24 protein-coding genes are annotated in these 48,691 nt (G+C 46.6%); 4 read left to right on the top strand and 20 right to left on the bottom strand.

What is annotated here, in order from left to right:
- Positions 1-984: 984 nt before the first annotated feature.
- The 9 genes from AAC033_RS07225 to AAC033_RS07265 all read right to left on the bottom strand — a co-directional run bounded on the left by AAC033_RS07225 (position 985) and on the right by AAC033_RS07265 (position 16,211).
- Complete coding sequence (locus AAC033_RS07225; RefSeq protein WP_339736679.1) at positions 985-3,678, bottom strand: sodium/solute symporter; 2,694 nt, start codon at positions 3,676-3,678, stop codon at positions 985-987.
- Complete coding sequence (locus tag AAC033_RS07230; protein ID WP_339736680.1) at positions 3,678-4,847, bottom strand: AGE family epimerase/isomerase; 1,170 nt, start codon at positions 4,845-4,847, stop codon at positions 3,678-3,680. The genes AAC033_RS07225 and AAC033_RS07230 overlap by 1 nt, the downstream gene beginning before the upstream one ends.
- Positions 4,848-4,868: 21 nt before the next feature.
- Positions 4,869-5,963: a hypothetical protein gene (locus AAC033_RS07235; RefSeq protein ID WP_339736681.1), complete on the bottom strand. Its 1,095-nt coding sequence runs from the start codon at positions 5,961-5,963 to the stop codon at positions 4,869-4,871.
- A 79-nt stretch (positions 5,964-6,042) separates the two neighbouring features.
- Entirely contained in the window at positions 6,043-6,975 is a 933-nt protein-coding gene (locus AAC033_RS07240; RefSeq protein ID WP_339736682.1) for a dihydrodipicolinate synthase family protein, read from the bottom strand.
- A 46-nt stretch (positions 6,976-7,021) separates the two neighbouring features.
- The gene (locus AAC033_RS07245) at positions 7,022-7,696 is read right to left on the bottom strand and encodes a GDSL-type esterase/lipase family protein (protein WP_339736683.1); all 675 of its coding nucleotides are present in this window, start codon (positions 7,694-7,696) and stop codon (positions 7,022-7,024) included.
- A gap of 43 nt (positions 7,697-7,739) precedes the next feature.
- On the bottom strand, positions 7,740-9,707 hold the full coding sequence (locus AAC033_RS07250; RefSeq protein ID WP_339736684.1) for a family 20 glycosylhydrolase: 1,968 nt from the start codon (positions 9,705-9,707) through the stop codon (positions 7,740-7,742).
- A 26-nt stretch (positions 9,708-9,733) separates the two neighbouring features.
- Positions 9,734-11,359 (bottom strand): sialidase family protein, encoded by a 1,626-nt coding sequence (locus AAC033_RS07255; protein ID WP_339736685.1) that lies wholly within the window; start codon positions 11,357-11,359, stop codon positions 9,734-9,736.
- Between the two features lie 106 nt (positions 11,360-11,465).
- The gene (locus AAC033_RS07260; protein WP_339736686.1) at positions 11,466-12,956 is read right to left on the bottom strand and encodes a RagB/SusD family nutrient uptake outer membrane protein; all 1,491 of its coding nucleotides are present in this window, start codon (positions 12,954-12,956) and stop codon (positions 11,466-11,468) included.
- 12 nt (positions 12,957-12,968) lie between these two features.
- Positions 12,969-16,211 carry a TonB-dependent receptor gene (locus AAC033_RS07265; protein ID WP_339736687.1) on the bottom strand — a complete coding sequence of 1,081 codons (3,243 nt, stop codon included), beginning with the start codon at positions 16,209-16,211 and terminating at the stop codon, positions 12,969-12,971.
- A 138-nt stretch (positions 16,212-16,349) separates the two neighbouring features.
- Here AAC033_RS07265 and AAC033_RS07270 point away from each other — a divergent pair, with 138 nt between their 5' ends.
- Entirely contained in the window at positions 16,350-17,072 is a 723-nt protein-coding gene (locus tag AAC033_RS07270) for an FCD domain-containing protein (protein ID WP_339736688.1), read from the top strand.
- A gap of 109 nt (positions 17,073-17,181) precedes the next feature.
- Here AAC033_RS07270 and AAC033_RS07275 read toward each other — a convergent pair whose 3' ends face one another.
- The 11 genes from AAC033_RS07275 to AAC033_RS07325 form a co-directional block, all read right to left on the bottom strand.
- Positions 17,182-18,735: a sulfatase gene (locus tag AAC033_RS07275; RefSeq protein ID WP_339736689.1), complete on the bottom strand. Its 1,554-nt coding sequence runs from the start codon at positions 18,733-18,735 to the stop codon at positions 17,182-17,184.
- A 29-nt stretch (positions 18,736-18,764) separates the two neighbouring features.
- Positions 18,765-22,109: a glycoside hydrolase family 2 TIM barrel-domain containing protein gene (locus tag AAC033_RS07280; protein ID WP_339736690.1), complete on the bottom strand. Its 3,345-nt coding sequence runs from the start codon at positions 22,107-22,109 to the stop codon at positions 18,765-18,767.
- A gap of 87 nt (positions 22,110-22,196) precedes the next feature.
- Positions 22,197-24,488, bottom strand: coding sequence for a family 20 glycosylhydrolase (locus AAC033_RS07285; RefSeq protein ID WP_339736691.1), 2,292 nt, complete (start codon positions 24,486-24,488; stop codon positions 22,197-22,199).
- Between the two features lie 337 nt (positions 24,489-24,825).
- The gene (locus tag AAC033_RS07290) at positions 24,826-26,178 is read right to left on the bottom strand and encodes a BNR repeat-containing protein (protein ID WP_339736692.1); all 1,353 of its coding nucleotides are present in this window, start codon (positions 26,176-26,178) and stop codon (positions 24,826-24,828) included.
- A 74-nt stretch (positions 26,179-26,252) separates the two neighbouring features.
- Entirely contained in the window at positions 26,253-29,378 is a 3,126-nt protein-coding gene (locus AAC033_RS07295; RefSeq protein WP_339736693.1) for a glycoside hydrolase family 2 TIM barrel-domain containing protein, read from the bottom strand.
- Between the two features lie 221 nt (positions 29,379-29,599).
- Positions 29,600-30,475 (bottom strand): discoidin domain-containing protein, encoded by an 876-nt coding sequence (locus tag AAC033_RS07300; protein ID WP_339736694.1) that lies wholly within the window; start codon positions 30,473-30,475, stop codon positions 29,600-29,602.
- A gap of 32 nt (positions 30,476-30,507) precedes the next feature.
- On the bottom strand, positions 30,508-32,199 hold the full coding sequence (locus AAC033_RS07305) for a RagB/SusD family nutrient uptake outer membrane protein (protein WP_339736695.1): 1,692 nt from the start codon (positions 32,197-32,199) through the stop codon (positions 30,508-30,510).
- Positions 32,200-32,227: 28 nt separating this feature from the next.
- Positions 32,228-35,215 (bottom strand): SusC/RagA family TonB-linked outer membrane protein, encoded by a 2,988-nt coding sequence (locus AAC033_RS07310; protein ID WP_339736696.1) that lies wholly within the window; start codon positions 35,213-35,215, stop codon positions 32,228-32,230.
- A 50-nt stretch (positions 35,216-35,265) separates the two neighbouring features.
- Positions 35,266-37,167 (bottom strand): RagB/SusD family nutrient uptake outer membrane protein, encoded by a 1,902-nt coding sequence (locus tag AAC033_RS07315; protein ID WP_339736697.1) that lies wholly within the window; start codon positions 37,165-37,167, stop codon positions 35,266-35,268.
- A 19-nt stretch (positions 37,168-37,186) separates the two neighbouring features.
- Complete coding sequence (locus tag AAC033_RS07320) at positions 37,187-40,324, bottom strand: TonB-dependent receptor (protein WP_339736698.1); 3,138 nt, start codon at positions 40,322-40,324, stop codon at positions 37,187-37,189.
- Positions 40,325-40,529: 205 nt separating this feature from the next.
- Positions 40,530-41,489, bottom strand: a complete 960-nt coding sequence (locus AAC033_RS07325; RefSeq protein WP_339736699.1) for a glycoside hydrolase family 16 protein — start codon at positions 41,487-41,489, stop codon at positions 40,530-40,532.
- A 350-nt stretch (positions 41,490-41,839) separates the two neighbouring features.
- Between AAC033_RS07325 and AAC033_RS07330 the strand changes: the two genes are divergently transcribed.
- The 3 genes from AAC033_RS07330 to AAC033_RS07340 all read left to right on the top strand — a co-directional run bounded on the left by AAC033_RS07330 (position 41,840) and on the right by AAC033_RS07340 (position 48,671).
- Positions 41,840-45,961, top strand: a complete 4,122-nt coding sequence (locus AAC033_RS07330) for a two-component regulator propeller domain-containing protein (RefSeq protein ID WP_339736700.1) — start codon at positions 41,840-41,842, stop codon at positions 45,959-45,961.
- 298 nt (positions 45,962-46,259) lie between these two features.
- Positions 46,260-47,450, top strand: a complete 1,191-nt coding sequence (locus tag AAC033_RS07335; protein ID WP_339736701.1) for a glycoside hydrolase family 43 protein — start codon at positions 46,260-46,262, stop codon at positions 47,448-47,450.
- 66 nt (positions 47,451-47,516) lie between these two features.
- Positions 47,517-48,671: a glycoside hydrolase family 88 protein gene (locus tag AAC033_RS07340; RefSeq protein ID WP_339736702.1), complete on the top strand. Its 1,155-nt coding sequence runs from the start codon at positions 47,517-47,519 to the stop codon at positions 48,669-48,671.
- The last annotated feature ends 20 nt before the right edge of the window (positions 48,672-48,691 follow it).

The following is a 48,691-nucleotide window of genomic DNA, read 5'->3' on the forward strand; positions in this document are numbered from 1 at the left end:
CCGAAACGGTAAAGGAGAACTAGCTCTTCGTGGCTCCTTTCCTTCGGATGCGTTCAGCTTTTCCCTTTCCATTGTTCCTAAAAGTAACGAAATCAAAATAAAGAACTTTCTGGATCTACATGTTCCGTGAACAGTCCTACCCGATTCATGGGTTAAAGCACATAGATTATCTCGTCAGCGGCAGCATTCAATGGCAACGGAAACGTGGTTGGCTGGAAACTGTCGGTGTTGCTGCATGCAAATGCTCCAATGAGATTATTGCGGGCCATTAATTTAATGAATCCGGAGACTCGCTTCAATGCCATCTAGAATAGGCATATACAAATACATCAAAACCAGGTCTGGCTGGGTTTCTTTGATACGTTCCAGACTTTCTTGACCGTTAAAAGCCCGGATCATCTCAAGGTCAAAATTTCTTAGCTGTGCATACACATCCTCGGTATTTAATTGTTGCTATTGGTACGCACCGGAACAAGTCATATTATTTGAGACTCGGCTCCAGCGTGAAACAAGCAACTCTTGTAAGGGCAAACATCAACAGGAATTGCAAAATCTACGTAGAATTTGACTGCCACCTGATATAGACCATGCCCACAGGCTTTGCGCCAGTGATGATTTTGAAGTAAAGGTCGATGGCAGTATTTATACTTTTGACTACACAATAGTCAACCGTTGCCTGTGTGTGCGTTGGAGAGCCAAGCGCCGGAACAAGAACGGTGGCGTCAAAATGCATACCCTAAAGGGTGTCAAGACCCGAATACCACGCTTTGTTCATATGACCACTGCGTCAGTCATGGATGTAAAAGCCTTTGGCAGGATCCATGTGAGAAAGACTGCTACTAGTCTTTGACTTAGGTTGCGTTAATTTTTAGAGCCCTTGCCTGATCCAAAGTCTTAACGCATGGTTGGATTCCGAGCATCAAACAACCTAAAAAGCAAGAGGATGTACTGGGTTAAATCGACACATCAAATGGGGTATTTGCTTTAGCGAAGCCGCTGCCTGCTTTTCCAAGTGTAGCCGGTAATGACTTTCCGGTTGGGCAGTACCACGCTGACCAGCAGCGCCAGCAACACACTGGTCAAAACACCGACAAAGCCAAATAAGAGAAACGAAAGATCGGTGTGGTTTTTCATCAGCATTAACACGATCAATCCACCCACTACACCTGCCAAAGCGGCATTCCCTGAAATCCGAGGAAAGAATACTCCCATGACAAACAAGGCGCCCAGTCCGCCGGTAAGCAAGCCCAGAAAAGTATTAAACTGATCCCAGAGCGACGCAATGTTCCAGGTTGCCAATATTAGGGCCATCATAATTCCAAGTACGCCCACGATAATTCCAGACCAACGAGCCACCGCCATCGTGTGTTGGTGCCTTCCCGCTTTTGAAAGCACCTTGTGAAAGTCAGCTGTGATCACAGCTGACACCGAGTTGATATTGGAAGACAATGTTGACATGGCCGCAGCAAAGATGGCGGCAATCAGCAAGCCGGCCACGCCTGACGGCATTTGCGCCACAATAAATTGTGGAAATACCGAATCAATGTTGGGATTGACCACTGACATCCGTTCGGGATTGGAAGTATAGTAAGCATACAATCCGGTTCCCAGCAAGAAGAAAATCAGGGAGACCGGAATGCTCAAAAATCCATTCAACCAAATGCTTTGCGCGGTCGCTTTTTCATCTTTGGTGGTCATATAGCGTTGTACCACACTTTGATCGCTGGTATACGAAATAAGGGTATTGGCCAAACCGCCAATCACAACCACCCAAAACACGGGTTGCGAAAAATCGAATCGAAAATCGAATGTGTGAAACTTTTGTTGTTCAGCAGTAATCTCAAAAAAACCACTGAGTCCTCCTTCCACACCTGCCAGCATAAAGGCCAGAGCAATGAAGGCGCCTCCCACTAAGATAAATCCCTGGATGACATCGCCCCATACTACTGCTTCAATCCCACCACTGGTACAATAAATGATCGTTACCACGCCCATGACGATGATGGCCAGGTAAATATTGAAGCCAGTAACAGCGTTCAACGCCAGCGAAGGAAGAAACAGCACAATGGCAATGCGGCTGACCATGAAAAACACAAACAAGGCTGACGCCAGCCAGCGCACAGCACGGTTGAAGCGGGCTTCAAGGTATTGATATGCCGTGTCGAAATTGAACCGACGAAAAAAAGGTAAGAAATAACGAATGACAATTGGCGCAATGGCAATTATCGCCATATTGAACATGAACATGCGCCAGTCGACCGCATATGATTTAGCGGGAATAGCGATGAAGGTAATGGCACTCAATGTGGTGGCAAAAATACTGATTCCGGCAGCCCACCAAGGGATGCGGCCTCCCGCTTTGAAAAAGTCATCGGTGCTGCTTTCACGCTTCATAAAAAAGAAGCCCAGCAGCAACATGCCGATGAAATACACGCCCAATACTAGGTAGTTGAGCCAACCAAACACCGGGTCCACGGAAAAGCGGAATTCCTGTAAAAAAGGCGTTCGCGTGGCGGGTCTGATTTCCCCGCCGGGAACAACCAATGCGCCATCCCACCAAACGCTGGAAGCAACAGCTACTGGCTTTCCTTCCCATTTTCCCGCATCAAACCAGGTATCGGTCACGGTATTGTAGACCATTATTTTTGAATTGAAACCAGGATGATTGATCCAGAGTGAATCCCGCTCCTGCCCTGCCAAGGGATCACCCGCTTGCATCGCATTGATGGCACGTTCAACCTGGTTGAAGGTGTCACCCGAATCGCCACCGGACAGCACCACATGCGAAGCCCCTACTGTTGCTGCCATTCCAACAGCCAGCGGCAGTGGTTCGCCATCGGCTAAACGCATGTCTTTTTTCTGCTCCCACATTCTGGTGGAAGGCCGGTAACGAAACACATGCGAATAAAATTTGGTAGTCTGGCTGCCGGATGCTTTTGCCCGTCCGCCAAACACATGCAGGCTAATTTCCTCTCCATCCATTTGTGCCACAGCCATCGCACCGGACACCGGCATTGGGAAAGGTTTTAGTCGCTGCCATCCCGCTAAACGATTTGTCACATCCAGCCGCAAAAACTGGTCTGTGGCTCCTTGCTCACTTTCGCCACCAAGCAAGTAAACATGATTGCCAATTATAGCAGCGGCTGCACTTTTCACCGCGATGGGCAAGTTCGGAAAATCAATCACTTCAAGCTGGTTGTTGGTCCAGCTAAGCAGGAAAACCTGCTTGCTTAAACCGCCCGTTCTTTGCCCTCCGATACAAAGCAGCCCCCCAGGCAAACTGACCGAAGCACCTTCGGCAAGTGGCAAGGGTAACTGCGAAGAACCTATCAACTTTGGATTCCCTTCATCGTCTTGGCTGAAGACCATGACCAGATCCAACAGTTCCTTGCTTCCATTTTCCCAAGGCTTTCCGTTCGGAAAAGCAGAACCGCCAGCCACAATCAAAACGTTGCTATGCACACCGGTGAAACTGCCTGCCAAACCTTCATCAGATACGAGTGATTCGACCTGGGACAAAAGTGGCTTCGACTTCTGCCGTAAGGTATTTACCTGTTCATCGGCCCGGCTTGTGGCAGCCACGCAAAGGAACAGAAACAGCAGCATGATTGAAGTCCCTCTGCAGTAAAACGATTCCAAGGAGATTCTTAAATTGAATCGGTTGTTAGTTTGTTGCATTACTTCAGTTTTTCAAGGGTTTGCCATATCTGGAACAAGCCTCGTGGCACATGAAAACAGCCTTTCCATTTTCCGCCTTTCAGCGGCAATAATACTTCACCGCGGCGGTTCAGGTACCCAAACCATTCATCATGCTGCGGATCGGGAAAATGAACCCATGTGTATTTGTGCACTTTGTCAAACCATTGGAGGCATTCCTCCTTACCCGTGTTTTTGTATGCTTTGATTAGGCTGATTAGGGTTTCGATATGCACCCACCAGAGTTTCTGGTCCCATTCCAACTGCTGGGGTGGATTGCCTTTGATATCCATAAAATAGAAAATACCGCCAAACTCCTTATCCCAACCAAATTGAAGCGTATCAAGTATGATCTTTACCGCCTTCTGCATTAGCGCGTCATCCTTCCTCCGTTCGGCCAAATCCATGATAAACCACATCGCTTCAATCGTGTGACCGGGATTTAACAAGCGGCCTTCAAACGAATCAGAAAAGCTGCCGTCGGGTTTTACATTTTCCAGAATAAGCCCCGAATCGGGCTGGTAGAAGACCTCCATCACTTCGTGAATGGCATCCTGAATGGTTTTTTCCACCAAATCATCCGGCAGCAGGTGTTCGATCTCCAGTGAGAGGTTACACAAAATCATGGGGAGCGAAAAACCCTTCAGGGGCCGGGTCCTCAGCACCAGTTTGTTGTATTTCCCTTTGGGATTGTTCTTTCTGTCCAGAATATTGCCGAAGGTTTGTTTCGCTATTTCGGCATATTGGGGATTGCCTGTGGCCCGGTACAGCTGCCCGAAAGCCATGGTGGCAAAGCAGTCGGAAAAGATATTATAGGGCTTCACCAACGGTTTTCCTTCGCGGGTCAGTGAAAAATACCAATTCAACTTTCCATCATGCCCGTGATCTATCAGAAAGCGACCCCCATGCTCTGCCATATCAAGCCACTGCGCCCTTTTTTCAAGCCGGTTATACATCGATGCAAACATCCAAACCTCGCGCGCCTGCAGCCAGACAAATTTATCGGTATCAAATACGTTTCCCTCCCGATCAAGGCAGGTAAAAAAGCCCCCAAACTCCTCATCTTTGGAGTTTCTCTCCCAAAATGGGATGACTTTTCCCAATAGTTCGCTTTGATATTGTGCCGCTAATTGTTCAAAATTCAAATTCATCTTGTTCTTTATTTTCTGTTTTTACGCTGATACAAGCACACCCCTAATCACCCTGCAAGAACGGACACCCGGTCTGACTTCCCCTCCGGGAATCATGATTTGCCCGTTCCACCAAATTGCCGTTGTTGTCACTGGAGTGGCGCCATCCATCTTCCCCACCCGACTCAATCTTGCATTGTGGGTGTTCCAACAAAATACTTCGTTACAAAATCCCGGATGATTGTTCAAATGATTCTCCTTCAGCTTCAGTAAACGTACCTTTTCTTCCGGCGCTTCAGCAGCAGCCACCGCATGAATCAAACGTTCCGTTTGGTTAAAGGCTTCACCGGTATCGCCGCCAAAGATCAAAATCGAATCCATCCCGTGAGCCAATCCGGTTCCTGCCGAAAGCCCACAGACTGCTCCTCCTTCGACCTGCAGGGTGCCGTCTTTTTGCCAGCTGGCCTCCGAAGGCAAATATTTCCAAATGTCGCTCAAAAAAGTCGAAGTTGTGCCAGTCTTATTACGTCCGCCAATCAGGTAAATGCATTCCTCTTGTCCATCGTGCTGACAAACAACCACCGCATGGGAACAGGCTACCGGCATGTCAGGCAGTTTCATCCACGCTGGTGACTCGTCATTCAAATCAAGCGCAAAAAAAGCACGACTTGCACCATTTGACCCCAGCCCACCGGCCAGGTAAAGGGTGGTTCCACACAACGCTGCTCCTGAAGTGGAAAGTGCAATTGGCAAGCGGGGCAAATCAATCAACTGGGGGTCTGCCGAATCCAAACTCACTAAGAAAGCCTGAGCCGTTGGGCCATTCGCTGTTTCGCCACCAAGGCTGACAATTCCTTTTTCAGTTGAAACACAAGCGCTGTATGCGATGCGCTCGGGCAAACGAACGTCCGGCTGTTCCCATTTCAGTTGTCCGTTAGCTGTTTCTTGCGAAAGAAAAATCGTATCGTGGTACTCTTTTTCTCCTCCCTGCCACGGCATTCGTCCGTTGAAGTTGGCGCCCCCGGCCACCACCAGCCGATTTTGGTGAACACCGGTAACCGGGCCTGCCAACCCTCGCTGCTCCCGCATCCCGTTTGACGCCGGAACTTCGGAGAAAATGTCCCATGTTATTTTCATAATCGCCCTGTCTCGTTATTCACTTCAAAGTTGCCGATTTATCAAGCTGCAAAATCCCAAATTCAATCCTTCAATCCACCTACATCCGGGAAAAATACGCCTCCATATCCAAGGCATCTACATCGGCCACAAACTGCTTGTAATCCTCGCTGCTCATGTTTTTCACAGGCAAGCGGAACTCGCCACATTCCAGCCCAACATAGCGCAGAAAAGCTTTTCCGGTGGCTATACCCCCATATTTCCCCAACAGGCGAATCATATCGATCGACTGCAGCTGCAGTCTGCGGGCTTCCACAAAATTACCATCATCGTATGCTTTAATCAGCTGGTGATAGAGCGGCGCCGCATAGTTGAAGGTGCTTCCAACGCCACCGCGAGCTCCCAACACAAGGGCCGATAAGAGGTTTTCGTCCCGTCCCCAAAGCATGTCGTATTGGCCATTCTGAAAATTCAGACAGCTTAGGTAATCCATAAAATCCTCGTGGGTATATTTTATTCCAACCAGGTTTGGAATCATCGATGCTGCTTCCTGCAAAAATTCGAACATCGATACGTTGCAGCCTGTCAGCACTGGAATGTGATAGAAATAAACCGGCAGTTGGGGTACCGCTTCAGCGACTTTGGCACAAAATTCGGCCAGCTGTTTTGCACCGGCGGGCTTAAAATAATAGGGTGCCAAAATAGCGATCGCATCAACGCCCAAGGCTGCTGATCTTTGTGCATTCTCCATACACTCGGCATAGGATGTCCCGCCAACCAAATCGATTATTCTTAAAGCTTCTTGTTTCTTGTTTTGCGACGTCCAGGCGGTGGTGATTTTCACCTTTTCCTTTTGTGAAAGTGAAACTCCTTCACCGGTTGAGCCGTTGATAAAAGCGCCCACAACACCATTCTTTTGCAAAAAGTTATAATAAGCCGGAATCAATTCAACGTTCAGCTCGCCATTGTCCAGCATCGGAGCAAAAGGCGCTGCAATAAGACCTTCTATTTTTGAATTCACTGTTGTATTCATGATATCTATCTATTAATCTTTAATTCTGATTTCTTGTTTTTCGGAGCTATAAAAGTCCTCGTAAAATTTCAACCCATTTTGAGTAAGCTTCGCCGGTCAGATGCAACCCGTCATTCGTCAGGGAGGGATCCATCCAGTTGTTTTCGCTGCTTTTAAAATGGGAGAATAAATCGACAAATTCAGCTTGTGACCGGCCACACCATTCACTCAGTTTTTGATTGATCCACAGTATGTCTTCGGTTTTTGAACAATGGCCGGCAAACTTGCCAAACTCCGGATTGACCGGTAAAATGCTCTGAATATACACTTCCGTTTTGGATGAATGTTCTGTGATCAAGTTGGCAATTTGGCATATGTTGGCAAAAACCGTGTCTTTCGAGATACCGCGTGCCAGATCATTGATTCCAATTAACAGGAAAACCTTGGCAGGCTTTGATTCGGTGACTTCGTTTAAACGATAAAGTACCCCCGCCGTCACATCGCCACTGATTCCCCGGTTTTTAACCCGCTTATTCTGAAAAAGCTCCACCCATTCGCCACCATCAGTGATACTGTTTCCCAGGAAGATGATTTCTTTTTTGGTATTCGGAAGACTTTCAAACAGCGTTCTGCGCTGCTCATAATACGTTGTTTGAAAGGATTTTTCCTGTCCGTCAGCGGAGACTACCAGCATGAGGTTCAAAAAGAGGACGATGGGTAATGTTAATTTTATTATGCTCATTTATCTGTCTTTTTTTCAGGAGTTAAATTGGTATAAAGCGATTCTAACGTTCTTTTTTCAGATCAGCTGAAAATCGCAAGTCCTTGACCTCACGCACCGTGAAATAATCAAATTGAACCGGTACAAAAGTGAACATGCGTTTCCAGGTCTCATTTTTCACCGGAATTTTCAGCAGCACCTGATTCCAGCCATTTTTTAGGTGAATGGACGCAGGGTTTCTGAAAAAGTAATTTTCATCGGTGAATGGAATTTCTTCGGTGTTACTTGCCAAACCCGGCTTATTCCATTTGGGGGCTGTAACAGGCTTCCCGTTTAGCCAAACTTTCGGATGGGTATTGTGCCATTCTCCATCTTGTGGAAATGGGCCTCCCCTTCGTCCTGCCGAGCGCGACCAGTCGTGAAAGCCAATCCACGCCCCGACAGTTTGTTCTTTGGGCGACCAAATCCGGGTGTAAGCATAATAGGTTCCTGCTTCTTTGGGAAAATAGGACGGGTAGCCAAAAAAATGGGTCAGGTGAATGGTGCCGCCAATAAAAGGCCCCTGCCAAGTGTAATTGGCCGAATCGATTTGGTAAGTTTCCAGCAATTCATCTTCAACCGGAAATTGAGCTTCAACATCACCACCATGGGCTATCGGTCCTAAAACCTTCCACTCGATGTTGGTCTGTTTCACGTATGGAAAGGGTTTTCCGGTGAAATATTTGTCTCGGTGCCCGATCAGGCGATCTTCAAAAGCCCTGAATTCATTCAGCAGCTCACTTCCCTTTTTTGGCAGTTTGGCGAGGTAATTTTCGCCAATTTCTCTCTTCTGCCCTGTCCACGACGTTTCGCTGTAGGTAAGTATTCCCGGATACACCGGATTTTGTGTGAGAATGTCGTATTCGCCATTTACATTATTGTCGTTCCAGCAGCAAAGAATCCCTCCCAGCCGCAGCGAATCACCATGAGCAGCCCCGTTAATTCGCTCAAAATACAACTGCGAAATACCCGCCAGCGGATCCAGATGATTCAGGTAGTTTAAACGGCAGTCGATGTAGCGGTGTCCCGGTTTTGGGTAGCCGTTTGATGACCACAATTGTGTGATGGAAACCGAATCGCCTTCGATATGTTGTCCCGGTCGCCACACAATTAGTTCGCGGCCATGGTGTTGCGTTACCCGCTCAAGCAGTGCCGGCAACAGCGTTGGCGACGGTTCTTCGTAGCTGTGCCAAACCTCATCAGTTCCCAAGTGAATGTAGGGCATCACCTCTGCCGGCGCCAGGCTGCATAGCTCATCCACCAAATCGATCAGTACGGGTTGCACGCGCGGATCGTTCATCGCCTCAATTCCCATCGCTTTGCGAAAAGCAGCACTGTGGCCGGGTATATCAAACTCAGGTATCAGCGTAATTTTCCGATCCTGGCAATAAGCCACCAGTTCTTTATAATCTTCCTGTGTATAGAATTTGCCTTTTTGGCGCGTCATGCTTTCCTCCGAGTTCAATTGTGGATAGACTTTACTCTCCAGCCGCCAACCAGGATTTTCAGTTACGTGAAAATGAAAAACGTTAAACTTGTATGCCGCCAGCACATCAATTTGCTCTTTGAGCATGTCCATGCCTTGGAAATTCCGGCCCACATCCTGCATAAAGCCTCGCACGGCAAAAGCCGGCCAGTCAACGATCGTGCATCCTTTTAAGAAACGCTTGCCATTTTTTCTGACAATAAGTTGTTTTACGGTTTGCTGGCCACGAAAAATTCCCGTTTCGGTTGTGGCTTCCAGAATCACGGAATCAGAAGAAACCTTCAAAGAATAGGCTTCATCACGATTCACCTGAACCTGCGGAATCGTGGGTGCAATTCGTTGCACAAAACGGGCGCTGCTGTCGGCCATATCAAACTGCTGCGGGGTCCACTCCACATGTTGGGGCATGGGAATCAACGCCGGAACTGGTTCTTTTTCTGTGCTGCATGAAAGAAGCAGTCCGATGCCCAGCAAGCATATCAATGGTTGAAAATGTAGTCGGTTCATTATTATTGGTTCAGGTTTTTCTATTCCTACTTGATGATATCAGCAACAGGAATGCTTTGAAAATAAAGCTCCTTTACCCCTTCGTATACAATCCCAATGGTTTCGTTGTCGATCATTGTCATGCAGGAATAACCAAATCCGGCAGGTTCATAAATTTCCAGCTGGAATTCCTCTGGCCAGCTCATGCCTTCGTCCACACTGGCTTTGATGGTCATGTTGGTTCGCTGGTGTTTGTTGTTCGGGTTTGAAAAGAATAGCACCCGCTTCTTTTCGCCATCCACTTTCAGATCGGCCGAAATGATACTCGCCATACAATTCGGTTCTTGCAATGCCGAATTCGATGTGGGATGAATTTTCCAGGTTTTACCCAAGTCATTGGTTGTAGCAACTGCCCGACCGTTGGTGTCGCCTTTGTCTTTTCGATTCTGATCGTCACGCATGTTTAGCATCAGGCCACTATCCGTTAACTGGACCACCTGGGCTTCGGTGGTATTGGGTTTGGCCCCTGTTCCAATCTGCCAGCTTTCACCGCCATCGGTGCTGTAAACGATGGTTGAATGACTGGTGTATTGTCCGCCGTCCAAAGCTTTTTCTCCAATGTCGGCTTTAAATTGTGCCGGAAAAACCAGGGTTCCGTCTTCCAGTGTAATCCCGCGTCCGGGACCTTGCAACAGCAGCTGCCACGAAGGATCTTTAATTTGCCCGGTGATGTTAATTGTTTCTGACCAGGTCAATCCATCGTCGATACTTTTGGCTATGACAAACTGCCCGGTCACCTCCGGACTCATTCCCGGTTTTGAGGCCCACCAAAGCATATCCTTCTCCGTTGCACCGCTCATCCATAGTCCAGCTACCCACAGCGTTCCTGTTGTGTGATCGTACAACACACTGGGGTCACCAATGCCATTCAGCCGTTGCGAACGTCCACCCCATTCGCCCATGTCCATAATCACTTTCATGGGTTCCCAGGTTTGTCCGCCATCGGTACTGCGACTCATGCCCACATCAATATCTTCCTGTAAATCCTTACTGTTGTTATAACGATTGTCGTAAACCGCGATCAATGTTCCTTTATTAGTGGTCACCAAGCCGGGAATCCGGTAGGTGTCGCATTGATCCTGCCCCGCCCCACGCAGCACTTTAGCCAGTCGAAACTTGTGTGGCTCTGCCGGAATGCTTTCGGCGAGCTGATCACCTCCCAAGTCAAATACAATCCGTTCAATTTGAAAGGTAGCCAGTAAGCCCGCATTTTCTTTCGCCTTGAAATTTAGGTTGAAAACCTGTTCGCTTTTGACCGTTTCAAAAAGCCCTTCAATTTCCACTTTTTTTGAAGTGATCTGATTTGAAGCGCCAAAAAGCTGTTCGCCTTCTTCGGTAGTGAAGCCAACCGAGACAGACTCCAGACAATCCGTCTGGCTTTCCGGTGCAAAATGAATGGTCAACCCTGAAACGTGTAACCGACTGTTTTCCTCGTTTGCAGTGAATGTAACACTCATCAGGTTTTGACTGTCATCGTCAACAAACAAGGGCACAGATTTCTGATTGAGTTGAACGGTGTAGGAATTAACAGACTTTGAAGAAATAACAGAATTTGCTGTTTGACAACGAATGGCTGCCAAACTCAAAACAAGTAGAAAAACAAGTTGCTTCATGGGTTTTGGTGTTTACATTTCGATGGTTTTTAATAGCATAAGGAGAGGTTTGTCACCCTCTCCTCATCTTTTTGCTAAACTATAAAAAACATCTATGAAAAAAGTATTAATATCCTTCGGTTTGTGTCAATTCCGAGTCGTTTGCCAACATGCTTTGTGAGATGGAATAGTAAATCTTGTAAGCTTCATCGGCATCTAAAGTTGCTACTTCGTCGAACACGATCCCATCGCCAGCACGAACCAGATCCCACCAGCGTTTTCCTTCGGCTACAAACTCTTTATAACGCTCGTCAAGAATAGCCTGGGTGTTTTGCGCTTTTGATCCACTAACAAACTCGTGCCCGGCAAAATTCTCGCCGTATGCCCGTGCCCGCACAGCATTAACTTCTGCTGACGGATCTTCGTTCAAATTATTTTTGGCTTCAGCCAGTAAGAGCAATACATCGGCGTAGCGATACACCGGAATATTATTGTAGCTCCACCGTGATCCGTCATCACCCACAATTCCAAGAAATTTTCTCAATATCGATCCTTGATAGTTGGGGTCTCCCGCCTGAAATGGGACATGCACACTGCCATCGTCATAGATACGGATAAAGGTATTGCGACGTTGATCCAGGGTATCGTCGAGCAGCAGCAGTGTTTTATCCGATGCCCCATAGCGGCTTAAGCCATTAATCACAAAATCGCTCATCGAGTTCCCTTTTTCATCATATAAGTCGTCCAAATCAACTTGCCTGGTGGTAAACAGATTTCCGTAGAAATTGCTTGCCTGATCTTGCTGGTAATCAATGGTGAAAATAAATTCGTTGTTATTTTCATTGTTTTGACCCCACAGGTTGTCGTAGGCTACGAGGCTAAAACCTGCAACTTGCGAAAGGGCTGTTTTGGCTTCTGTAAAATCGGCCGTTCCGCCTCCTAAAACTTTGCCCGACCAAAGGTAAGCATCACCTTTTAAGGCCAGTGTTGCAGCTTTCGACCAATAGACCGGTTTCCCCAACCACAGCGTATTATCATTGTCAAAATATTCCAACGATTTGGCAAGGTCGTTTTTGATTTGTTGCATGACTTCAGCCTTTGGAGAACGCGGTTTTTTCAAGGTTTCCAGGTTCACTTCCAACAACGGTTCGGTGCTGATGGGCACATCTCCCCAGGCTTTCAACATGGTATAGTAGATTTGAGCACGAATGCCGTAAACCTGTCCAAGCATATGATTTTTGGCTGCTTCATCGGCAAACTCAACACTGGGTGCGTTCTGGATAAAGTCATTGATGTAATGCATCAATCCGTAAAAGTTCGCCCAGTTGCCAAAATATACCAAGGTAGAACTGATATTATTGGCAATTAAATCGATATCATTGGGCGAATTGGCGAAGGTATTTCCTCCCCAAACATCAGACCGGACTTCACCCATTTGCCACTGTGTAAAAGCGTAGTTTCGGTAGCTTGCGTAAATCCCGGTGTGCGCGGCGCGCGCTGCTTCTTCAGTATTCCAGAAGCCATTATACGTTAAATCGCTTTCCGGCTCCATATCAAGATCACAGGCACTTAACAGTGCTATGGTCAATAGTAAAAGGATATATTTTTTCAGTTTCATAATTGGTAATGCTTAAAAAGTTACGTTAACGCCAAAAGTTATTGTCCGTGGTAAAGGAAACCGTCCATAGTCAATGCCATCTCCTGATTCTTCCGGAGAACTTCCTGAGAATCCATTGAAATAAGCCAGGTTAGCTCCGGTCAGATAAAGGCGCATGTTTTCAAAGATATTATTCACATGTGTTCCCGGTAGATCATAGCTCAGGGTTACTTCGCGCAGCGCCAGGTAATCTCCCTTTTCCCACATTCTTGAGCTGCTGCTTTCCATTGATCCTTGGTCGCCACCTGCTGCCAGATGATTTCGCTGACGGTCAACTAAAGTGAAAATGGGAACGTTTGAGGTAGGATTTTCCGGTGTCCAGGAGTCTCTGATTTCCAGTGGCCCGTTTTGGTTCCCTTGGGTTTGGGCGATTCCTTTTACCCGGCGCCCATTGATAATGTAATGCCCAACGGTAAAATCAGTTTTCACAAACAAGCTAAAGTTCTTGTAGCTAAAATCGGAAGTTAGCCCCCCAGTAAAATCGGGTGTTCTGCGGCCAATAACCTGCCGATCCAGGTAGTTGATAACGTTGTCTCCATTCAAGTCTTTCCAACGCGTGTCTCCAAGGAAACGGGTTTCCTTTTGAACAGCAAACTCCACGACCCGTCCATCATGTTCATCAATATCGGCTTGGGTTTGGTAAACCCCGTCGAATACATAGGCTGTAATGACATCATATCCTACGCGTTCGCCTTCCTGCAAACCGCCAACATATTTGGTTTCACCAGTTGCCGGATCATAAATTTCTGTTCCCCCCTGCCGATTTTTATCCACACCGTTTTCGGGCAGTTTGTGGGCAAAGTTGCGAACGGAATAATAAGTTAAGCCCACATTCCAGTTGAAATCGCCAGCTTTAACGACATCGGCATTAATCTGCAACTCAAGCCCTTTATTACGAAGCGTTCCATTATTGGTTGTAATGGCTGAAAAGCCGGTCCACAATGGCAAAGTCAGGTTGGCCAGCTTGTCCTCTACGTCGCGAACAAAGTAATCGCCAATCACCGTCACCCGATTATTGAACAAGCCCAAATCCAAGCCCAAATTTAAGGTTGTGGAACGCTCCCATTTCAAGTCAAGTAAAGGCAATCCACTGTTGGCATAGCCAGCCTGGGTATCGTAAATGGATGTTTTGCCATAGGTTCCGAAGACCCCAAAGTTGCTCAATACATCAATATTACCGTTCACCCCGTAACTGATACGTGGCTTTATTTTGCTTATCGTGTTTTTAAAACTCGACTGCTGGAAAAAGTCTTCGTTGTGTGCATTCCAACCAACTGAAACACCCGGGAAAAATCCATATTTATTGTTTCCCAAACGAGAGGTTCCGTCATAGCGAAAGGTTAAGCCTAGCAGGTACTTGTAATCGAAATCATAATTGACCTGTCCAAACAGCGAAGCGATTTCGTAGCCGGTTCGATATGAATAAGGAACACCGCTGGCTTCGGAACCAACATTCATGGTATAAATCAAATCGGTTGGAGAAAGACGCGTGGACGCGTTAAATGAGAAATATTTTTCCTGAAAATATTCGGCACCAACCAGAGCACTCAAATTGTGATTTTCGGCAATCGTTTTCTTATAATTGATCATTGCTGTAAACTGGTCGCGTAAGGTACGCTGGTGCGACGCAGATGAAAGTCTTTCAGTATTTAAACTTCCGGAATTGAGGTAGGCTTTATTAAACGATTCGTTTGAATTATTCACCGTAAAATGACTTCCTCGCGCCGTCAAGGTAAAATCGTTCAAAAATTTGTAATCAATCTGAACAGAGGCAGTTAAGCGCTGCTCCAGGTTGTAGCGTACAAACTTATCCTGATAGTAAAGCGGGTTACCGAACCCCAGGTAAGTTCCCGGCTGGTATTCAGACGACAAGCTTCCATCGGGATTGTTATTATAGATGCGCGATGTTGGAGCTAAACCGGCTGTTCGTTGAAACAGGTTGTACTCACTGTCGTAGGCTAAATTTTGATTCGAGTGGGCATAAATGAAGTTTGAAGTCACCTTCAGGTCGTCGGTTAACTTATAGGTCGTATTTAGAGTTCCTGAGTACCTTTTAAAAGCGGAGCCGAACACCAGGCCTTTGTCATCCATAAAACCTAATCCGAGGTAATAAGTTCCACGTTCATTTCCTCCGTCAAAACTCAGGCTATAGTCCTGTGCTTGACTATTTTGATAGAACAGTTCATTCATCTCATTTTCCTGAAAAATCAGCATGGTTCCCGGATTCACAGGGTCTTCTATGGTTTGCCATCCTTCGTAATCCAACAGATAGCGGTTGTCGTCCGACAATACCATGGTCGTATAAATCGAGTTGGTGGTATTATTTCCAGTTCCCGCCGCATGAGCACCGGTCAAAAACTGGTTCAGCCAGGCATAGCCCATCACGTCTTGAGCCTGCTTGACGCCAAGTCGGTTAAACTTCACGTAATCCGCAGCTCCCAGGTAGTCCATCGGATCTTCTCTACGTTCGTTTGTGGTAAACTTCGCCCGAAAATTAATTCTGGATTGGCCAACCTTTCCTTTCTTAGTAGTGACTAAGATAACACCGTTGGCCGCCCTGGCTCCATAAATAGCTGTTGACGCGGCATCTTTCAAGACTTCCATCGAGGCAATGTCGTCAGAGTTCAACGCATAAAACGATCCCGGGACACCATCAATCAAAATCAAGGGATTCCCAGTTCCCGAGAAGCTGGTGCCACCGCGAACCACTAAACTGGGGGTTGATCCCGGCTGCCCGGTGGTTTGCGTCACTTTCAGACCTGCAATCGTTCCTTGTAAAGCCGTTGCCGCATTCGAGCGCGGTGCACTCTCCAATACTTTTGTATCCAGCTTTGATATCGAGGTAGTCATTTCAGCACGCGACTGCGTGGTGTAACCCGTAACAACAACTTCATTTAGCGCAGTAGTTTCAACGGCCAAGGCGATATTAATCACCTGCTGGCCTGCTAGATCAACGACTTGCCTCTCAAAGCCAACCATCGAGAATTGAAGTTTCTCAGCATTGGCAGGAACCGTTAAAGAATAGTTTCCTTCAAAGTCACTGATTGTCCCAGTCGTCGTTCCCGGAACAACCACAGTTGCTCCTGGCAAAGGGTCACCTGTAGCCGCCTCAACAATTTGTCCAGATACATTTTGCTGAGCAAATGAGTGGCTGCTAAGTAACAGTGCGGCTACGATCCAGCAAAAAGGCAGTAATTTTTTAAATTTCATCATCATAAAATTAAGTGTTAGTCTTCTTAATAATTGCTTTATGTCCTACATAAGACGAAACAAATGTAAAAATTGTTTTTTTTATTCCAAACATTTTTGCAAATTTGTTGTGTTATGTAGTACATATTTGAAAGCATAAAAAAAATGGAAACTGAAGATAAGAACCTGATAACTGCTATAGACACAAGAAGTTTGGTGGATAAAGTTGAAATGAACCTGGTGGATTATTTTAAGAGAAATGCGCTGCAACCCGGCGATGTGATTCCGAAAGAAGTTGAACTAGCCAGTGCTATGGGTGTCAGTCGAACAGTGATTAGAGAATCACTGAATCGACTAAAAACCATGGGAATGATAGAATCCATAAAGCATAAAGGAACCGTAATTACCAGCCCCGACATTTCATCGCTTCTGCAGAAATCAATGATTCCACACATCTTGGATAACAGCACGTTGAGAGATATCTTTGAGCTCCGGCTTATTCTTGAGATTGGGATGGGCGATCTGATTTTCAGACACATTACTGATCAGGACCTGAAAGAGTTGGATGAGATTGTTGATCAGGAGCCTGAATTTAGTGAAGACATTCTGTTTGATATCAGCCACGAAATTGAATTTCATAGCAAGCTGTATTCAATCACAAAAAATGAAACGTTGAAGAACTTTCAGAAGATGCTTCTCCCCGTCTTTAATTACGTATATGACAGTGGGTTGATACACAAGCCCATTTCAAATAAGCGCTATGTATCGCACCGCGGAATTGTTGATGTGCTGAAAGGTGGATCTCCGGATGAATTCAGAATTGCGATGCGTAAACACCTCGAAAATCATTTTCAACGTATTATGGTCCTGGAACAAAACAACGCATAACGCATCTTTTTGGAACTTCTTAGTCACAATTGATTGATCCAAATCTCTCAGGTTCATACTCTCCGTTTGCCAGCCTCAGCAAAAATCACCAATATCAGATGGCAGGTAGCTACTTTTTTACCATCACCGGATCTTGATATTGCTCCTGCAACTTGCGAAGTTCCACTTTCAGGTGATCAACTACTTCTTGGTATTCTGCTTTCCCGCACAAGTTGCTCATTTCGCTTGGATCATTTTCCAAATCGTACAATTCCCACTCGTTAATATCATGGTAAAAATGAATTAATTTATACCGATCCGTCCGGATGCCATAGTGACGTTTTACCGCATGCTCTCCCGGATATTCATAGTAGTGGTAATACAGGCCGTCACGCCATTCGGCTATCTGCTCTCCATCAACCAACGGCAACAACGACTCGCCCTGGATATCTTCCGGAATGGCTGCACCAGCCAGATCAAGAAAGGTAGGAGCATAATCGATATTTTGCACCAGCTGATCTATTTTGCCCCGTGCCTCATATCCTTTGGGAAAGCGCATAAGCAATGGTGTTCGGAACGATTCTTCGTACATGAAACGCTTGTCGAACCAGCCATGCTCACCCATATAGAAACCTTGATCGGAGGTATAAACCACCAAGGTGCTTTCGGCCAATCCATTATCATCCAAATATTTCAACAGTCGGCCTACATTATCGTCCAGTGATTTGACACAGGCCAGGTAATCCTGCATGTAACGGTTGTATTTCCACTCCGCCAGCTCTTTTCCGCTTAAGTTACGGGCTTTAAAATCTTCGATAATCGGATTATACACTGCATCCCAAGCATCGCGCTGCTCATCGGTCATACGCGCATAAGCCCCATTTTCGTAGTAGGAACGATAAGGTGTTTGGACTTCCCCTTCCTCGTCCAGCATTTTCAGGTCATACACCAAATCCATATTTTCAATGATGCTCATTTCCTGCTCGGCAGCCGCAGTTCTTCCAGCGTAATCATCGTAGAAATTGTCGGGTAGCGGGAACTCTCGGTCTTTGAATTCATTCAAATATTTTGCTGGTGGCATCCACACCCGGTGCACCGCTTTGTGATGAACCAGCAAACAGAATGGTTTGTCTTTGTCCCGTTGATTCAACCAATTGGTGCTGAAGTCAGTGATAAGGTCCGTTACGTAACCTTCGTGACGCTTTTGTCCGGTTGAATCGATAAAATCCGGATTATAATAGCTTCCCTGCCCGGGTAAAATGTTCCAGTGATCAAAGCCGGTTGGATCGCTTTTCAGGTGCCATTTCCCGATCAAGGCAGTTTGGTAGCCGGCTTGCTGCAACAATTTCGGAAAGGTTTGCTGATTACCGTCAAAGGTATCTGTATTGTCTCGCTGACCATTGGCATGACTGTGTTTCCCGGTAAGCATCACGGCCCTGCTGGGAGCACAAATGGAATTGGCTACAAAGCTGTTGGTGAAAGTCACCCCTTCATTGGCAATCCGGTCGAGCCCCGGCGTTTGGATAAACCGATTATCATAGGCACTCAGTGTTTGAAACGAGTGATCATCCGTCATGATAAAGATGATGTTCGGCCGATCAGGCTTTTCAACTTTGAGTTGCGAAGAAGTACAGCCGGCAGCTAAAGATGCCAAGCCTCCAAGTATTAATAATTTATGATTCATTGGATCTACGGCTGTTTGTTCTTGATTGGTTACTTTTTATTTATCAGGACTTTGCTCATTTCAATATACTTCTCCGTTGAACCTTTCACAAGCGGAACCATAAAGAAGCTATATTCATGACGCTCCTGCCCATTCAAGGTGTATTCTTTTTGCGGACGAGCGCCCCAGCTGTTATCGCCACCCAGACCGCGTTGGCCCAAGTCGATATTCAACTGCACCAAATCGCGCTCCTTGATGTCGTTGATGTGCTTGCTGCCATTCACTTCTGGAATACCATCAATACGGAACTCGGGCTCCACCTCTCTGTTTCCTTCGTAATCCAGTCCTCCGGTAGTATCAAAATCTTCGTTTGGCATATGCAAGGCGCTCATGCCTAAACCAGCTTTGGGCTGATCAGCTACGATCAACAAACCTTCGCCTTGCTCATTACACAGCGCCCACCAGCCAACATCGGTCCGGTATCCGTTTTCCTGGGGGCGCACGTAAGGCACGTAATGCTCACTGACATTGGCTTGGTAGAGGTCAACGAAAGTGGAAGCTTTGCGATCGACATAGTTTTCCCAAGGACCACGTCCAAAATAACTAAGCTGATCGTAAGCTTTCGGCAGTTGCAGGCGCATGCCTACGCGAGGGATGTCAGCTTTATATTCGGTCGTATTCAAACGGTTGGAAACTTTTACTACACCAGTCCCCGCAATTTCATACACGCTGACAAAGGTCGTATTCACTCCAGGCAGTTGGTAGGCTACTTCCAACTTGACAAGGTTTTCGGCCAGGGTTTCGGTTTCCATAGAGATCACTTCAGAAAACAACGAAGCTTTTTTCCATTCGCTGTTGTTGAACTGCATACGGTTTCCAAAATCGTTGTCGGTTGGCGCCCGCCAGAAATTGGGTTTCGGGCCTTTACCATCTTTCAGCAGTTCTGTGCCCTTAAAGGCGAACGAAACCGGACGACCTTCTGCCTGGCTAAACACAAAACGAAAATCGTCATTGGACACGGTAACCTGCTTGTTGCTTTGCTGAACTGTCAAAGCTTCACCATTTGAAGACGCCACCGGCTCCGGTTCAAATAAGTTGGCCAGTTCTATCTGTTCCCGGGCTACTTCAAATCCGGCAGGCAACAGCCCCCACTCATTTTTCAAGGTAGCCGACAGGTGGACAAAATAGCGGGTATTGGCTTTTTGCTCAAGGCCATCCAGCGAAATACGGATCATCTGTCCCGTGTGCGTTTCCACGTCCAGCTCATTAAAATGGTCGGTCTTCAACACTTTTCCATCCGCCTTAATTTGAGCAGTAAAGTTAAATGCAGTCAGATTGGTAAAGTCATAGAGATTCTCAACAAACACACGTAACTCATGGTGATTATTGACTCCCGCAGCTTTGAAGTTGATGAACTCGTGCGCTTTTTTCACTTCGTATAATCCGGGTTGCGCCGACCGGTCGGGAAATACAATTCCGTTGTTCAGGAATGTATTATCGGTGGGCATGTTCTCGCCATAGTCTCCGCCATACGCGTAAAAGCGCTCGCCTTTTTCGTTTGTTTTCCAAATCGACTGGTCCACCCAATCCCAGATAAAACCGCCTTGCAGGTTGTCGTACAGCTCAATCACATCCCAGTAATCCTGGAAATTTCCCGTGCTGTTTCCCATGGCATGGGCATACTCACTGGGAATAAACGGCCGGTTGGTTTTGTGCTTGCCGATGTACTCAAAAAAAGCAGGCGAAGGATATTGCGGCACCACGATGTCGGTGTTCCAATCCATATCCAAAATACTGCCGTCGTGATCTTTATACGTACGCTCGTACTGCACGGGACGTTTTTGTGGGTCGGCCGCTTTCATGGCTTCGTAACCGGCATAAAAATTTACACCATTGCCGGCTTCGTTGCCCATACTCCAAATAATGACCGACGGATGGTTCTTATCGCGCTCCACCAGGCGAACCATGCGGTCGACATGCTGTTTTTCCCACTCTGGCTTTTTGGCTAATGAATGCTCACCATAATACATGCCGTGCGACTCAATGTTGGCTTCGTCAACCACATAAATTCCATGTTCGTCACACAGTTCATAAAAACGGGCCCCACGCGGGTAATGGCTCAGGCGAACCGCATTGATGTTATTTTCTTTCCACAAGCGAATATCTTTCATGATCATTTCTTCGCTCATCACATGCCCTGTTTCCGGATCGGTTTCCTGGGCATTCACTCCTTTCAGGGTAATACGCTGCCCATTGACCAGCAATAAACCTTGTTTGATTTCAACCGTACGAAAACCAACTTTGATGGCCGTAGCTTCGAGGGGCTGGCCTTTCTTGTCCTGAAGCTCCAGCAAAAGGGTATATAAATTCGGATGCTCCGCGCTCCACGGCTTGACCCTTTCAATTGTAGCCGAAAAGGCTTCCTTAACAGTTGCCTGCCCACCAACTTCCAACTTTTTGGCGTCACTGGTCACTACCCGCCCCTGCGCATCAATTAGCTGATAAGCCAGTTGAACTTTCTGCGCTTTGGGCAGATGGCTGTTCAGTTCTACTGCGAGTTGCAGCTCACCATTTTGGTAAGCAGCGTCGAGCGTTGCGCTGGCCTCTAAATCGCGAAAGCGTAGCTTGGGTTGTGCATACAGGTAGACACTGCGTTCGATTCCACTGATGCGCCAAAAATCCTGGCACTCCAAATAAGAGCCATCGGTCCAGCGGAAAATTTGCAAGGCAATGGTATTTTCGCCTTTCTGAAGAAAAGGGGTAATATTGAATTCGGCAGGCAACTTACTGCCTTGCGAATAGCCCACATAGTTCCCGTTGATCCATACAAAGCCACCTGATTTCATGGCCCCGATGTGAAGAAAAACTTCTTTGCCATTCCAATCGTCGGCCAGCACAAAGCTGTGACGATAAGATCCAACCGGATTGTACTCGTGGGGCACTTTTCCCGGATACTTCGGATAGATGCCGTCCAGCTCAATATCATCGGCTACCGGTGCTTTGTGGTCTGCAAACTCATATTGATGGTTAACGTAGATGGGGACCCCATAGCCTTCCACCTCCCAGTTCGATGGTACTTTGATGTTGTCCCAATCTGCCACATTTTCCTCCGGATTCATAAAACTGGTTGGCCGATCTTTTGGGGAACGCACCCACTTAAATTTCCAAATCCCGTCAAGGGACTGCCGGAAATTGGCTTGTGTCGCTTGGGAATTTAAAGCTGCTTCCTTTGACCCATGCGACACAAAAGTGGCATGAGCCGGTTCTTTGTTTTCCTGAATCACATCGACATTTTCAATATAATTCCAAACATTAAAAACCGGATCGGACGACTGGCTGGCAGCCGTCCATCCGGTCATTAGAAAAGTAGTGAGTAGTAGTATTGTATTCTTCATAATTGAGCAGATTTCCGATTTTACCGGAGAAAGAAGCTGTCTTCACCACCTCGCGCCAGAAAGGCTTTTAGAAGACAGCTTCTTAAATTAATAGTGATAATTTTCCAATTTGATTTGGGAGAATTTCTCGTCACCCACTTTTTTTAAATCTACAATGAAATGATTCCAAGACTGCAGAAATCCTCCGATATTATTATTCAGGTAAATAATTTTGACTGGATGGGTTCCCCTGGCCAACGCGATTTGTGCGTTGTTTCGCGAATAGCGTTTCACTTCTCCGTTGTTGTTTACCAGGAGCCGATTGGCAATAAAAAGCTGGTCAAAATTGGTTTGAAATTCATACACACCATCTTCCGCAATTTCAATGTATCCTTCTAGAATGGCACCGGTTGGCTGCCGGTAGTTGTTGATGGTTCGCAGGGTTTTCTCATTCACCTGGATGGTTTTCCAGTCTTCCGCCGACTCCAGATCTTCAACCTTAACGAAGGTTCCTTCGGCATACTTCCCTTGCAAGCCCGTTTGGCTTGGTTCAACCGAAACAGGCGGTAGCAATTCTTGCTTTTCAACGGTGATGCTTCGCACCGGGCTCATTGTTCCTGTGTTCAGAACCGAACGGATCTTGACCGTAGCATTCTCGTTAAAAGTCAGCGGAGACTCATACGCCGTTGAGTTTTGATCCGGCTCGCTTCCATCAAGAGTAAACACCATTTTCAACGAGCGCGTGTTGGTAAACGCAAGCGTGGCTTCATCAGTAAATGCTAGCTGATCTACCGGCCCTTCGGGAAGCGGAATATGGTAGTTAATACCGTGCAAATCCAGCCGTACAAATTGCGGATCCATGCGTCTCAGAAAATCTTCATAAGCTTTATTTTCCTTTTGCGTCCAGCCCACTTCGGCCAGGGCAATAATACGCGGATAAATGCGGTATTCAAACAACTCAGGTGTGTACAGGTATTCAGACCACACATTGCCCTGCGTACCAAGAACATGCTTGGCCAATTCTCCTTCCAGATCGGCAGGTACCGGGTCGTAGCTGTATGATTCTTCCAGGGTGGTGTAACCGCCAATAGCTACGGGCTCCACTTTACTGTCGCCTTGGTAATGATCAAGATAAACCCAATTTCCGGGCGTCATCACCACGTCGTGCCCTTGCTTGGCGGCTTCAATACCACCAGCCTCACCACGCCAAGACATCACCGTAGCAGTCGGCGCCAGCCCGCCTTCCAGAATTTCGTCCCAGCCTACCATTTTCTTGTCATGAGCCAGCAACACCTTTTCAATGCGTTGTACAAAATAGCTTTGCAGCTCGTGTTCATCTTTCAGGCCTTCCGCTTTGATGCGCTTCTGACAGTCAGCACAATCTTCCCAGCGATCTTTCGGACACTCGTCTCCTCCAATATGAAAATATTCATAGGGAAACAGGGGCACCACCTCGTTGATAACATCTTCCAAAAAATGAAAAACTTCTTCTTTCCCAGCACAATACACATCGGGCTCAACGCCCCACACATTACGAACCTGAAAAGGGCCTCCGGTGCACGAAAGTTCAGGATAGCCCACCAGGGCAGCCAGCGAATGTCCCGGCAGTTCAATCTCAGGAACTACATTGATAAAACGCTCTGCCGCATAAGCCACCACATCCTTGATTTCGTTCTGGGTGTAATAGCCGCCATATTCACTGCCGTCACCCTCCGTTCGCACGGATCCAAGTTCGGTGAGTTTCGGATATTTTTTAATCTCAATGCGCCAGCCCTGGTCTTCGGTCAGGTGCCAGTGGAAGGTGTTCATTTTGAAGAGGGCCATGACGTCCAGTTGCTTCTTGATGAACTCGACCGGCACAAAATGCCGGCAAACATCCAGATGCATCCCGCGCCAGGGAAACCGTGGCTGGTCTTTAATCTGTACAAAAGGAACCACCCAATCCACATTGGCGGCCAATGTTTGGCTTTCAATTTGCGGTGGAAGTAACTGAAGCATGGTTACCAAACCATAAAAGCCCGCGCGCTCGGTCGATGCCCTGATCGTTACGCCATTTTTATCAACCACCAGCTCGTATCCTTCTTCTCCCAAGTTGGCTGAAGCATCAAGCTCGAGAGCAACGAAATTCTTTGCTGGTCTTTCAGAAACAATTTCCAACGCAAAGCCGGCGGCCTGCTGAAAACGCTGATTAATTAAACCGGCTGCCGACTTCAATGCCGGCGTGTCAGGAATGGCTAAGGCGGTTTTTGAGTTCATGGTGAAATAACCGTCGAGGGTAGTCATCTCATTGGGTTGTGGCACAATGGCCACTTCCGGTTGCTCAGGATAGTGTCCGGTTTGGCAGGCGGCAAGAAGTACCGCCAAAACCACGACTGAAAACGTGTTCTTTAGACTGGTCATACTGTCAATTTTTAGTTTGATTATCTTTTACTCCAGCTTGTTACACAAGTTGGTGCTATCCCAGTGCTTTCCCCTAAGCGAAAGCATCCGGTTGTATCAAAATTATTTTCACAAATATATCAAATTACGCGTGTTCGAACACACAGAAACAAGAAAGTTTTTCCAAAAGCGATCTGTTTTTTACTTGGTGTAAGAATCGATTTCACTATTAAACATTGACTATCAATCCACTTACCCAAGGGATGGGTATCAATCACCATACGGAACGAGCGATGAAAAGACAAGCTTTTTCGGCCAGTCACGATGAAGTCAGACGACATCCCTGAAGGAGATGTACTTACTCCTGAGTCTTCTGAAAAGTGCCCGTCATGTCTATCTCCAGTACATTCACCATTTGAGGTTCCAGGGCTACACTAGTTTCGCCTTGCCCCTGCCCCACTTTCTGGAAGTAAAGATGCAGCGTGTTATTGCGTCGAAGTAATTCTGTATCGTACGAAGGCTCCCAGCGGTCAACCGGAAAGGGACTGACAATTTGTGAGTTCCAGTTGAATGATTCGGAAATCGTTGTAGAAGCCAACACCACGTGATTGTCCACTTCCTCGTCACGATAAATCAGTGCCAACCGCTTTTTATCTCCGTTAGATAAAAACACCAACTGTGGGCGACTGATGGGAATACTTCGTGATCCCAGTCCACCCAGTTCAAAATCATGGGTGCGATTGGTCACCACCGAGCTTTTCCACTGCCCACTCTGTTTGAAAATCACATGAAATTGCGTGCAGCTGTCACCCTCAGCTTTGAAGTACGTGGCAATATAAGCATTACCCTCCCGATCTGCCGTCATCGAGGTTTGGTTGATCAAATTGCTACCTTGGGGAATCGCCTTTACGATTTCGGCAGTTGCTTCGATGATGGGGAGTTGGTAGCTTTCGCCCGTAGATTTCTTCCAGCTTAAACCACCATCTGAAGAAACGGCATAACACATATCATGGTTGGAGCGTACATCCGGTGTCTCGTGCCATACCCACGACACATGAATATGGCCGGCATCATCGACATACAGTTGCCAGTAGGCATTCCGCCGATTTTCGCCATCAACTAAGTTGCTTTGCAGGCGCTCCCAGCTTTGGCTTTTTAAATCATATCGATTCAGCACCAGGTTGCCGTTTCCCGAACCACCCTCCCGGTAGGCAAACAACAAGTCGCCTTTGGGCAAGGCATAAAACTCAGGATAGGAAACCACTTGTTCGTTTTCACCGGTCATAAATAATCGATCCCCCATGATCAATTCTTCGGGCTCCTTTCCCCTACAATAGTTTAGTGGATTGTTGTGGTGGTCCCAGCTCAGGTGCAGGTAGCCATCTCCATCTACCATCAGGCTGATCACGTTATGGGCATCACGCACGTTTCCTTTGTATTGCGTTTGGTGAAGTTCCCACTTATCGCTTCCATGTTTTCGGCGGGCCAGCACTACCGACGCAGAGCTGTCGTAGTAGGCCACAAACTGGTAATTTGCCGATGAAACTACCGAATTTCTTCTGAAAATAGTCGCATTCACACTGGTTTGTGACCAGCCTTCGCCGATCGGTACCAACGAAGCTGTAATATCGGTTTCGGGTTGATTTCCGGATTGGCAACCAACAACGGCCAATAAAAATACCCCGGCAATTAGTCTAATCATTTTCTTCATGGATCATTCATCGTTAAAGCCGAAAGGATGGAGGTTCGCTCCATCCTTTCGGCTTTCCTCAAGTAAGTAACAATCTATTGGATTGCTTGCAAAACAAAACTGTATTGATAGCTTGATTCTTCCAAACGGTATTGTTCGTGCGTCCAGGCACCCCAGCTATTGTCTCCACCAACACCGCATTGTGCCAAATCGATGTGTAAAAATACATCTTTCTTTGGATGAAGGTCTGATGCGTGCTGCTGTTTTTTGCTCAAGCCGGGGTCAAAGTCCTTGGTTTCGAAGTGAAGTGCGCTGGTGCTTAGCGGCTGTAGCCCTTTCACCATTAAGCCTCGGCCATCCTGGTTCGTCAGGCTTAGCCAGCGAACATCTGTTTTGTAGCCATTCTCCTGGGGACGTGCGTAAGGTACGTATTGGTTGGCAACCGAGCTGGAGTGAATTCCGATGAATGTTCCGTTATTGCGGTCGTTGTAGTTTTCCCACGGGCCACGACCATAGTACTCAAATTGGTCGAATGCTCCGGGAATACGCACAACCATACCGAAGCGCGGCAGTCCGGGAAGAAGATCCGGGCCGGCCTGGTATTTGACGTCAATTCTCAAATGTCCGTCTCCTGTCATAGCATACACCAATTGGTAATCTGATTGTACATCGTTGAGAAACATATCGGCTGTAACAACCACGGCATTCCCGATTTCTTCGGCACGAATATTCTTCAAGCTGCGGTTAATGCCAGCTGTTCTCCACACATTGGCGCGTATGGGCATGCCATTCCCAAAATCATTGTCGGTTGGTGCACGCCAAAACTCAGGAGTCAGCTCTGAGCTAATCAGCCATTTTCCATTTACTGCAAAGCGGTTGAGCAATCCGGATCGCTTACTGATTCCCACTTCAACACCCGCGGCCTTAATGGTAATCTGATGGTTGTTTTCTTCCAGGGTTGGTTTGGAGTCCGAGCTAAGTTCTTTCCCGAAAAAGTTAGTCGACTCAAAAACCATCTGGTTACGTGCCACCTCATGCCCTGCCGGAAGCATTCGTGTTTCTGCCTTGGTGTAGGCATAAAAATCAAGCAAATATTCCACCCCGGCTTCCGGTTGAATTTCAGGCAGGTCAATGGCTACTCGTTGGGTTTTCCCAGGTTTGACGTTGGTGGTGAATTGACCTTCAGCTTCTTTCTCGCCATTTTTCAGCAGCACCCATTTAAAATTAAATTGCTCCAAACTGATGAAGGAAAATTCGTTGAAGATTTCCAATTCCCCTTTTTCAAGATTGATGGCCGAAACATGGATATCTTGGTAGATATGTTTGACTTCTTTTAACCCGGGATGCGGGGTACGATCGGCGGAAACCAGCCCATTGAGACAGAAGTTTTCATCGTGGGTATATTGCTGGCCGCCCAAATCACCGCCATAAGCCCAGTATGCCCGTCCTGCTTCATCTTGAGTTAGCAGGCCCTGATCAACCCAATCCCAGATAAAACCGCCTTGCATGTGTGACTTGGAACGAATCAGATCCCAATATTCCTTGAAGTTTCCGTTGCTGTTCCCCATGGCATGTGAGTATTCACACATGATGTAGGGACGCCCGGGATTTTCTTTGGCAGCATATTCGTTCATGCTGTTCATTCCAGGATACATGGGAGCTACAATGTCGGTGTTGGCATTTTGCCCGGCTTGCTCTGACTGAACCAAGCGGCTGTCGTCCCGTTCTTTAATCCATTCGTAAGCATCGTGGAAAACTTGTCCGTTTCCACATTCATTGCCTAAACTCCAGATAATAACAGAAGGGTGGTTCTTATCGCGCTCCACCAATCGTTTGACGCGGTCCATGTGGGCGGCATGCCATTCGGGCAGGTAAGCCGGATGTTTTGATTTGTCGAACCAACCTTGCCACTCGGCTCCCATTCCATGAGTTTCAATATTGGCTTCGTCAACGAGGTAAAGGCCATATTCATCGCAAAGCGAATTCCACAAGGTGCTGTGGGGGTAGTGCGAGGTCCGCACGGCATTGATATTGTGTTCCTTCATCACTTCAATGTCTTTCAGCATGGTGGCCCTATCCACATAATGCCCCGTGGTTTGGTGATGCTCGTGCAGGTTGACGCCCTTGACAACAACGGGCTGGCCATTGATCAACAATTGGCTGTTTTTCAGTTCGACGGATCGGAATCCGATTTTTTGCGATGTTGTTTCAATCAGCCTCCCATCAGCACCGTAGAGCGACAACAGCAGCTGATACAGATTGGGCGTTTCAGCACTCCACTGCCGCACATTCTTAACAGTCGTGTTCACCTTTACATCCGTTGTGGCAACGCCATCCAGGTTCCACTTTTCCTTCTTCCTGAAAACCTGTTTCCCATCCGCATCCAATAAGTTTAGTTGAAGTGATCCCGCCGCTGGTTTATCGGTGAAGTTATTTAGGCGCAGGTCAAGCGAAAAGGTGCCGTTCTTGTAGGCTTTATCCAAACCCGCTTTCACAAAGAAATCGTCAATACGGATTTGATCGGTGCTGTAGAGAAACACATTCCGTTCAATTCCGGAAAGGCGCCAGAAATCCTGATCTTCCAGGTACGAACCATCACTCCAGCGATAGACTTCAACAGCCAGACTGTTACTTCCCGGACGAACGTATTTGGTAATATCAAACTCTACCGGGCTTTTGGTAACCTGGCTATAGCCCACCTTTTCGCCATTTACCCAAACGTACATCGCTGATGTTCCGGCTTCAAAATGCAGATAAACACGGCGCCCAGCCCAATCCTGAGGCAGCTCGAAACTGCGGCGATATGAGCCGACCGGGTTATGGGCATGATCGATGTAGGGAGGATTTTTGGGGTGCGGGTAAGCCACATTGGTGTAAATGGGTGTTCCATAGCCTTCCAATTCCCAGTTTGCGGGAACTTTGATGTTGTCCCACGAACTTACATCAAACTCCTTTTTGTAGAAATCAACCGGGCGCTCGGCAGGCGTATACACCCAATTAAATTTCCAGGTTCCGTTTAAATCCAGAAAGTAAGGAGATTTTGAGTAATCATTTTCCAGCGCAGATTGCTCATCGGCATAGGGTAAGAAGGTTGCACGTGGCTCTTCCTTGTTGATGCCAAATATTTCCGGGTTTTCCCAGTCGTTGATGGACGCAGTCGGCTGCGCGATTCCGCTTAGAACGAGCAGAAGTAAGCCAGCCAGCAATAGCATATTCTTCATATTAATGTCTATTTGTGTTTCAATTGTCATTACAAAATTTTCCGGTAAGCATATCTGTATGTTATTTTTTCTTTGGCCTCTGCCATTCCGGCATGTTTCGTCGTAAATTTATTGCCAGATTTTAAAAATGCCCCGTAGGGCATTTTTTTCATTGAGTAGTAGCTGTGAGTGGAACCAAAAGCAGTTTTGCCCTGGTTCCACAGTGAATTGCAACAATCTATTTATAATTCAGGATCGTAGGTTTGAATATCAACATCAAACAGTGCAAATTCGGCCATGTTGAAATAGTTCTTGCTTCCGTAGGTTTGTAAAACATTGTAACGGAAGAAAGTGAACGGATTTTCCGGCTCAAAAATTTCTGAGGTATATTCTGCTCCTCCGCCCGAAGGCAGTCCTCCCTCGATTGTAGCGATGGTTTCCCAGTTTTCGCCGTCATTGCTAATCTGGATTTCCACGATTTGAGCACCTACCTGCGACCAAGCCCTGTTTTGAAAATAAAACTGGAATGCCTGAATCGGTTCTACCAGATCAACCTGAATGTATTGGGGCATCGGAATTTGAGGAGAGCTCCAACGTGTATGGAAGAAGCTCCCTGCGTTTCCATCAACAAGGTTGGCAATGGGCCCTTCGGACGGCTCCTGATTGTTGGTGCTCAGCTGATCAGCCGTCAGATTAACTTTCGATGACGAAATGGTAACAGTAGCCGGTGCTTTATCCGAAACAGCTGCTACTGTTGTAATCTCACTGCCCACATTAGCCAGGCTAAAGGTTTGAACCCGGAATTCGTACTCACCAAATTTGGCCCGGGTGTTGTCAATCAGCATAGAATCCGCGTAGCTACTGGCCACACGAACGACTTCTTTTTCAGTCAGGTGATCAAAATAGCTCACCTGTACGTAGTAGTATTCCGTACTCTCCGGCAGATCCCAGTTCAGTGCAATTTGACCTGGAAGCGGTGTGCTTACAATATTGCTAACAGGTGCCGGGATGCTGCTTACAGCTTCAGGATACTCAATGGCCTGATAGTCTTCTTCGCAACTGGTTAAACCCAAAGACAAGGCAGCGAGTCCCAACGTATAAATTAAAGTCTTCTTCATTTGTTCTTTATTTATAAGATTGAATCATCTGTTTAATTCCATCCCGGATTTTGAACCAGGTTGTTGTTTTTTCTGATTTCCTGGTCTGGGATCGGAGAAAAATACATTTTGTCATTCCACCCACGTTCGCGAATCAAACGAGTATAGGTGATTTCTTCGGTATCCGGATTCTGCGACAATTTCATCAGGGTCACTTCGCTAAATAATTCACCTTTTTTCCAGCGTCTTACATCCCAGAAACGATGTCCTTCAAATGCCAACTCGACCATGCGCTCGTTCATGTACCGTGCTTCAAACTCCTCGTTACTCAATCCAATCGGTAAGTCGGGCATTTGCACATCCGATCGCTGGCGAATTTCGTTGACCGCTTCACGAGCCGACAAGGTAAAAGTAGCATCGGTCGCATCGGCTGATCCCAGTGTGTGGAAAACGGCCTCGGCATAGTTTAGGTAAAATTCACCCAAGCGGAAGGTAATCCACGAGTGACGCTTGCTGTTGGTACTGTTGGGTTGTAAATCAACTGTAGCATCCAGGTATTTTTTGAGATAATAGCCTGTTGGCGTTGCGCCGGCAATCGGAGCGCCGTTTACACCTCCTGTAAAGGTTTCCAAAGCACGGCTGTTGTAATTTGGCCAGCCCGTATCACCATTTTTAGCGATCGTCATAGCAAATCGCGGATCTCGTCCTTCATAAGGTTTTGAAGGATTGAATCCACTTCCTGGCTCGTCCCACGCCAAGCCTGTGGCCTTCATTTCATAAGCATCAACCAAGGTTTGTGTGGGGCAGTTTCCTGAACGTCCTCCTTCAACACCCACCGGAAAGTTGTTACGCTCCAAGCTGTTGAGATCTCCCACCTGCCGGGCAAAAATAACTTCACTGGCTTTGTAGTTCTCCGTTCCCCAAAGGGCAGAATAGTTTCCCAGGCTAATGCCATATTCGGCACAAGAGTCCAGAACGGCTTTGCTCGCCGTTGCCGCATTTCTCCATTTGGCTACATCCTGCGAGGGATTTAGCAGTGGACTTGCGGCGTAAAGCAAAGTACGAGCTTTCAGTGCCAATACTGCGGCACGCGTAATACGGCCAGTTTCAGCAAAATTCAGGGACGAATAAGATACAGGCAGATGATTGATAATGGCATCGCACTCATCGGCAATGAAGCTGATCACATCTTCGGCCGGAGTCTGCGAAACTGAATTGGCTTCCGCTTCAGTCAATACCGTGGTTACCAGCGGAACATTACCATATTCGCGTACCAGGTTAAAGTAGAAATAAGCTCTCAAAAAGCGCACTTCATATTGGTAGCGGTTGAACTTCTCCATTTGCTCAAAGTAGTCCTTGTTGTTTTGAAATTCATCAAACGTCTGATCCTTGGCTTCCACAAGGAAAAGGTTTGCAGCACGAATAGCGGCATAGGAGTTCGACCAGGTTGATGAAATACTGTTGATCGGGCTCCAGGCACCATTGTAAAAATCGTGGATATTTGAAATGGACCAGGCAAACTCAGACTCGTCAGTTGCCGAGGCCAGCATGGCACCATTGCCGTAATTTCCAAAGTCATAGTCCAGTTGCCCGTAAATGTTGGTTACGAAGCTTTCGGTACGGTTAAAACTTTCGAAAATATCTTCTTTATCGTAGCTTACGATCTCATTGTAGTCCATCATTTCGCTGCAACTGCTAAGCAGGACGAGGCCACATAAACCGATAATTAGATTCTTTATCTTCATAATATTATGATTCTTAATTGTGTGAAAATTACAGTCCAATTGCAACGCCGATGTTAATCGATTTCGATGTTGGATAAGAAACTCCAATGACTTCCGGATCTGAAATATCAATCCCGTCAATACTGAACAAATCCATTCCTCTCACATAAAGTTTAGCAGATTTCATTCGCAGATTCTCCAAGACCGATTTTGGCACTTTATAGTACAGCTCAATGGTCCGAAGTTTCAGGAACGAGGCATCAGCAATCCAGATGGAATTGTTCCGGTAGTTGTTATCATTGCTTTCGGTGGTGAGCCTTGGATACCTGGCAAACACGTTTGCCGGGGTCCATCGATTTTCATAGTAATGATTCGAAATGGTGGTATTGTCGACCAGCGGACGATAAACACTTTTGGTGTTTAACAGAGCGCTGTAGTTGGCCGCACCCTGAAACAACGCATCAAACCCTAGCCCTTTGTATTCAGCTCCAAGCTCAAATGAGAAGTAAGCCTCTGGAACAGCAGTATTGTAGCCCATAGGCACAACATCAAATTCGTTGATGAATCCATCCTCGTTCTGATCCTTATATTTGATATCTCCTGGTTTTACTGCTGAAAACTGCTGAACCGGGCTGTTGGCGATCTCAGCTTCATCAATGAAGAATCCGACGGCCTGCAGGCCAAACAATTGGCTCACCGGCTGACCGGTTGTTTTCAAATAGTCATAAGCCCGTGGAGCCTCCAATTGTTCAACGATCTCATTTTTAGCCAAAGTGTATTTGGCTCCAACAAAATAGCTCAAGTCGCCTTTGATTTTCTCATAGTCAATGCCGATCTCAATACCACGGCTATCAACAATACCAGCGTTCACATAGGCTGAAGAAGCACCCAGAACAGCTGAGTTTTGTCCCGATTCAGGAACGAAAATATTACTTCGGCGTTCGAAATAACCATCGGCGGTAATCGTCAATCCTTTGTACAGCACAGCATCAAGTCCGAGATTATATTTAAATGCTCGTTCCAGTTTAAAATCGCGGGTGGGCAGCCTGCCTTCGCGAATTCCCCCGTAGGAGTTAAATCCATCGGTAAACGGGTAGCTGCTGCCCCCATCGTAACTTTGTTCCCAAATGTTTACGGCGGGAATGTAATCGGAATTGATCATACCGGCTGATGCCCTTAATTTCAAAAAATCTACCGCGCCAATCCCTTGCATAAAGGATTCGTTGGAGATTACCCAGGCAGCAGACAAGGTTGGTGAAAAACCATACTTATGATTTGGCGCCAAACGGTTCGAGCCGGAAACCACCAAGGCCAGATCAGCGATGTACTTATTGTGCATGGTATAATGCGCGTACCCAGCCAGATTTTGACGGTTGTAGGTGTTGTGTTGTCCGTTGAAAACAATACGCTCCTGCGAATAGATTAGCGAAGTGAACAGCTCACTGCTGGTGAAGCTGGCTTCGTAATCGAGGTTGGCCAAAAAGTTGAAATGCCGGTTTTGAGTGCCCAGCGAGCGAGAGAAACTCAGGTCACTTGATTCACCACCAGCGGTGCGGATCGTATCCACCGGAATACCATTGTTGAAGCCCAAACGGTCGCTTGCATATTGGTAACCACGCGTTTTTCCTTCCCAAAACTCAGCATAGTTATCGTATCCAATCCGGAACGAACCACTCAAGCCTTCGGTAATCAGATCCAAGTCCTGAGTCAGTTTGACATCGGCAAACAAGGAACGGGCGTGAGAACGGGCGTAGCCGGTGTTTTGAACCCCGGCAACCGGGTTGGTGGTTGTCCAGGTTTCGTTGCCACCCCAGATTCCATCATACGTTTTAATGGGATAAGCTGCTGAAGGCAAGGTGTACAGGTTGTCCATCAAGGTTCCGTGAATTCGGCCAGGACGATTATGTTCGGAAATAATCCCCAGTAAATTCACTTCAGCTTTCGTTTTCTCACTCAGGTCAACATCCAGGTTGGTGCGAATATTGGCTTTCGAGTATTTCATTTGGGTGGAATACCCATCATTCGTTTCGGTATCTTTTATGAAGCCGCTATTGTCTTCGAGGTTTAACAAGGTGTAGTATCTCATTTTTGAGCCGCCGCCACGAATACCAACATTGTAAATGTTTGAAGATCCTTCTTCTTTCAGGGTTTCATTCACCCAATCAACGTTCGGATACAAAAAAGGAGCAGTCCCATTCTTTAAGGCATCCATTTCGTAGGCGTTGTATTTCGCAGGCTGTCCGTCGTTCTCCAATGCTTCGTTATAAGCGCTGGCGTAAGTATAGCCGTTGGCAAAATCGGGCAAACGCAAAGGCGTGGTAAAAGCATGGTCGTAGCTTACGTCGATGTCCATGCTGTTGTAACGTCCCCTTTTGGTTGTTACTGAAATTACGCCATTGATTCCTCTGAATCCATATAGTGCGACTGCTGCTGCATCTTTTAGGATGGAAACCGATTCAACTTCTTCGCGTGACAAAGTTCCGATGGAGCGTTCCAACCCATCGACCAGCACAAGTACATTGTTGTTCGATAAGGTTTTCAAACCACGAATGGAAAAGTCAGCATAATCTTCCCAAACCGCTCCTCCATTTTGCATGGAAGTTAAGCCCAGCGCATTTCCGTACAAGGAGTTGCTCAGGCTTAAAGCTGAGCTCCTGTTAATTTCTTCGGAACTGGTTGTTGAAATCGATGCGGTTGACTCGGCCATTCTCTGGCTAATACCAAAACCTAAGTTCACGGGCTTTGATGCATAATCAATGACCACTTCAATGTCATTTTGATCGACCACCTCGGCAGTTGTTGTTTCCAGTTCCCTGGTAACAATGGCCAGTTGATCGCCCACTTCGACGCCAATGGCAAAGTTACCGTAAGCATCCGTTGAAACGCGAACTTCGGGATTACTGACAAGAGAAATTAATGCGCCTGACACCGGCTCGCCCCATCGGTCAGTTACTTTGCCCGTAATCAAGTCAGACTGTGCAAAGCTTCCGATGCTTAGCAAGCAGAGCATCGCTAATGCTAATATTTTTGTTTTCATATGTTTTATCACTGTCATAGTAAACAATTCTTTATTCAAATTACTATTCATTACCATCCCGGATTCTGTGTCAAACCGTAGTCTTTATTTACTTCAGAGGGAGGGAAAGCTGATAAATACCATTTCGGATTAAATTCTCCTGTAACCCAGAAATTACGTCTTGGTTTTTGTAATTCGAATTTGGTATAGGTAAATTCAGTTGGGCGTTGACCCCGCTCCGAGGCACTCTTGTCAGACCATGATTGCTCCAGTCCGTCGGCGCGGTAAGTTGCTAGCCCGTGTAGTTGGGTGGTAAAGCGGTCGGCCATTTTGTTCCTGATCATGTCGAAGAAACGGACATCTTCAAATCCGAGTTCGATGGCACGCTCGCGAAGGATCTCCTTCATTAAGGATTCTTCATCCTGAAGGTTCAATCCCGGGTTTGATTCGGCGAGCCCAGCCAGTCCAACGCGTTCACGAACAGCATCGACGCTGGCAATCGCTTCATTGTATCTTCCGGCTTTCGTTAGGGCTTCAGCATAAATCAGGTAAATTTCCGAAACTCGTAAGTAAGGCCACAAGGTTGGTTTCGCCGTATTTTTTGCGAAGTCGAGCACAAACTTATAGTTGGCGTAGCCCGTAGCAAATTGGCCTTCCTCGTTGGCCGGTCCTTGCTGTGCTTCACGTCCTCCAACCCACAGTTCGGCCTGGCGTCCCTGGTACTCGGCACCATTCACCAAAACAATTTCATACAAACGAGGATCGCGCTCGGTGTGAATTTTGCTCACTTTGCCAGCGTCAGTCCAGTCGAACGGTGATCCATCGCTCATGGGGAACATGTCCACAAACTCCTGGGTTGGCGTAAACGCGCCATACATGCTCGACTGAGGGAAGTAGTAATTCCAGTCCCAGTTTCCCGCGCGGTAGCGAATACGGGTAGAAATCAGCATCTCCGGGTTCGGTCCGCCGGATCCCCTTAAAGAATAGGCATCGCGATAAGCGGTGCGGTACACATTGTCGTACTTGGTTACGTCCAGTCCGTTATCGGTTGCTGGCTGGAGCAAACCATAAACACCGTTGGCATCTACCTCGCGGAAGAAATCCTCGCAAGCATCAACGACATCATTCCATAACTCAGGCTTATAGCCACCATACCAGACATGGTTGTTCTGAACCGCTTCCTGTGGCCCTTCGGTTGAATAGGGAGCCGCATCGTTAAACAGCGGGCTAGCTGCGAACAAGAGAATCTTTGTTTTCAGTCCCATGGCAGCAGCCTTGGTAAAGCGTCCATCCCAGTTTGAAATATCGGCTGCGTCCAGCGTCCACGGAAGCGTAGCTGAAGCTTCATCCAGTAAGTTCACCATAAAGTTCACGGTCTCTTCAACTGTTGCCCGTGGATTTTCGTAAGTCTCATTCACATCCCAGGCATGATCGGCCAAAGGCAGGCCACCATAGTGACGGAACAGGTCAAAATAACGGCTGGCGATAATCACTTTGGCTTCGCCTTTTAACCGCTCTTTTTCATCGGTGGTCATGTCCGGAACACGGTCTACATTTTCAATAAAAAGCCATGCCTTGCGAACGGCCTGCCATACTTCTTCCTTGTTATATCCAAAGCGGGTGTGTGAATCTGAATCTTCCAATCCTGCACTGTAACTCCCGGAGTAGTACATCCGGTTTACGCCATCCCAGCTCAGGTGACTATGGTAACAGTCGGAAAGGGCTTCGAACATCCCCATATTCATTTTGCCATCCACTGCATTCCAGTAGCTTGGAAGAGCGTAGTACAAATTACTGTAAGTATTCCATAAAAAGCGCCTGGCATATTCTGCCTGCGTAAAGATTGTATCGGCCGTAACATCTACGCCCGGCTCCTTTTCCAGAAAGTTGTCTCCAACTTTGAATTCATCAACACAGGCATTGAATGAAAATGCCGCGATGATGAATGTTATGATTCCTATTTTTAATTTCATTTTTCTGCTTTTTAATTGGTTAAAATCCAACTTTCACACCGATGTTAAATACTTTGGTTAATGGATAAGCTGGTCTGGAGCTCGTTCTTGATTCAGGGTCAGCAATATTCAGTTTGTCAATGGTTATTAAGTTATAGCCATTGGCAAAAAGTCGTAAACTTGAAATTTTTGCTGTCTCCATGAAGGGAAAGTCCAGATTGTACCCCATTTCGATGTTTTTTAGACGAACGTAGCTGGCATCAACGAGAAATAGTGTCGAAGCAGCTGTATTGTTAGTGCGTCCTGTGAGCGATGCGCGAGGCAAGGTTGCTGTTTCTGCCGTTTCTGGCGTCCATCGGTTTTCATATTGCGCAAGCAACAAACCCCGGTTTCTGGTTTCACCCAGTGGGTCGCGAAAAGTTTCTTCCAGCAGACGCGAAGTGTTCCAAGCTGTGTTGACCAGCATACTGAAGTCGAAGTTTTTGTACATAAAACCAACAGTAAATCCTGCACTATATTCCGGATTGTTGGTGTAGCCTTGCGCTGAAATATCATCCGAATCGATCACGCCGTCTTCGTTAAGATCAACATAAACAGCATCTCCCGGATTCAATCCGCCGGCATGCTCAGCAATATCAGTTCCGTGCTGTGCTTTATAGCGGTCATTAGCAGTCTCATCGTAAAAGCCCCAGAAGGTTCTAACGAACGGCTGCCCAACGGGATTTCCGGTTCGCCACATGTAATCTTCGGTTGGAGGAACTTCATCTTGCTCAATGATTTTATTGCGGGCAAATGAGAGGTTACCGTTGAACCAGTATTTGAAGTCTGAGCCAATGGAGTCGTCCCATTTCAACGAAAGCTCGTACCCTTTGTTTTCAACAATTCCCTTGTTTAGCGGAGGAAGCGACATGCCCAGGTATCCGGGAATTGAGTTCATGCGAATTAAGATATCTTCGCGTCGGTTAAAGAAGATATCTCCCGAGAATTTCAGGCGATCATCCAAAAAGCTGACATCCACCCCGTAGTTTTGCTTGTACTCCTTTTCCCAGGTTACATCCTGGTTATTCAGGTTTCCTTCGTAGGCTCCCGGTTGGTTGCCGCTGACATTAGTTCCAAAGTTGTAACCATCGCCACCTAAGACATAGGAGTTTGGAAGATATAGGAATCGAAGCGCTGTTCCTCCGTCGTAAAGTCTGTCGTTGCCAACAATTCCGTATGAACCGCGGATTTTCAGGTAATCAATAACGTTTTGGTTTTGCATGAAAGCTTCTTCGGAGACAATCCAACCCGCTGAAAATGCAGGAAATAATCCGTAACGTTTTCCAGGAGCAAAGTTTTCAGAACCGTTGTACCCAACGTTAATATCGAACATGTAGCGGGTTAAGTAGTCGTAGGTAACACGCCCAACCATGCCAATGTAACCTGAAGGAATATCGGTGTAGGTGGCTGGGTAATACGTTTTCGACTGGTTATATAACGCCAGGGCGCTGAAGTTGTGCGCACCAATTTTCCGTGCATAGTTCAAACTGAGTTCTGTGTACCAATTTCTTCCGGAACCAAAGCTTTCGCTGAATCCCAATTGGGCATCATCGCCGCTTTTTCGCAACACCACTTCGCCATCATCGTTCAAAACAGTTGTGTATGAAGGAATTGAAGAACTGCGTTGCTTGTTATGTGTATAGTTGGTGTTGTACGAGCCTTTTAGTTTGGTATACAGTCCTTCTGTAATGAAATCCAACTTTTGCTCCAACATTAAGTCTACATTCAGCGAGTTGTTAACCCGGCTGTTATACCCCTTTCCGTAGTATGGATCCAATCCGTCGCTTCCCGGGCTGTCAATATAATCCGAGTTGGTTTTAATCCATTTGCCATCAACGATCCCGGCTCCGGCAAAGGGAGTTGCCCAGTACAAGTGACGGAACAACTGGTTCTGATCTTCGTTCGAAATTGGTGTGTTTTTATCCGACACGTAGCCACCCAGGTTAATGGACAGCATCGTGCTTTCGGTGACATCAATGTCCAGGTTTGCCCGGTAGTTGTAGCGTTTGTAGTCGAAGTTGAAATCGTATCCTGAATCAAAGGTACGGAACAATCCTTCCTGGGTAAGCGCGCCCAATGATACGAAGTAACGAACTTTTTCAGTTCCCCCAGAGATGTTCATATTGTGCTGAGACTGCATGGCTGCTGGTTTCAGCACCATATCCATCCAGTCAACATCAGGATAAATGAGCGGATTGCTGTGGTCTTTGAACGCTTGAAGGACCTCTGGTTTGAACTTCAGGTTCTCCGGATCCACACCGTCATTTAGTTGAGCTTCGTTGTAGTAGCTGGCATATTGATAGCTATCGGCAAACTCGAGTAAACGGGTTGGCACCTGCACGCCAACTGAACTCGATAGGGAAATTTTCGCCTTTCCTTCTTTACCCCGCTTGGTGGTGATCAAGATAACCCCGTTGGCTCCGCGTACACCAAATACCGCAGTTGAGGAGGCATCTTTCAGAACGGTGATATTGTCCACTTCGTTGGGATCAATTTGAGTGAAGTCGCGTTCTACGCCATCAACCAGAATAAGTGGGGCGGCACTGTTTGAGTTCAGGGTTCCCTGTCCACGAACAAAGATATCCGGGTTATCGGCTCCTGGCTCGCCCGAAAATTGGACCGCTGTAACCCCCGAAAGTTTTCCAACCAGGGCATTTCCCAACGATGCAACCGGCGCTTTTAGCAGATCTTCGCCTTCCACCGATGAAAGGGATCCGGTAATGGTCACCTTCTTCTGTGTTCCATAGGCAATGACCTGAACCTCATCAATTCCGATGGTTTCATCCTCCAGAACGACATCAATGGTGGTCTTATCTCCCAGTTCTACCTCTTTTGTTTTCATCCCTACAAAAGAAAAAACCAATGTTTTCACCTCTTCTGAGGTCCGCAGGACGTATTTCCCGTCAAAATCAGTCACGGTACCATTAGTTGTTCCGGCAATCACAACGCTGACTCCGGGAATTCCTTGTCCGTTGGCATCAGTGACTGTTCCTTTAATTTCTCTCGTTTGCTCAGCCTGCATTGAGCTGGCAAATGAGTTTGTTCTCTGCGATAAAAGGTTGTTTTTGGTTGTTTGGGAATTGCTGTTTGCCCATGAGGTAACGATCGCTGCCAAAACAAGAACAGTTACCAGTTTCATTCGCAACAATTTTTCAGCAATGCTCCCGCGGGGAGAGCATTCCCTTTGACATTTTTTTTCCATAAATTTGAAAAGTTTACATGAGAGTTTATAGTAATCGTACTTCCAAGCCGTCAGATCTATCCGCCGAACGGCTTTTTTTATTTGTGTTATTTCATTTTCTCTTCCAGACATGATTCGCTTTATCAGATTCCTTCTACTTAAGCTAATTGAGTTGTTTGTACACCCGCACATAATCCACCTCGAAATTTATCGGAAACTTGGAATTTGACGGGTCGCCACCGTTTGATCCGATAGCCAGGTTCAATAGCAGATAAAAATTCTGGTCACTTGTAAACGGATTCACCCCATCTGGATTCACTGTTTTGTGCAATGGAATCTCATTCAGTAATTCTCCATCCAGAAAAAGCTGAATGGCATGCTCATTCCATTTCATGGCCCAGGTATGAAACTTTTCCACCCACGTTGGATCTTTGGGCAGAAAGTGATCCAGCTTGGTGGTGGAACTGTCCCACTCGCCCCGGTGGGCTGTTGACGAACCCCAGGCCACGTTGGCCAAAATATTCGGCTCACCATTGATCCTGTAGAGTTCCATAATATCAATTTCACCGCAGTCGGGCCAGTAGTTTTCAGTACCCAGCAGCCAGATTGCGGGCCACGAGCCTTGCGAAGAATCGACCTTAGCACGGATTTCGAAGTATCCGAACGCCGGCCATTCCTGAAGGTCTTTTGTAATTACACAAGCCGAAGTATAATGGGCTTCCTCACGGCTTGTCTTCCAGCTTTGCTTAAGCGGGTTGTACTCCGGATTGGCGACAGTCTCTCTTCGCGCTTCAATAACCAGGCGACCGTTTTCGCATCGGGCATTTTGTGGTTGGTACCATTGGAGTTCCTGATTGCGAACAAAGCCATACTCATAGTTCCAGTTATTCGCATTGGGCCTTCCTTCCTCTTCAAATTCATCATGCCAGATGAGCATCATTCCAGGTATTTCAGAAGGCCTTTTTTTGTCGATATCGGCCGTGCCATTTCGTTTGCCAGAGCTGGCATCTGCCGCAAAGCTGATAGAAGTCGTGAAGACAAGCACACCAATCAGCTTGACCGTCGATCCTTTGAAAAAATGGATGCTGGCTTTCCATCCTGTTTGGTTTAAACGTTTCCTCATTGTTACCATTTTTTTATCTTTTGCCAATTCGATATTGGGACGGTACAAAAAAGGGGAAAGAAACAGAGGGCTGCTTGCATGAAATCGACATTTGCTGTCAGAAAATTGAACCGGCTTGAACTTTTTCGAAAATAACTAGTACAAATCTGACTTAAGAAGAGAAGATGGACTCCGAAAAGTGCCAGACCAACAGTTCTCCGACGCGTCTATATCATTCAATAACAGAAACTAATGCAGTTTACGTTTCAATTTACCCAGGTTCATAAACACCTTCTATGGTATTCTCAGTTCATTTAACGATTTTATAATTTTTGCTTGTGTTTGACTTCTAGGAGATTAATTTTGTCGGCATGCGTGTTATTCATCTCATATTGGGTTTTCTACTGTTAGCCACATCAGTTCTTTTGGGACAAGATGAATTGAACTTTAACCATCTTTCCATCAAAGACGGTTTTGTTGACAGTAAAGCCAATGCCATCATTCAGGATCAAAAAGGATTTATATGGATTGGAACGTGGAACGGCCTGAACCGATACGATGGCTACTCGGTGAAGACTTACCAACCCAGTTTTCATGATTCGACGACCATTACCAATCGCGAAGTAGTTGAACTACTCGAAGACCGGGCAGGAAATATCTGGATTGGGACTTCTTCGGGGCTGAATCGTCTGAATCCGTCGACCGGGCAGATTATGACTTATGATTTTCAGAACCGGATCATTGCGCTGCTCGAAGACGATCAAAACCAGCTATGGATCGGAACATGGAACGGGGGACTATTCAAACTTGACCCGGAAACCGGAGAGCGAAATCACTATTTATCCAGCGAGATCATCAGCGATATCCATGAAGATTCACGAGGATTACTTTGGGTAGCCAGTTACAACGGCTTGATCCGGTTTGATGGAGAAAATGGTGCGTACCAGCGCTATTTACCAGGGCAGGGCCAAAACTCGATCAGTAATGGAAGTGTTACACAGATCGTAGAATCAGCAGATGGCGACTTGTGGATAGGAACCTGGGGTGGCGGATTAAATAAAATCACCGTCTCTGATCATGACGACAGACCTCACTTCAAGCACTATAGGACACGCCCGGGGGGCCTGGCCTCAGATGTAATTTACAAGCTCTTTTACGATGCGTATCAAAACCTCTGGATTGGAACCTGGAATGATGGATTGAATCTTTTGAAGCCCGAACAGCAAAATGTTGATCCTGAACAAGCCCGGTTTCTACTTTATAAAAATAGCCTGAATGATCCTACCAGCCTGTCAGGAAATGGGATTTCATCTTTGATGGTCGATCGCTCGGGAGTTTTGTGGGTAGGCGCCGCCACGATTGATCGGACAAGCATTGTGGATACCGGGATTAAACGCTATAAGATTGATCCGAAAGAACAGGCCTCAAATTACACCATACGCGCCATGAGCAGGCGCGAAGACCAATTGTGGCTGGGAAGTAACCGCGACCTGAGGCTGTATCAGCGAACGGACGATGTGTATGAATTCGAGCAAGATTTTCCGAAACCACATTACTGGCATGGGCAAACCGAATATATCGCCAATTCGATCCTTTCCCTGGCTACCGACACTTCAGGACTGTGGGTTGGAACTGAAGACGCCGGCTTGATTTATTATCCGGTTGAAGCCGGCTCCAAAGCAGCGATCGGAAAGGCGGAATATTTCAACCAACAAACCAGCCCGGCCATTCCCGGAAATAAAATCTCCAGTCTGGTAATTTCGAAAAAACATGCAGGGGTAATCTGGATCGGCACCCTACATAGTGGATTGGCTAAAATGAGTCGCTACAACGGCCGCAAGGAGACCAAAAATTTTGGTGCCGGAAACAGCCAGGACTTTCTGTCGGATAACAACATTCGCATCATCTATGAAGATGCGACTGGCTTGGTCTGGATCGGAACGCAAAATGGACTAAATTGCTTCAATCCTGAAACCAACAAGTTTGAGCGGTTCTTCTATTCTGTCGCAGACACCACTTCCATTAACGACAACATTATCAATGCGATTTACGAGGACAGCAACGGTAGTCTTTGGGTTGGAACCAACTCCGGGCTCAACAAAGTTATTCACGATGAATCCGGGAAGGTGAAAAAATTCTCCTTCAAGGGTTATCCTTCGACCAGCAACTTAAGTAACGAGGTGGTGACCCATATCCTGGAAGACGATTCGAAGAATCTGTGGATCAGACTTTACTCCGGCATTGTCAAATTCAACCTGCAAACGGAGGATACAGAGTATTTCTTAGCCGATTATGAAAATGGCAATTTCGAACGTAATACTTCTGTTAAAACCACCGACGGGTTGTTTATTATCGCCAACCCATCCGGATTTATAACCTTCTACCCCGATAGCCTTTACAAGCATACGATACCTCCAAAAGTTTGCATTACCGATTTGCTGATATACAATGAAAGCGTGAATGTACGCAAGCAGTCGGAAAGTGACACGGTTCTTAGTCGAACTGTTCCATACCGCAATCAGGTTGATTTATCCTACACCGATAAAATGCTGACCTTTATGTTCTCGGCGATGGACTATAACAACCCGGCTAAAAACAGTTATTACTACCAATTGGAAGGATTTGACGACGACTGGAATGAGATTGGTTCGCGCAATACGGCTACCTACACCAATATTCCACCAGGCGAGTACATATTTAAGGTAAAGGCCACCAACAGCAATGGTATCTGGAGCGAAGATGAGGCAACGCTCCACATATATATTCGCCCACCATGGTGGAAAACAACCTGGGCTTACCTGTTTTATATTCTGATATTCATTGGTCTTCTGTACTTCTTCCAGGAGTATTCTTTCATCAAGGCTCATGCAAAAAGTGAGTTGATGTTTGAAAAGCTGAAGAACGATGAAATGTACCGGCTGAATGAGATGAAATCGAATTTCTTTACAGACATCACCCACGAACTGCGCACTCCACTCACCTTGATTCTTGGTCCGGCGAAAGAGTTAATGACCGATAAAACACTAAGTAGTTATGGAATAAAGCAGGCAGGCCTGATTCAGAAAAGCGCCAACAAATTGTTGCGCATGGTAAACGAGTTGATGGAGTTCCGCAAAGTTGAGATGGGTGTCATGGATCAAATGCATCTTCAGCGTTGTGATTTGGCAGAGTTAATCAATGACGTGTATCTATCGTTCAAACCGATGGCCGAATCGCGCGCAATGAAGCTGAATGTTTCCATCGAAAAAAGTCCTTTGGTTGCCTTTATAGATCCGGACAAAATTGAAAAGGTGCTCTTCAACCTGGTCTCCAACGCATTCAAATACTCGCCCGACGGTGGAAGGATTGACCTGCGTGTCCGAGTCGAAGAGGTACTAAAAGGCCATCCGTTAGTTCGCATAGAAGTTGAGGATACCGGAATTGGGATTGAAACAGAACACATCGACAGAATTTTTGGGCGCTTTTACCAGGTCAACCAGCTTCGCACACAAAGCACCGGAGGCATTGGTTTGTTTTTGTCGAAAGCATTGGTGGAACAACACCACGGCCAGATTGAAGTGCGAAGCGAGCCCGGTAAAGGTAGTTGTTTTAGTGTCGTCATACCAGTCCAGGCAGAAGAGGAAATGGCCAACCGAATCCGTTTGACGGAAGCAACGGCACCAGTTGCTGAAACGACTTCTGAATCCGATGTTATATTACAAGAAAAGGCCGTTGATCCAGAAGAAAAACCTTTGATTCTGGTGGTTGAAGATGATCCCGAATTGAATGAATTTTTGGTGGCTGGCCTGTCTTCAGAATTTCGCATAATCAATGCCTATAACGGACAGGAAGGCTTGGAGAAGACCAGGGCCTCATTTCCCGATCTCGTCATTTCTGACATCATGATGCCCAAACTGGATGGTTTTGAGTTTTGTAAGCAGCTTCGAAGGGACATTACCGTGTCACACATACCGCTGATTTTTCTGACCGCTAAAACCATGCACGAAGATGAAATTAAAGGGCTGAGACTTGGTGCAGTTGACTATATTTTCAAACCATTCGACCTGATTGCCCTCAAGCTGAAGATTCAGAATATTTTTGACATCCGGCGCACCATGCAGGAACGAATCAAGAAAGAGCAAATCCTTCAGCCAGAAACGAAGGAGTTGCCTTCACTCGACGAGATCTTCCTGAAGGATGCCGTGGAATCAGTTAAAAAACATTTGGATGACTCGAACTTCGATGTCGAGCTTTTTGCTACTGATTTGGGGGTGAGTACGAATAATGTGTATCGGAAAATTAAAGCGCTTACCGGCCAAACGGCCAAAGAGTTCATTCGGAACCAGCGACTAAAACATGCAGCCGGATTGCTGGTGCAGCAAAAACGATCCATCTCCGAGATTATTTACATGGTAGGATTTGCCAGTCCATCGTATTTTACGCGCTGCTTCAAGGAGTTTTATGGATGTACGCCCAAAGAATACATTGAACGACACAACAAACAGAAAAAGTGAGACTGCCTCCCCTACTCATAGGTGGGCAGAATTTTCATTCCTGTCTTTTTACACTGGTTTTCAAGACCCCTAAAAGATAAAAATTGAAGCGAAGATCGATTTTGTTATAGTTTCTTTTGTTTTTCTGGCATTCTCCCAAAGTTCCTTCCATTATTTTTGGACACAGAATCCAGCGCCATTTCTGTGAAGGCACGACGAGCCATTTTAGACGTCGCGGTTCCTTGTCTATTTTCAAATTTAGAAAAAGGCTCCCTGAATTTTGCTTGACACTTAACTCTATAATATAACTTTCAAAATCATGACAATTCCAATTTCTACTTTCAAACGGATCAAAATCCTTTCGCTTTTCATTCTGGCTGCTTTTGCTCTTGCTTGTTCAAGTTCCAACTCAACCGATTCAGAAAAAACCTACCATAATAACTTTCAACCCGGCCAAATCTGGTTGGATTCCGACAGCGTTCATGTCAATGCTCATGGTGGCGGAATTCTGGTTTACGAAGGAGTCTACTACTGGTTTGGTGAGCATAAAACAGCTGGCCGAGGCGGAAATTCGGCTTTGGTTGGAATTGGTTGCTATTCATCCACCGACCTATACAACTGGAAAAACGAAGGAATTGCGTTGGCTTCAGTTGAGGAAGAAGGAGCTGACATAGAAAAAGGCTGTGTAATGGAACGTCCCAAGGTCATTTACAATGCGGAAACCGAAAAGTTTGTGATGTGGTTTCATTTGGAACTGAAAGGAAAAGGCTATGAAGCAGCCCGAACAGCGGTAGCCGTTAGTGACCATGTTACCGGGCCTTTCACCTATCTCCGTTCGCTTCGCCCCAATGCCGGTCAGTGGCCCATGGAATATACCGAGGCTGATAAAACCCAGACATTTGAATCCGAACTGGAGTGGTGGACACCCGAGTGGATGGAAGCTTTGAAAAAAGGCTTGTTTGTGGCCCGTGATTTTGAAGGAGGACAGATGTCGCGCGACATGACTTTGTTTGTTGATGACGATGGTACAGCTTATCACATTCATTCTTCGGAAGATAACTTGACGTTACAGATTTCCGAATTAACATCGGACTACACCGATTTTACCGGAAAATATACCCGTCTGTTTCCCGGCGGACACAATGAGGCGCCAGCCATTCTTAAGCGCAACAACAAGTATTACATGATCGCCTCGGGATGCACCGGCTGGGATCCAAACGCAGCTCGCTCGGCAGTGGCCAGCTCCATCTGGGGGCCTTGGAAACAGCTAGGGAATCCTTGTGTTGGCGAAGGTGCCGACCTGACTTTTGAGTCACAGAGTACTTTTGTTCTGCCGGTTCAGGGTATGGATGATGCCTACATTTTCATGGCCGATCGTTGGCGCCCCAAAGATCCCATTGACGGACGCTACATCTGGCTGCCAATCACCTTCGAAAATGAAAAACCAGTCATCAAATGGTACGACGAATGGGACTTGACTGTTTTTGATTCACAGACGGTTCAGAAATAGTCATTATTTTACGATCTTCCGCTGTGAAATGCGTTTTGCTAGTCCTTATCTTTAAATGTATTTAGAATGATGAATAAACGAATCAATTTTTCACAATTTTTCATTGCAGGCCTACTTTTCACATTGTCTTTTTCTTGCTCTGAAAAACAATCGGAGAATTTGCCGACGGCCGAGGCCGTGAAAACGACGCTGATTAAGGTGAACGATTACTGGCAACAAGAAAATCCTGAACATCATTGGGCGTTTTGGGATCATGCCGCCTATCACACAGGAAATATAGAAGCGTATAAAATCACCGGACTTCAGTCTTACCTGAATTATTCGCTCGCCTGGGCGGAGAAGAATGAGTGGAAAGGAGCCAAATCGGATAATAAGGCCGAATGGAAATATCACTATGGTGAAAAAGATGATTTTGTCCTGTTCGGCGACTGGCAGATTTGCTTTCAAACTTACATCGATCTGTTTCACCTGACCGAGTCCAAAGATTCGGCTAAAATTGCCCGTGCGCTCGAAGTGATGGAATACCAGATGGCTACCGATAGGTTGGACTACTGGTGGTGGGTTGACGGATTGTATATGGTGATGCCCGTTATGACGAAGCTGTATCATGTGACTGGCAATGAACTGTACCTGGAGAAACTGCACGAGTACTTCGCCTATGCCAAAAGCATCATGTATGATGAGGAAACCGGCCTGTTTTTCCGCGATGCCAAGTATGTCTATCCCAAGCACAAATCGACAAACGGACTCAAAGACTTTTGGGCCCGGGGCGACGGGTGGTTGTTTGCCGGCTTGGCTAAAATACTTCAGGATTTACCCGAAGATTACATCCACCGCGACGAGTTTGTTTCAGTTTATCAAAAAATGGCCGGGACACTTAAGAATGCGCAGCAACCAGAAGGATACTGGACCCGCAGTCTTCTGGATCCGGAACACGCCCCCGGCCCCGAAACCAGCGGAACGGCCTTTTTCACTTATGGCTACCTGTGGGGAATCAACAACGGGCTTCTTTCCGAAGAAGAATACCTGAAAACAGTGCTCAATAGCTGGAATTATTTGACCTCCACTGCCATTCAGGAAAATGGACACGTCGGCTATGTACAGCCTATTGGCGAACGCGCCATTCCCGGCCAGGTGGTCGATGAAAACTCAACGGCCAATTTTGGGGTTGGTGCCGTTCTATTGGCCGCTTCGGAAATGTATCGATATGTGAAAAATTAGTTAGTTAGTTAGTTAGTTAG

Source organism: uncultured Sunxiuqinia sp. (genome assembly GCF_963974515.1).
In the GTDB taxonomy this organism is placed as follows: Bacteria; Bacteroidota; Bacteroidia; order Bacteroidales; family Prolixibacteraceae; genus Sunxiuqinia.

Coding starts and splice junctions, on each gene's coding strand:
- AAC033_RS07225 (WP_339736679.1), bottom strand. CDS start 3,678: ATGCAACAAACTAACAACCGATTCAATTTAAGAATCTCCTTGGAATCG.
- AAC033_RS07230 (WP_339736680.1), bottom strand. CDS start 4,847: ATGAATTTGAATTTTGAACAATTAGCGGCACAATATCAAAGCGAACTA.
- AAC033_RS07235 (WP_339736681.1), bottom strand. CDS start 5,963: ATGAAAATAACATGGGACATTTTCTCCGAAGTTCCGGCGTCAAACGGG.
- AAC033_RS07240 (WP_339736682.1), bottom strand. CDS start 6,975: ATGAATACAACAGTGAATTCAAAAATAGAAGGTCTTATTGCAGCGCCT.
- AAC033_RS07245 (WP_339736683.1), bottom strand. CDS start 7,696: ATGAGCATAATAAAATTAACATTACCCATCGTCCTCTTTTTGAACCTC.
- AAC033_RS07250 (WP_339736684.1), bottom strand. CDS start 9,707: ATGAACCGACTACATTTTCAACCATTGATATGCTTGCTGGGCATCGGA.
- AAC033_RS07255 (WP_339736685.1), bottom strand. CDS start 11,359: ATGAAGCAACTTGTTTTTCTACTTGTTTTGAGTTTGGCAGCCATTCGT.
- AAC033_RS07260 (WP_339736686.1), bottom strand. CDS start 12,956: ATGAAACTGAAAAAATATATCCTTTTACTATTGACCATAGCACTGTTA.
- AAC033_RS07265 (WP_339736687.1), bottom strand. CDS start 16,211: ATGATGATGAAATTTAAAAAATTACTGCCTTTTTGCTGGATCGTAGCC.
- AAC033_RS07270 (WP_339736688.1), top strand. CDS start 16,350: ATGGAAACTGAAGATAAGAACCTGATAACTGCTATAGACACAAGAAGT.
- AAC033_RS07275 (WP_339736689.1), bottom strand. CDS start 18,735: ATGAATCATAAATTATTAATACTTGGAGGCTTGGCATCTTTAGCTGCC.
- AAC033_RS07280 (WP_339736690.1), bottom strand. CDS start 22,109: ATGAAGAATACAATACTACTACTCACTACTTTTCTAATGACCGGATGG.
- AAC033_RS07285 (WP_339736691.1), bottom strand. CDS start 24,488: ATGACCAGTCTAAAGAACACGTTTTCAGTCGTGGTTTTGGCGGTACTT.
- AAC033_RS07290 (WP_339736692.1), bottom strand. CDS start 26,178: ATGAAGAAAATGATTAGACTAATTGCCGGGGTATTTTTATTGGCCGTT.
- AAC033_RS07295 (WP_339736693.1), bottom strand. CDS start 29,378: ATGAAGAATATGCTATTGCTGGCTGGCTTACTTCTGCTCGTTCTAAGC.
- AAC033_RS07300 (WP_339736694.1), bottom strand. CDS start 30,475: ATGAAGAAGACTTTAATTTATACGTTGGGACTCGCTGCCTTGTCTTTG.
- AAC033_RS07305 (WP_339736695.1), bottom strand. CDS start 32,199: ATGAAGATAAAGAATCTAATTATCGGTTTATGTGGCCTCGTCCTGCTT.
- AAC033_RS07310 (WP_339736696.1), bottom strand. CDS start 35,215: ATGAAAACAAAAATATTAGCATTAGCGATGCTCTGCTTGCTAAGCATC.
- AAC033_RS07315 (WP_339736697.1), bottom strand. CDS start 37,167: ATGAAATTAAAAATAGGAATCATAACATTCATCATCGCGGCATTTTCA.
- AAC033_RS07320 (WP_339736698.1), bottom strand. CDS start 40,324: ATGAAACTGGTAACTGTTCTTGTTTTGGCAGCGATCGTTACCTCATGG.
- AAC033_RS07325 (WP_339736699.1), bottom strand. CDS start 41,489: ATGAGGAAACGTTTAAACCAAACAGGATGGAAAGCCAGCATCCATTTT.
- AAC033_RS07330 (WP_339736700.1), top strand. CDS start 41,840: ATGCGTGTTATTCATCTCATATTGGGTTTTCTACTGTTAGCCACATCA.
- AAC033_RS07335 (WP_339736701.1), top strand. CDS start 46,260: ATGACAATTCCAATTTCTACTTTCAAACGGATCAAAATCCTTTCGCTT.
- AAC033_RS07340 (WP_339736702.1), top strand. CDS start 47,517: ATGATGAATAAACGAATCAATTTTTCACAATTTTTCATTGCAGGCCTA.